Genomic DNA, 44,192 nt, shown 5'->3' with positions numbered 1-44,192 from the left:
ACGGAGTGGCTGGTGCTGCAGGGGCGAACGGGGCGACACCCGGTGCCGCAGGCGGCACGGGCGCGGCCGGCGGTACCCCGCCGGGTGGTCGCGGGGGGCGGAATTGCGGCGTCGGTGGGTGGCTTGGCGGCGGCGGATCGCTTTGTGGCGCGCGTGTTTCGTGATGCTCGGGGGCAGCTGGCGGTGACTGCGCCGGCGGGTCGACCGCCACCTCTTCGATCTCCGCGGACATGATCGGGCTTGGCGTCTGCCACGGCGGGGGCGCCGGACGACGGACCGGCGCGACCTTCGTTTCGTCCTCGGCTTCGGCAGCACCGTCCGGCACATCGGCAATGCCGTCCGGCACGTCGGCAATGCCGTCCGGAACCTCACGCGTCGGCGAATCTTCGACCGGGACGGCGGCGGCTTCCGCGGGTTCGTCGTCGCCTACCGCCTCGACTACCGCCGCAGGATCGACCGGCTCTTGCACTTCGCTGACGAAATCTGCGGACAACCAGTTCGGCGCCTCAGCGTCCGGTTCGTCGAAAGCATCCGACTGGTCAACCGATATCGATTGGACCTCCGTCGGTTCCGGTGGCGCCGAGACCTGTGCTCTCTTGGCGGCCATCTGCTCGAGGAGGGCCGCGGCACGGGCCTCGATCTCATCGAACTCACCGGGCCCGAGCTCTTGCTCCGACCCGGCTTCGGGCGGTTCTGCCTCAGCCACAACGGGTTCCGACTCACCAACCGGTTCGGGGTCGTCGGCCATAACGGGTTCCGCTTCCAAGGCCGGCTCAGCCTCGTCAACCGCCGGTGGTGCTATCGGCGGCGGGTCCGCCGGAAGCTCAAAGCTCCAATCCTGCGTCATCGAAACCTCGGCAGGCTCCGACTCCGCTGCCGGCTCAGCCTCGACGTGCGATGGCGTTGCAATCGGCGACGGCTCCGGCTCCGCCACGAGAGGTTCCGGCTCAGCCACCGGCTCGGGGTAGTCAGCCGCAACGGGCTCCGCTTCCGAGACCGGCTCAACCTCCTCAACTGCCGGTGGTTGCGGCGGGACCTCAAAGCTCCAATCGTGCACAGTCGAAACCTCCACGGGCTCCGACTCCGCAGTCGGCTCGACTTCGTCTACCGGCGATGGTTCAGTCCACTCGGGCGAATCGGGTTCCGCCGCTGACAAAGTCGGCGACGGCCCCGATGGAAGCTCAAAGCTCAAATCCCGCGCAGTCGAAACCTCGACGGGCTCCGACTCGGCGGTCGGCTCGACTTCGCCTACCAGCGACGGTTCAGTCCAGTCGGGCGAAACAGCTTCCGCCGCCGGCGACGTCGGCGACGGCTCCGATGGAAGCTCGAAGCTCCAGTCCCGCGCGGTCGAAACCTCCACGGACTCCGACTCGGCGCCCGAGCGAGGTAGCTCAATCGGCGGCGGAATCCACTCCGGCGAGACGGAATCGGACGCTACCGAAGTCGGTAGCACCTCATAGCTCCAGTCCAGCTCCGGTACGTCGGCCGGCGGTACCACCCAGTCGGGCGACAACGGATCCAGCGCCGCGCGAGCCGGTGATTCGGGCTCGGGCTCATCATCAATCGGTGACGCAATCGACTCATCCGAAGTCGACGGCGATTCCGGCTGAGTTTCGAGGTCTGACGGGGTTGATGCGGGTTCCGTTGCAGGTTCAAAGCTCCACTCGCGCGCTTGCGGCACCTCCGGCTCCGCTGCCACCGACGGCGGCTCCGCCGCCGGAGGCGGGGCAATGCGCGGCGGCGGGAAGGGCGGCGGGGCTGTTCGCGGTCCAGGCGCCGGGGGCGGCTCGGCATCGAGTTGCTGCAGCCGCCTGATCCGGTCGAACGGCACCGCGACGCGTTTTGGTCGAGCCTCGTCGGGAGCGTCGGTCGGGGGCGTTGGCGTTGCCTGCTGCGGCGCCGGGGCCACGACGGTGGCGTCTTCGTCTGTCACTGGCCCGGGGCCGTTGGCGACCCGGTCGGGAGCACCCTCGTCACCGATCTCCTGGTCGGTGTCCGCCCGCTTGCCGCGACCAAGATGGACGCGGCGCCGCTTTTTCTCACCCGGCAACCAGGGCGGACGCGCCATCGACCCGCGTTCGTCCTCGGCAGGCGTCTGCTTCGGCGGCTGTTTGGCCAATGTCGTCCCCCCTTTCACCACCGTGGGTTGCCTTGTCCAATCCTACGTAGCGGCACACCCTTAATCCGCAGATCGCGGCTCCTGCGCCGACGGCCGCGCACGCCGGCGGCTTCTGGCCGCAGCAACGGCCGCAGCCACCCCGGCCGCCATCACGCACAGCGATGTCACTCCCAGCACGATGACGCGGGCCCGCTGACTGCCCGGATCGAGAACGGGGCGTCCCGCGATCGGTTTTGCCGCGTCCGGGTTCGGCGCCTGGTTGGCCGGCGGCAGCCGGTAGGTCAACGCCGCGATCGGGTCCACCACGCCGTACCCGGTAGCTTCGTTGGGACCCGCGCCGGGCGTGTGGGCGGTCCGTTTGATCAGGTCGATCACCTGCGCGGCATTCAGCTCGGGGAAACGGGACCTGACCAGCGCCACCACACCGGACACGAACGGCGCAGCGAAGCTGGTCCCGTTGATCGGTGCCAGACCTTGCTGACTCAGCACGGCATTGACCAGGCCAGGCCCGGCAGAATCCAGCGAGACGATCCGTTCGCCCGGCGCGGCGACGCCCACCCACGGTCCGCGCAGGCTGAAGTCGGCCGGCTCACCCGAGGTCGTCAACGCGCCCACGGTCAGCACGTAGTCGTCGAACCAGGCGGGGCTGGCGATGGTCCGCACCGAGTCCCACCCGCTCTGCAACGGCATGTTCGGGTCGGGCATGGCGTTCTGCGTTTTGCACAAGCCCTGGCTGTTGAAGTTGCCCGCCGCGGCCACGACCACGACGTTGTTCTCGAAGGCGTAGCGAACGGCCCGGCCCAGCGCAACGTCGTCGAGGCCCGCCCCGACCGGGCTGCAGGCCACCTCGGACAGGTTGATCACGGTCGCGCCCAGGCTGACCGCGCGGGTGATCGCGTAGGCCAGGGTCAACGTGTTCCCGTAGCCCGGCGAGGTGGCATTCGGGTCGCTGGTTTGGCCTGACCCGCCCTCCTTGACGCCGTAGACGGTGCTGTTCTGCCGGATCGACAGGATGGTCGCCTCGGGGGCCACGCCCGAGAAACCGTCCGCGGGACTGGGCGCGCCGGCGATGAGTCCTGCCACCAGGGTTCCGTGCGCGTCGCAGTCCTGCAGGCCGTCGGTATTCGACACGTAATCGCCGCCGCCCTCGAGCGACGGCAACCGCGGATGCCGGTTCACCCCGGTGTCGATCACTGCGACCTTCTGTCCGGCCCCGCGGGAGAATCGCCACGCGTCGGAGAAATTGAGCATGGCTTCGGCGCTGGGCTGCAGGGTGAAATCGGTCCCCGGAAGCACGCCGGTGGGGACGCCGCAGATCGCCTTGAGATCGGTCGGTTCGACCGGACCCAGCGGGCCGTTCGGTGGCGGTCCCGGTTCCACAACCGGCGGGCGGATCGCCCAGGCCGGTGCGGGGTTCAGCGCCGCCAACAACACCGCCACGACCAGCGCTCCCGTGCGCCGCCACACCCGCATCAGAATCCCAACCGCTGGTAGACGCCCACCACCCACAGCGCCAGCGGGATCAGCGAGCCGACCGCCACGTAGTCCAGGTAGGACAACAACGTCCCCCACCGACGCGGTCGGGCACCGGCGGACCCGCTCAGCCCGGCCAGCGCCGCGCCCACTGCGACCGCCAACAGCACGCCGAGCGCCACCACCGGCATCGGCCCCCGACCCTGCTGCGCCGCCATGCAGACAACCACCAGGACGGCGATGGCTGGAACCGCCACCGCGCCACGCTCGAACCAGGTGTCGTAGTTTCGGCTGCGCAGCGCCAGCACCCCCGCACACGCCAGGGCAAACACGAAAACCGGCCAATCCAGTACGGCGCGGTCGTGCGAAAGCAGCGTCACGTAGACCGTTGCGGCGCCAGCCAATCCGAACAACAGCGCCGCGCGGGTGATTGCCGCCCGCTTTGCTTTGGTCCAAACCTCTTCGGCGGTGGGCATTGCAGTGCCCGAGTCCCCGTCCCGCTTCTTACTCGATCCGCCCGGCTCGAACGGATTCTCGAAATCCCAGTCCTCACGGTTGTTTTCGACGACGACGGTCGGTGTCTCGAACCGGCCCAGCCGGACCGTCAGACGCGGCACCAGCAGGCAGGCAAGCAGCACCCCCACCGTCGCGACGACGAACACGATGTCGGCGCGCACGTGCAGCGCCCTGGCCAGCATCGCGGCGCCGACCAGGCCGAACAGCACGACACCGGCCAGGTAGGCCCAGCGTCCCGCACCGACCACCCGGCCGTAGACCGCGCACGAGACCAGCACGGTCAGGCACGCGGCGGCCAGGCCATACTGGCCGTACCGGCCCAGGACCGCCAAAGCGACTCCGGCCGTGAGTGGAACCGCTGCCCAGCCAAGTGCGGCGGCGACGTCGTCGAGCCCGTACGAGCGGTGTGCCATGGTGGCCCCACCGACGAGCGCAAACACCACCGCACCGGCCAACCCGACAATCACATAGTGGTTGGCCGCGGCCACCCGACCGACCACGCAGTAGACCAGGGCCAGCGCTATCAGGTGAACTCCCGCGAACGCCATCCAGCGCGCCGAAACCGCGTCCCAGGCGGCGTAGGCGGCCTTGTTCAACCGCCCGACGGCGTCCACCACATCGTCGTACAACGTGGGCGGTGACAACGCCCGCTGCGACGTCAACCGCAACAGTTCACCGTTGGCCACCCCCGCCTCACGCAGTGTCCGGTCGGGCGGCAACACCGTGTCGTCGGCGAAGCGGCTGAGCACCCAGAATGTCCGCCGCTCATCCTTGCCGCTCGCCTCGCCTCGCTCGTTATCCCGGGACCGCACCAGCCGCGCCAGGTCCGGGACGAAACTCGATACCGGAATGTCCAGCGGCAGAGCGATATCCAGCTGGGTGCGGCCACCGAAGACCGACACCTGGATGTGCTCGGGCGCCGCCGGGATCACCCGAACCCGACGCAGTTCGTTGACCCCGGTCATAGGTCTGCCATCCGCGACAGCTGGATCACGCCGCTCTTGGCGGTCCGGGACACCAGCATGCCGCGACCCGGCGGCATCTCCGTGGCCTTGTAACCGAACAGTGCCCCTTCGTCTTTCGTCCCGCTCATCACCAGTCCGTTGCACGAGAGATCCTTGAGCCGTCCGATGAACTGATCCATCATGGCCCGGCCCGCGCCGCCGATGCGACGCGTGACGATCACCCGCAGGCCCACGTCGCGTGCCTGGGGCAGGAATTCGACCAGCGGACTCAACGGGCTGCTCATCGAACCCCCCGCGATCAGGTCGTAGTCGTCGATCATCACGTAGATGTCCGGTCCGGACCACCACGACCGGTCTTTGAGCTGCTGCTGGGTGACGTCGCTGGGTGGTAGCCGATCCCGCAGGGTTGCGGCGAGCGCCGTCATCAACTCCGCACAAGACTGCGAGGCGGTGGCGTATCCGCCCAGATAGTCGTTGGCCACCACGCCCAGCATGGAGCGGCGATAGTCGACCAGGACGATCTTGCATTCCTCGGCTGTGGTGTTCTCCATCAATCCGGCCGCGATGTTGCGCAGCAAGCCGGTCTTGCCGCATTCCCCGTCACCGAACGCCACCAGATGCGGTTGAGCCTCGAAATCCAATACCACGGGCACCAATTCGGCCTCGTTGATGCCGATGGCCACCCGTGATCTGTTCAGCATCCCGGCGTTACGCGCCACCCGGACCACCGCATTGCGATCGACATTGTGCGGCAGCATCCGGACCCGCGGCGCCTGCCGGTTGCCGTACTGCGCGCGTACCGAGTTGACCGCGGCCGCAACACCTTCCGGCAGGTCCTCGACCGTCGAACTGGAATCCAAGCGCGGCAGCGCGATCAGGATGTGCAGCCGCTCATGGCTGATCCCGCGACCGGGGCGACCGACCGGTACCAGTTCGTTGAACTTGCGGCCCACGTCGCTGTCCAGCGCGTCACCGAGCTTCAGCTCGATGCGGGTGCCCAGCATGTCCTTGACGGCGGCGCGGATCTCCATCCAGCGTGAAGCCGAGATCACCAGGTGCACTCCGTACGAAAGGCCCTGAATCGCCAGCGAATTCAGCGCCGGTTCGAGCATCTCGAAGTCACTGCGGATCGAGGCCCAGCCGTCGATCACCAGGAACAGGTCACCGAACTTGTCCTGGCTCAACGGATCCTTGGCCGCCACCTCGGGGGGCAGGGTGGCCAGGTGCGCTTTGCGGGCCCGGAAGTCGCGCATCGATTCGATGCCCAGATCGCGGAAGCGCACCTCCCGGGACCGCAGCACCCCCGACACTTCCGCCACGGTCCGGCGGATCGCATCGGCATCCATGCGGCCGGCCACCCCGCCGACGTGCGGCAGGTTGGCCAGGCTGGCCAGCGTGCCGCCACCGAAGTCCAGGCAGAAGAACTGCACCTGCTCGGGAGTGTGGGTGGCGGCCGCGGACATGATCAGTGTGCGCAGTGCGGTGGACTTGCCCGACTGGGGGCCGCCGACCACCGCGACGTTGCCCTGCGCCGCCGACAGGTCCACGATCAGGACGTCGCGACGCTGGTCGTAGGGGCGGTCCACCACACCCATCGGCATCCACAACCGGCCGTCGAGATTGGACGGCGCCGACCAGTTCACGTCCGGCAGTAGCTGGTTGACGGCGGGACTCTCGTCCAGCGGCGGCAACCACACCTCGTGGGCCGGCCGACCGTGACCCCGGAGTCGCGACACCACCACGTCGAGCAACGTCGTCTTGGTCGGAGTGGACGGCACCCCGTGGGCGGATTCGGCGAGTTGGTCCACCGCGGGAGCGACGGGAACGGCGTCCTTCTTGACCGGGGTCGCGGTGAACAGCTTCGGTGCCAGTGCGCCCGGCTGTCTGCGGCCACTTTGCGCGGCGCGGCGCGGCCGGACATACTCCCCGGAGACATAGCAGGTGTTGAACCGGATCGGCTCGCCCGCATCGCACTTCAAGAATGCCGACCCGGGGACGCTGGGCAGGTGGTATGCATCGGGCACCCCCAGCACACTGCGCGATTCGCCGGCCGAGAAGGTCTTGAGCCCGATCCGGTAGGACAGGTGCGAATCCAGACCCCGCAGCTTGCCTTCCTCGAGCCGCTGTGACGCCAGCAGCAGATGCACGTGCAGCGACCTGCCCAGCCGACCGATCATCACGAACAACTCCGCGAAATCGGGCTTTTGCGAGAGCAATTCGGAGAACTCGTCGACGATGATGAACAACGCGGGCAGTGGGGCCAGGTCCGCGCCGTTGGCCCGGGCGCGTTCGTACTCGTTGACGTTGGGGAAGTTGCCCGCCGATCGCAGCAGCTCCTGGCGCCGGTTCAGCTCCCCGGCCAGCGCGTCGCGCATGCGGTCGACCAGAATCAACTCGTCTTCCAGGTTGGTGATGATCGCCGCGATATGCGGCACCCCTTCGAGACCGAGAAATGTTGCGCCGCCTTTGAAGTCGACCAGCACCATGTTCAGCACGTCGGGCGAGTGCGAGGTGACCATCGACAACACCAGGGTGCGCAGGAATTCCGATTTTCCCGACCCGGTGGCGCCGATACACAATCCGTGCGGGCCCATGCCCGCCTCGGCGGATTCCTTGATGTCCAGCTCGAGCGGTTGCCCGTTGGGCGTGTACCCGATCGGCACCCGCAGCCGTTCCCGCGGTGAGCGTTTCCGCCACACCTGTTCGGGGACGATCTCGGCGGCGTCGGGAATCTTCAACAGGGTCATCAGCCCCGGGTCGGTGGCACGGGAATCGGCCTCCAGGCTGACGATGTGCGCGGCGCTCGCCAAGCGGTAACGACCGATGCGGCGGGCGGTCGCCTCGGCCTCGGCGACGGTGATGGTGTCCGGCGTCGCGAACCGCTCGACGCCGACCGCGGTGCGCGCGCCGACGTGCTCTCCATCGGCGTCACTTTCGACGACCAGCTGCAGCCCGCGCCGGGTGGCCGCCGACTCGGACCCGTTGAGGTCCAGCAGCGTCACGCTGTCCAAACCCGCATCGGTCACCAGACGTTCCGTCCCGGTGACGTAGCCGTCGTCGAGCACCACCACGAGCTGTTTGAGGCCCTTGGCCGGTTCGGCGTTGCGGCTGAACCGCCCCCGCTCCGCCAGGTCCGCGGCCAGCGACTGCTCCAGCAACTCCAGGCCCGGGAACAGCAGGCGCAGCGAACCCATGCCGTCGCGGACCGTGGCGTGCTGTGCGTGCGGCAACCACTTCACCCAACTCCAGTTCTCCCCGTCCGGGTTGGCGGTGACCACGGCGACCTGCACGTGATCCGGCCCGTGGAACGCACACAGCTCGAGGACCATGGACCGGACCAGCTGGCGCGCCAGCTTTCGGTCGCCCTCGAAGGTGATCGCGGGGAACGCCCGCAGCGACACCGCGGTCGGCAGCGCGTGCACCACCGAATGCGTCTTGACGAACCGCCGTAGCGCCACCGTCGACACCGGTTCGAGGTCCTCGGGCGGGCCGGTCTCCGGCGCCAGCAGCCGGGTGGCCAGCCGGTGGGTGCCGATGCCCACCCGCACATGACAGAAGTCGTTGTCGCTGGGGCGGCGTTCCCACATGCGGCGGGTGCCGACCACGTCGGCCAACGCCCGCGGGTCCGGGTGGCTCCATTCCAGGGCCGCGCGCTGCCCCTCGCCGGTCAGGTCGGCGTCGTCGCGCAGGTTGGCCAGATAGCTGAAGTAGTCCTTACGTTCCTCGTTGAGTTCGGCGGCCGCCTTGCCGGAGCGGGCGCCACCGCCCATGAACATGCCCGCCATCGACATGACCATCATCATCGGGAAGATCAGGAACATCGGGTTCTTCATCAGATCCCGGCCGCCGACGGTGACCATCAGCGCGATCATCCCGATTACCGCAACGATCATCACGAACGGCAGCAGCCTCATCAGCAGGTTGCCCGGGATCACCCGGGGCACCTCGGGCGGCGGCTGCAGGTTGACCTCACCGCCCGGCATGCGCGGCGGCGACACCCGCAGTCGGCGCACAAAACCCTGCGTACTCAACCGGTCATCCCCCGAACTCCAAACAGGCGACTAATTGGCCCTGAATGCCTGGGTAATGTCACCAGCGAATGACACAAACCTGCAGGAGGCCGATAGCGATGACTCTACCGCCGTCGCTGTCTGAATTAGACGCCGAATCCGAGGCCGAGCCGACGCTCAGCCGGGTCACGCTGGCGGTGGGTGACCTGCGGCTCGACGTCGGGCTTCCGGCCAACACCAGCATTGCCACGTTCATCGACGACGTCATCGACATCGCCAACGAGCAAATCGCGACACACCCGGGACACGAGGAAGTCGCCTTCGACACCACCGAGGGGAAATGGACCCTGGCGCGGCTGGGTGATGAGCCGATCGACCCCAGCCGTTCGCTGAGCGAAGCCAATGTGTTTGACGGGGACCTGCTGGCCATCCGCGCGATCGACCAGCCGCTACGCCCGATGTTGTTCGACGACATCGAGGAGGCGGACGAGAACCCTTCTCCCACTTGGCTTTCCCGCGACGCGCGGCTGTTCACCTGCTTCGGGGTGGCGCTGGCCGCGACCCTGGCGATCGCTTTGCTGCTGCCGCGCAGAACAACCCAGACTTACGTGCCCGCAACAGCGCTGGGCATCGGGATCCTCGCCGTCATCGCAGCGTGCGTGATCGCTCATCGTTCGTCGGGGGCTCGTCGTTCCGAGTGGCTGGCGGCAGCGGCCATTCCGCTGCTGTTCAGCGGCGCCCTCTACGTGGTGCCGGACGCCTTCGGCGCCAAGTCACTGCCCATGGCGTTCGCGCTGACCGGCCTGTCATCGCTGTTGATCCTGCTGGTCACCGGCCGCGGCCGGGCGCTGCACACCGCGGTGATCGCGCTGGGCGTGATCGGCGGCGCGGCCGCCGTCGTCGACCTGCTGTGGAGTCCGCCGCCACGCGCCATCGGCGCGGTCCTGGCGACGGTCTCGGTGATCGTGGTCTACCTGTCGCCCCGGGTGACGATCCTGTTGGCCAAGCTGCCGGTTCCCCGGGTACCGACGGCGGGGGAACCACTCGACGACATCGAAACCCAGGGCGGAACCACCGTCGAGGGTGTCAACGCGGTAGGCAAGCAGGTGATCCCCACCGAAGAAGGCATGACGGTCCGGGTTCGCCGGGCCAGCCAGTACCTCACCGGCATCCTGACCGCTGCCGCCGTCACCGCAACGGCCGGCTGCTATCTCGCGGTCGACGTGAGTGGCCGCTTCTATTGGCAGGGCACGGTTTTCGCGGCCGCGGTGGCCACGGTGCTGTGCCTGCGCGGCCGCAGCCATCACGACCTGGTGCAGTCGGCCACCCTGGTCGCCGGCGGGCTCTCGATCGCGCTGCTGTCGATCCTGAAAATGGCGGTCGGCTTGGACGACTGGGAATTCCCCGCGGCGCTGGCCCTCGTCGTGCTGATGGTGCTGGTGATCGCCTGCGGGATCATCGCCCCGCGGTTGGAGTTCTCCCCGGTGATGCGCCGGCAGGTCGAGATCCTGGAATATCTCGCCATCGTGCTGATCTTCCCGCTGTGCTGCTGGATTATCCGGCTGTACGCGCTGTTTCGCGAGCTCCGGATCTGACGCGTCAGGACCTGGGCTGTTCGACCTTCGACCCGCGCGGGTCGGCGGCCATGCCGTCATGGGCGACCAGCGCCGCCTCCTGGGACAGCTCCGGTCCCGCGGGCAACAGCGAGACGACCGGCCAGGGCGCCAGTTGCGGAACCTCCGCGTCACCGCGGGGCTCGGGGACACCGGTCACACCCAGCGCAGCCGCGGTGGGCAGATCCTTGATGTGGTAACGGATTCCGGCGTCCGAGACATAGAACAGCTGGCCCATGGCCCGGCTGTCCGACTCGGCGCCGGTGCTCTGGACGTACTCGCCGGTGCCCGGCTTGAGGTAAACCGAATCGACGCCGGGGCCGTTGCCGTCGCCGGTCGCCAGCGCGACCGGTTGCGCTCCGGCCGGAATGGGCAGGCGGTGACCGACCAGCAAGCGAACCGTTGCCTGGGCGGCGGTGTTCGCGCGTTCCCAAGCCATACACACCACACGGTCCGGTTCGGGATTGACGACCTGCGGCGACACCCTCGGGTAGTGGTCGATCGGCAGCGTGTGCACGATCGGAACCCGGCTTACCAGTGACGGCGAAACCTCGCGCGCGCCCGAGGCGACGTCGTTCGGGTTGCTGTAGCGGATGATGTCCGCGGCGGCCGACGAGACCGGCTGCAGCCCGGTGGGCAGCACCACGTACTGCTGCTCGCCGCGTGAGTCGACGGTCTTCACGATCGATCCCACCGGATACGCCGAGAAGATCGGGTTGGTGGCCCCGGCGGCGTCGATGGTCACCGAGCGGACCGGCGGCACCAGTGGAAACGCGTTGAGCAGTGCGGTCGAGATCGGGCGGGTCTGCGCATCCTGCAGGTGCAATGCGTTGATGACCGCCGAGTCCCGGGGGTCGATCAACGCACGCACACCGTCGAAGATCAGATAGACGGCGTCGCCGGACCGGACCAGCAGCATCTGAGCGTCGGCGGCTGCGCGGATGTCGTCGCCGAGGGTGAGCCCATCCGCGACGATGGTCGTCTGCACGCTGGCGGTCCCGACGCTGCGGGCCACATCCGGTGTCTGCACGTCGTCACACACCGTCCACCGCGACGCACGCATGTCGGCGCCGCCGCGAATGCTGTTGGGAGCGCCGATGATCCCGACCATCGCCCCGCGGGGCAGCTGATTGAGCCACTTGTCGCTGACCGACTTCGGCGCATCGGGTTTCCCGGTGATCAACCGCGCTGAGGCCAGATTCAGCACCGGATGCAGCCGGTCACCGATGCGCACGTAGAGGCCACCGTTGGAGGTACTGAGCAGAATCTGCGCGTTGCCGATGTTCGGCGAGGGCTTGAAGAACGCGAGCACACCGGCCGCACCGGTGATCAGGACGGCGATCACCAGGCCGACGAGCAGCGACCGCATCTGACCACGCATCGGGTCATGGATCATCCGCGAGTCGGCGCGGATCAGCGCGTGCTCGAGCCGGCGGATCAGGAACCGGTAGCCGTTGACTTGCGCGCGAGTTGTGACTTGCGCGGGCATGAATCACCCCCATCAGCGCCGGTGAAGCACCGCGCCTGGGTAGCGTATAACAGCGCCACCAGACAAAGGCGCGGTAATTCCTGCGCCCCCGTGAATAGGATTTCAGTGTGCCGCGTCGTACCGCGACGCCCCCGGCCAGGGGCGCGTCATCGGAGCCCAACCAGCTGCGGTCGACGATCGAGATCGGCGCCCAGCGACTGTTGCCGCTCGCCGACCTGCTGGTGTCACAACTGCTGGTCGCCGCGGGTGTGGTGGCCGCGCCCATCCTGGGATTCCCCGGCTGGCAGGGTGGCATTGTTGGGCTCGCGATCGCGTGCGTGTTGGTGGTGCGCTTCCGTGGCACGACGCTGCCGCGGTTGATCGGGCTGCGGACCGGTTTCTGGTGGCAGCGCCGGAGACGGGCCCGCAAGATCGTTCCGGCCGAGCCGTTCGACGTGCCGATGTCTGACGGCAACCTGATCGGATTCCGTTGGGACGGCGGCACTTTGATGTCGCTGCTGAAGATCGAAGAGAACCCGCAGGCCATGACGATCATGGAGCCGGGCATGACGGTCTCCGGCGAAACCGTGCCGGTTCAGGCGTTGGTTGATTGCCTGCAGCAATTCGACATCACCCTGGACTCGATCGACATCCTGTCCCAGGGTGCGCGCTCACAAGGGCACAGCCAGGTGGCGGCGGTCTACGACGCGGTCCTGGGCCCGCTGCCCGCGATCGCCCAGCGCAACGTGTGGATCGCCATCCGATTCGACCCGTCCAGGTGCGCGGACGCGGTGCGCCGACGTGGCGGCGGGCGCAATGGGATTCTGCGGGCGGCCACCACGGCGACGCGGCGGGTGGCCAACCGGTTGACCGAGGGCGGCCTGCGCACCCGCGTGCTGACGGCCAGCGAAATCGGCCAGGCCACAAATCAATTGACCGACGGGGTGGATCTGAGCACCGTTGAGGAGACGTGGCGCACCTGCCGTGAGGGCCGGTTCCGGCTGCGCAGTTTCGCCGTCAAACCGCGCATGCTCACCACGGCCGGGCTCGGTCTGCTGTGGACCATTCCCAGCTACTCCACCACCATGTCTCTGTCGTTGCGCCGCGACCGTCCCCGCGGGCCGGTCCAGGTGCGTGGGTTGGCGCGGTTCGACACCCATGGCCGGGCCCGCATCCAGCTGCGCGGCCTCACCCATCTGCGGGGCCTGCAATACTCCGCGCTCGCCGCAAGCCTGCCGGTGCCGACGCCGCCGCGGCGGGTCGACAAGTGGGCTTATTCGACCGCAACCACCAACGCCGACAAGGACTTTGAACAGCTGAAGGTGCCGGCTTCGGGCTGCGGCCAGGTGGTCGGCGCCGACGACCACGGCCGTGCGGTCGCACTGAGCCTGTTCGGCCCCCAGATCCGACGAGTGGAGATCGCCGGGACACTGCACCTTGCGCAGCAGGTGGTGTTGCGTTCGCTGGCGCTGGGTGCGCACGTCCTGGTGCACAGCCGACGCCCGGCGAAATGGCGCACCATGGTGGACGAGGTGGACGACCACGACCTGCTGTGGGTCTCGGACTTCAACCGGGGGTCCATGCAGGCCGGAGCGGACCGCAACTACTCGGTCGAGATGTTCGACGGAGTGCCCGAGCAGGCGGTCCGCGTCGGGGTGACCACCATTGTGGTGCTGCCCCCGCAATCGGCCGTCACGGCAAACGCCGACGTCGCGCTGCAATCGCTCGACGTGGACACCGACACCGTAAAGGTCAGCACTCGAACCGGGTCGTCGGTGATCACGATGGTCGCCACCGACGAAGAGATGCGCTACCTGAAAGCATCCTTCGCCGCCTCCGACTAGAGCCCGAGACTAGAGCCCGAGACTAGAGCCCGGGACTGAGAAAGCAACAAAGGAGTGATGATGGCCTACCCGTCCGGTTACGAGGGCTACTACCCGACTGATCAGGCGTGGTCTCCCGGTGACGCCAAACCGGCGCACCGCCACCTGACCCTGGCGGTCGTGCTGTTGGGCCTGGGTGCCTACCTGGTCAGCTTCGGTCCGATGCTCAATGCCGCCGGAATCGACTGGGACGTTCGCTTCGCGGTCCTCGCGGGGCTGCTGGCCGCCTTCGGGCTGCTCCCCCGGCAGACGGCCGCCCCCAAAATCGTTGCGGTGCTTGCCACGATCGGATTCCTGGACGCCTTGTCGCAAGGGATCGTGGTGCCCGACGGCATCGAGCCCGGGTGGGCGCTGTGGGTGCTGATCGTGCTCAACGCATTGCAGACCGCCGCGGCAATCGGCGCGGTGCTGACCCAGCCGAGCGCGAGCGACGAACAACAAGCCTGGTACGCCGCGTACGCCGAGCAATACGCGCAGGCGGCGGCCCAGTACTACGGGCAGTACGCGGCATCGGAGCAGGCCGACACCGGGTACGACGGCGCTACCGCGCACGCCCCGCAGCCGGCACAGACGAGACCGGCAGCGGCGCCTCAGGAGGCCAGTTACGCCGAGTTCGTCGGAGGGCAGGCCCCGGCCCCCGCCGACCAGGGACCGGCGCAGTCGTCCCAGCTTCCGACCGGCCTACCGCAGGTGGGGCAGCACGTGGCACCCGCCGCGCCGCCCGGCGAAAGCGGCAGGCCTCAGCACCACACGTCCGCGCCGCAGTGACGTCGCTGCTGCTCAACCGATGGAGAGCTGCGCGATCAGCGTGTTGATCGCGGCGGCGACATCGTCGGGAATCGGACGCTCGGCCTCGGCGTCGGCCAGAAACGACGCCGGCAACCCCGCCGCGGCGGCAGCTTCCTCCAGGCTCAGCTCGGCGCGATGCCGAGCACCGTACAGCCGCTGCCCCAACGTGGCGTGCGGTGACCGCGCGGCGCGTGCCATCACGTCGTTGTAGGCGCGGCGCACACTGCTCAGGGCCAGCACGATCGACGGCGTGCCCTTGGCGTTGCGCGCCGCGCTGGCCGCCACGTTTTCCAGTTTGCGCAGGTCGGCCAGGATGCTGGTGACGCGCGGCGTGAAGTTGGGATCCGACGGCTCACCCAGCAGACTCATCGCCGCGCTGATGCTGTGCATGGCGAGCTCGACCGCCTCGGCCATCAATGGGGCGCGGACGGTGTCGGTGAGCGACTCGGTGGTCTCGTCGCCGGCCGGCGGCGCAGTGACACCGGGGGCGGCCGGGGTTCCGCTGCGGATTCGGGCGATGGTGCCGGGAGGCCATTGCAGCGCCTCCTCGAGCTTGGCGAGTGTCGCCCGGCGCGGCCAGCTGCGCCCCTTCTCGAACGCGATCAGCGTGCCCGCATTGATGATCTTGTCCTTGGCCAGGCCGCGCTGGGTGATCTGAAGCTCGTTGCGCCGGTTGGCGACCGCCCGCCCGGCGCGTGCCACGCCGGGGTCCACCTCGGCGTCCCACCATTGGTCCTCGTCGGGTTCGGGTAGGTCGATGACGCGGGTGACGTCGCCGGAGGTATCCCGCGGCTCGGCGAGCTTGGCTGCCGGCGTCAGCGAGACCTCGATGCCTTCCGGATCGCCCAGATGAAGAGTGGTGGGCCCGGTGATCACCACCGAGCTGCGGCGCACACCGTCGAGGTACATGCCGTTCGTGCTGGTGTCGATGGCCTGCCAGGCGTCGTGCCCGGGCTCGAGGCGCACATGCGCCCGGGAGATGCGCTCGTCCGCGAGGCGGACGGCGGCCGAGCTGTCCCGGCCGATGACGGCGACGCCGCCATGCGGGTCCAGGGTGTGCACCTCGTCGCCGAGTCGCACCGCCATCGCGGGAACCGAGGGCTGGTCAGGTGTCACTGCGTCACTCCCCCGCGCTCAGACCCCGGATGTTGAGCATCTCCGCTACAGCCTTCCTCGAACCGCGGTTATTGATGCTACATCTTTGTTGGTTCATAACAGCGCACCGCGGGTCACGGATTCGCAGCGCTGTGCGCCTGCCGATTCCTCGTCATCCACGCCCGGCCTGCTGACCTGCGCTTTTATGGCTTGCCCCAGAAAAACGTTCACCCATTTCCGTAGCTGCTACGTTTTAGTTGTTGCATCTGCTACAGATCTTTGGTTAAAGTCGTCGCATCGGGGCGCCCTGGCGCCGGAAGTGGAGGGGAAGGCGATGACCGCAGCTGCTGCGCCGCTGTTCACGCGGCTGGATGAATACGTTCCGGTGTGTGCCGCCGACCCCGAGCGGTGGACGACCAGCGAGCCCGACGACGAGGCCAAGGCGCTGTGCCAGGCATGCCCGCGACGCTGGCTGTGCGCCCGGGAAGCATGCCAGGACCCGAACGTCGAGGGACTGTGGGCCGGCGTGGTGATTCCCGAGTCCGGGCGTCCTCGGGAATTCGCCATACGCCGACTGCGCGCGCTGGCGGAACGCGGCGGGTATCACGTACCGCCGCGGCGTCGGGGCCGACCGCCCAAGGTGATGCCCTAGCGGCTCACGGGACGGGAGCCGAGCCGATCTGGCACACCAGCAGGTCGCCGTGGCGCACCTGCAGGGTGAACATCGACGCCCCGCCGTCCGCGCGAAAGACGTCCACTGTCCACACCGGTCCGCTGCGGGTGAATCTCGCGACAGCATCCACCGGTAACGGACGCAGGAACCCGCCGCTTTTGATCTGGTCGATCTCGGTGGCCAGGACTCCCGCACGGGGCTCTGGGCACGACAGGGCTTCCACGTTCGCCAGCTGTCGCGCATTTCGCTCGCGCATCCACACCCGCACCGTGTTGGCGGCCACGGCATAGGCCTGCTCATCCGACATCGACTCACTGGCCGCCATCGGCCGCAGGGTGGCACCGCCATGGTCGTCACCGCGGTCACGGCCTGCGATCGCGACCAGCAGCACCGCGACGGCTGCCAGGGCCGCAAAACCCAACGCGCCCAATCGAATCCATCCCCGGGCAGGCCCGACCGAATCGGTAGTCACGATCACACCAGCGGCGGCGTGTCGGCGTCACACACCTTCAACTCGCCGCCCTCCTGCACCAGCGTGTACTCATCGGAGAAGTAGCCGCCGTGTTGTTGCGCCTCCTGCACCAAACGCGTCTGGCGCTCGCTGATCGGGTGCACCCGCAACATGAACCGGCCCCACACCCGCTCCCCTTCGTCGCGGAACCCGACGACCGCCTCCAGGTGAATGATTCCCTGTAGCGCGCTGTTCTGCTCAACGCCTGCGATCTCGTCTTCGACGTTCTTGCCGGGGTTCGCGCAGGCCAGCGCCCGTAACGCCGCGCCGTCGCCGCGGTTCTCTGCGTCATACCAGCGCTTGAGCACCTCGAAGGCCTGCTGCTGGCGAGGCGACGGGGCCGGCACCGCCATCATCGCCGCTCGCGGCGGCGGTGGCGGGGATCGCCACCCGACGGCGAACACCACCGCCGCGGCCACCGAGCACACCACGGTGACCGCCGCCAGTACCCGCACCGGCCATCGCCGCGGCCCACCGGCTAGGCGCGCCGCATCGGTACGCTCCGAGATCCGCCCGTCGCAGTGGCAGTCGATCACCAGTGTGCGCCAGCGTGTTCCGCCCGCGGCGGCCTGCGCACGGTAATCGTTGAGCATGTCGAGGACCCCGGCGGGCACGTCCAACCGCGTCCGCGCCGACGCGGGTGACGTCACCGTCGCGACGACCGGCGCCTCGGCCGACGGGTCGAACTCGACCCGAAGATGTGCCCACCCCACCGGCGCCCGGCTCAAGAGCGTCGTCACGGCATCCTCGACCAGGCGCCGATCACCCGAACCCACTCGGCAAGACTAGCCAGGTGGGCGCAGCCAGATCATCGTGTTGCGGTCGCGGTCGCGTTGCAACAGGCCGGTGCCGACCTTCCAGATAGCGACGTGCACGTCATCGGGGGTCTGCCACATCGTCTGGCAGGTCGTCATGTTGACCGCCGCATAACGCTCGCCGAGCATGCCGATGCCGCTGACGATCGTGGTGCCGTCGGAGGCGACATACGTTCCGTCCGGGAAGGTTCCGTGCAGGTCCAGACCGCTGCAGGTGGCGCCGGCCTGCCCGGTCAGCAGGTCCCACTGTTGCCAGCGCCGTTCGCTGGGCTCGCCCAGCCCGACGTAAATTTTGGCGCCGATGGTGCGGACGTCGGTGACGGGTTGCGGCGCCGCGAACTGCGTCACCGGGGTGCCCGCCGCCGTATAGACCGCGATGTTGCCGTCGACCGACACCGCCGGCATGGGCGGATTGTCCAGCAAGGTAACCATGGACCGTCCCATGGGCCGCTGGGCCACCAACCGCCCCTTGGTGTCGTAGAACAGAACGCCGGTCTCGCCGCTCTGGGAATTCCGGTAGGCGTAGGCGAAGCCCTCGTTGTAGACGACCGCACGATGCAGCGTCAGGCCGGCCGGAGCCGTCGGCGTCAGGTCCGCTCCGTCGGTCACCGAGAAAACCCGGTTGGGATCGCCACCGGTGGACACCGCCAACGTCGGCGCGGGGATGTCGTTGGCCACCCGGTAGTCCATCGGCGTGAAGAACCCATCGCCCGGGACCGACCAGGTGCGCTCGCCGTGCGAACCGACCCCGAAGACGCCCTGGCCCTCGACCGCGGCCACCAGCCACGTCTGCCCGAGGTGAGTGCCCGCCGGATGCGCCTCGGGGCGTCCCGGAAAGGCCGCGAAACCCACGTCGGTGGGACCGGTGAAACGCAGCGATCCGTGGGCCAGGTCGATCACCCACGTGGTCAGCCGCGCACCGGTTTTCAGGCACACCGCCACCGCCGGCCCGTTGCCGAAACACTCCGCGTCGTAGCTGTAATCGGGCAAGGGCACCGGGTCGAACAGGCGCGCACCGGTCCTGGTATCGATCCCGTAGACCCACGCCTGCTGCGGCCGGCACGCAGTTGTACAGAAGTTGTCGACGAATTGGGACAGGAAGTAGGCCTTGTCGCCACTGGCGGCGAACAGCTCACCCAGCGGCGCATAGTCGGGCAGACCCACATTGGTCGGGCCGACCTGCCAGCCCGCGACCGGTTGCCGATCCAACGGGAACGACACCAACAAATCCGTCGGGGTACCGATCGGCGGCTGCCACGGTTGCGCGGCGTCGCGCCCCGCGTGCCTGCCGCCCAGCAAACCCGCCCGCCACGCGGCCGCACCGCCGGCCAGGACCACCACCGTCAGCAGTACCGCCGCAACCCACCACCAGCGACGTCGAGGCGCTGTCGATTGCTGGGGCTCGACCCATTGATACCCCCCTTGGGGAGCCCCACCACCCGATACCACTCACACCCCCACATCCGGTCGATGCACCACGGCCAGGCTAGTCAGCCGACCACCTCCGCCGGTCCAACCGCACGCAATTATCCGTGCGCAATACGCAAAACCGTGTCTTAGGCTGAACGGAACGGGTCGTCGCGACCGGATGGTTCGGGTCGCGCATGTGCGCTCGGGGGAGGAACGACATGAGCACAGACGATCGCACCCTTGCGGATCTGACGGCGCAGATGAACGGGTGGAAGTCAGGCACTGGTGCCGAATTGTTGCTGGAGGACGCGCACGCGGCGGCGTTCCTGGACCGCGTCGAAGCGGCCAAAGCCGATTTGCAGCAACAACTCACCGGAGCCAATGGTCTGCAAGCCTGGCTGTCGGGCGCGGACGTCGGCACCTACGTCTCGGCGACGACCACCCGGCAGCACCTCGAGGAAGACATCGCTGAATTCATCGAGGCGGTCAGCAGCTACATCCACTACCTCGACGCTCTCACCCAAACCGCCGCTGCCGCCTGTCAAAGCATCCGCAATGCCGACCAGCCCCATTCCTGAGCTGCCGACACCCCCGGACACCGACATTGGCCACCTATGAGGATCTCGAAGCCGCGGTAGCGGCGATCCACCAGGCGCATCCGAACTGGCAACCACCCCAACTCGTCCAGACGGCCCTGAACATGGCGGGGCTGTCGCCGATCGTCCCCAACAGCGTCTTCGACAGCCTGCGCACGTCGGCTCCGCCCGGCGTGTTCGATGCGAACGGTCAGATCGCCAACCCGCAGCCGGGTACCCCGACCCCCGTCCTGCCGCGGCCCGACACGACCACCCTGCCCCCACCGATGAACATCCCTGGCCCGGCAACGGGCCAACCGGTCGACAAGAACTTGCAGGCGCCGAAGAACGACCTGGATTCGCTTCGGGCGACTGGACATCCGTGCAAGAACAAAAGCGTTCCGCACGACCAGATCCGTACTTTCATCGACGGGTACAACGGGATTATCGGTGCCAGCGGCAGCGGACCCGCCAATTCGCATTGGAACGCAAGTATCGACCGCGCAAAAACCGGGCTGCAGAAAGCGCTGGCGGGTCTCAGCAGTGGAATCCGCGGCCAATTCGCCGATGCGCTGAACCTGAACCTGCAGCGATCTTTTCAAGTGCTGGACGATATGAGCAGCCACGCGGCGACGATGGAGCAACTGTTCGACGCATTCTTCGACGACCTGTCCACGACGAGAAGCAATTACGAGCAATACCTGCCGCTGTACAACCAAGCCATCGCCCACCCAGACGAACCGTCGAGCAAGGAGACGCTGAACCAGCTGAACGATCTCGTGCTGGGCATCATGGACGTCTATCGAGGGCCGATCGACGGGATCGCGGCAAGCCATCCCAGCGTCGACAGCGCGGTACCCGAAGTGGGCCCGCCGATGTCCGGTCCGGCAGGGCTGGCCGGCGGCCCCCCGGCCGGATCGGGCGGCGGCGCGCCCGAAGTGCTGCCGCAGGGCGGGCTCAATACCGGACGGTCACCGGATCCGCCGGCGCCGGCCGCCGGTCAGCCGGACGGACGGCAGTCCACGCCAACTGTCCCGGCCGATGGTGGCGCGGGCCAGGTGCCCGGCGACGGTGCCGGTCAGGGCGGCGGCGCCGGCGGGCAGGGTGGCGATCCCGCGGCGAAACCGTCGGCGGACGCGGCGAAGGCGGGCGGCAAAGACGGAACGGGCTTGTACTCCGGGCCGCTCGGTCTCGGCTCCAAGGGACGTTCGGCACCGCCCAAATCCGGCGGCGGAGGCGTCGGTCGTGGTGGGGGCGGACGAGGGCCGGTCGGCGCCAAGCCACCGGCCCCGGCCGCCATGCCACCCAAAGTCGGCGGCAGTCCAGCGCCCGTTTCCCGCGCCGGGATCAGCGGGCCCGGCGGGCAAGGGGCGCCCGGCGCGCCGGTGGCCGGCCACTCCGGCAGCACCGCGGACAAGGCGCATAAAGCCAGCAAGGCGCTGCGGCTGCCCAAACACGGGGAAGAACTAGCGGGTGAAGCCGAGGGGGTGGTGCCGGTGATCGGTGATGTACCGCGCCGGCCCGCCCCCGCCGATCAGAAGAAGACGTAGCCGTCGCGACAATGGTGCTGTGCGCGTCAACACCGTGAGCCTGCAGCGTCTGGGCCGCATCGAGGTGCGGGACCTGCGGGTGATCAGCGAATACCTGGGGCGCGACTTTCTACCGTTTCCGCTCATTCCGACTGTGCCGCATCGATTTGCGGATCTGGGCGCGTACCGCGACTACGCGAGGACGGTCCCCGATCGCCTCAAGCACGGCGACCTGGCGGTCTTCGGGAAGTGGTTCGCCACCTACGCCGAGGCGGACATTCGAGTGGAATGCCGGGTGCAGTACTTCCCTGCCGATACCGCGAGCACCCGGCTGCTCGCCCACCGCACCGGCGAGCTCGGCTTCCTGGCCGAGCAGCAAGCTGATGACGTCGTCGACATGTTCACGCTGTCGGCCTACGACCTGGGGCCGGCGATCGCCGGGACGGTCGAACTGACCAACCCCGGCACCCGGCCCGCAATCGTGATCCCGGAGTACGTCCCGCAAGCACTGCGCGGTCGTGTAACGACCGACTCCGACCCGACCTGGGGCGTGGGCGCCCCGGCGTCGGTATCGAAGGATGCGGTGATCGCTTACGGAACGGTCCAGAGCCACTGCCGCCCGGCGCGCACCTGGGGATTGGACCAGGACAAGGATGCGGTGGTGTGGGTGCGCCTGCGTGACGACGGCGACTACATATACGCACCAAACTATCGGTCGGCGACCCCGATGAGCCGCCGCGATCTCAGCGGGCGGATCGACGAATTGATCGCGGCGGATGTCGCGTCGTTGCGGCTGTCTCGTGGGAACTAGCGGCCAGCGCCTGGTGAATGCGCCACAGCGAGGCGGACGCCTCGCCGACCGCGGCGATCGCCCCGGCGATAGCCGCAAGGATTGTGGCCGCCGAGGCGACGCCCACCGCTACGCCGGTGACCGCGAGTCCCGCCGCGGCCGCAGCGGCGGCACCGGCGCTGCGCGCGCTTGCGATCGCGACGGCATCGCCCCCGCTGCGCGGGACCAACGCCAGTTCCCGCATTGCGCTGGCGAAGGCAGTGACCTGCACGACGAGGTGCTCCCCCAGAACGGCGATCGCATCACTGAGTCCGAGGCGGCGGGCCGCGACGCTGTCCGAGGCATCCGCGATCGCGATTCTCAGATCGGCGATGTTGTGGTCGAGCCGCGTCCGCACCATTTCGACCTCGTCACGCATTCGCGACGTACCCCTCGTGCGTCATTTCCGGGCCCCCTCGGGTACGTCACCGCGTCTGCATCTGTATCCTGCTGCGGCGCACAGATTTCCAGAGGGAACGGTTCATCCCCCGTCCTTAGCCTAACCACCGGACCGGGTGAAAATGCGCATCAATATCGCTGCTCGACAACCGATCCCGATATTGTTGTGGGGCTCGCCTAAGATGACCTTCTATCGATGGAATCAAGCGGGGGGCGTGCTGGTGTGCACCGACAAGCGTGGCGGTAAATCCTCGAAGTGGCGCGGCGTGCTGGCTGCCCTCGCGGTATTGATCGCCGCCACAACCGCCTGCGGCGGGCCGCGCACCAACACCACAACCACCACGTCCAGTTCAAAACCACAGTCGCACAGCACAACTGCCAACCCGGCCGCGAGTCCGCAGGAAGTGCTGCCCTTCCGGTCATTGGAGCAGCCCGGCGGGGTGGCGGTCGACAACTCCGGCGCGGTGTACGTCACCAACGGAGGTGACACCCCGCAGGTTCTCAAACTGCCGGCCGGTGCGAACGGTCCAAGCAAATTACCCTTCGGTGACGTCAGGACGCCGAACTACGTCGCGGTGGACGGCGCCGGCGCCGTCTACGTCAGCGATTACAACGGCAACCGGGTGCTCAAATTGGCAGCCGGCGCCAGTTCACCAACAACGTTGCCGTTCAACAAGCTTTCTCTACCGTCGGGTGTGGCGGTGGATGCCGAAGGCAGCCTGTACGTCGCCGCCTACGACCGCGTGCTCAAGCTCCCGGCCGGTGCCGGCAGTGCAACCGAGTTGCCGTTCCCGGATATCCACGGGCCGCTGGGAATCGCGGTGGACGGCGCCGGTGCAGTGTACGTGACGTCGGTCGCCAACCGGGTGCTCAAGCTGCCCGCCGGAGCGGCCGAACCGGTGGATCTGCCATTCAGCGGCCTGCTCAATCCCTACGGTGTTGCGGTGGACGGGGCCGGCACGGTGTATGTGGCGGACTCCAGCCACAACCGGGTGCTCAAATTGGCGCCCGGAGGCAATGCACAAACGGAGTTGCCCCTCTCCGGACTCAACCGACCACGCAGTATCGCGTTGGACACGACGGGTCACCTCTACGTCGTCGACGAACTCAACGACCGGGTGCTCAAATTCTCGACTGGTTGATCATCGAGCCGAGAATCCTTCTTCCGCACCATGTTTCGAACAGAAAACTATGCGGGGATCCAGTCGCCGGCATTACTGAAGCTGGCCAGGTTCGGCGTCTTCCAATCGCCCTGCGCGGCCAGCGCCCGTTCCAGCGCGGCGGCCTGATCACTCTGAGCATCGTTCACGGTGACCAGTCCGGCGATGATGGCGCTGACGCTGGCCAGGAATCCGGCCGCAGTGGTGAGGATGAAAGCCAGGGCCGCAGGTAAGCCGACCACGGTGGCGGCCGAGACGATGGCGCCGACGATGGACAGGACCAGCACCGATACTCCCGGGATGATCGTGTAACCCGCCACATCTAGCGCGCTGGCGACGGCATCCAGCGAACCCTCGATCGATTGTGCGGCGGTGCTGAGCCCTTCGACCGACTTCTGTTGGTTGCCCACGGCCACCTCGTAGGCGTTGGCCGCCGCACCCGCCCAATGCACTTGGGCGCGAATGCCGTTGGCCTCGTCCTCGAGCGAGTCGGACATCTTGAGCGCACCGGAGCCGATCGTCGACCAACCCTGCTTGTGATCGCGCAGGACGTCCGACATCGAAACCGTATCGGCGACCTTCTTGACCTGGGGAATGATCTGGTTGCGCAACATTCCGATCACCAAGGCGCCGGCGGTGGCAATTTCCTCGTCGAGGTCCAGGATTCGGGCGAGCCGGCTGTTGGCCGCCTCGTCGATCACCCGCTCCAACTCGTCGGTGCGCTCGACAAGCTTGCGGTAGTACTCCTGAACTTCGTCACCGATGCCCATGCCGCCCCCTTAAGACCGTGGATCGCCGCGTCAACGTGGAATATCTGTGGCGGCAAAGCTGTTTGCGACGGCCACCAGCGTTGCCCCCATCCCGTTCATCGACGTCTCGCCCACCTTCGCGCGGTCGTGAACCGCGTCGCAGAACTTGTTGTACGCGTCCAGGAAATCCTGAATCAGGGTGTATGGGTCGTAGCTCATCTCACCGACCGCGGGACTGCCGAACGGACTGTTGATCTTGGATGCTGCCGCGGTATTGGCGAAACCCGCCAGCGCCGTAGCACTGTCCGTCCAGAGTTTCGCGTCTTTACGGAGCCACTCAATGTCGACTTTCAGATCGGGCGGCATTACCTGTCTCTCTCTCGCATGTCGGACATGACCGAGCACGACGTGGTCCTCACCGTGCGGCCTCTCCCATGAATTGCAGGGCGGCGATTCCTTCGCGCGTCAACTTGCTCAACTCGGTCAGCAGCGCCTGCTTGGCACTTTCCAGAGCCGATCCCGCGGCGGACTGCTCGTCTTTGGCGCGCTGCAGCGCGGCGGCGAACTCGTTCATGATCCGCGCGGCGGCTGCCTGCTCGGCCCATTCCGCGTTGATTTGGCAATCGACCAACCAGGGTCCGTCCAGCTGCACCGCTATCGTCCGCGGCGCGGCGCGAAACTCCGCGGCCTTACGTGCCGCCGCCTCTGATGCCAGTTCCGCGGACAACCGGTCGGCCCGGTCGCATGCCGAATAGACATCCGCGCGGAAGCGCTCCAGCGGCCGCGGCGGGTCCCGATAGTCGTCCAGCGAACCGATCAAGTCCTGCAATGTCGCCGCGGGTTGCGCCGGTTGGGTTGCCGCGGCTGACCGGGCGTCTTGGTACTGGATGTCCATCGCCGCGCGATACGCGGCGAAGACAGCGGCCGGCAACATCTCGGCTGATAGCCGCTCGGCCCAGTCGGTGCGAAGGTCCAGCCGGACCGGCGTGTGCTGTTCGTCGATGTACAACCCGACCATTCCGGTGCTGTCCCGGCCCACCGCCGGCCCCTGGGCCGGGCCGGTACGCAGCCGCAGATCGTGCAATGTTCCGTTCAGCGCCGTCGCCGCGCCCGCATCCAGCCCCATGCTTGCCGCGGCCTCGGGCGATATCGCATCGAAGCTCGGGAACTGTTGGTGGACAGCGTATGTGGACGACGCAGGGGCGGCCGGTTCCACCGCCGGTCCTTGGGCGTCGGCTTCCGCATCGGCGTCGGCCCACGCCCTCGCCGTCGCAGGGTCGACACCCTGGGCCAGATATTCCTCGTAGGTAGCCATGGCGCGTCAGGCCCGTGAGCCCGGGCTTTCAGCGAACCCACGAATCAGCGGCTGCGCACGACACCTCCGCGCCGCCCTCGCGTGTTTCGGCTCCGGTGGAGTCGACGCCATACCTAAACCCCCAAGGTGGTGCACTGTGCAATCAGCCTATCCGCGGCTCCTGCGATAAATAGCACTTATTCGACGCGGCGGCTCGACCGCTCCGTCGCGCGACCGAAGCGAACAGGCTGACCATCGGCCCGGGCCGCACGGTAACCTCGTTCTCAGAGTTCACAGGGATCTCGAAGCTCTTGTGCACCGCACCGAAGAGGAGACCGTGTATGGCCGGCCCCAGCGAGCAGGCTGACGTCACCCGCGCCGACCGTTTCATCAAGACCGCAGTGGAGATCCTCGGCGAAACCGGCCGGACCGACTTCACCGTGCAGGAAGTGGTGGCCCGCTCCAAGACCTCACTGCGTGCCTTCTACCAACACTTCAGCAGCAAGGATGAACTGCTGCTGGCGTTGTTCGAGCGAACGATGGTGCAGGCGGCGCAGACCTGGCGCGCCGAGACGGCCGGACTCGACAGCACGGCGGCGCTGAAACTGGTCCTCGACCGGATCAGCGCTCAGCCCGAGTCGACCACGCAGGACAGCCTCAACCGGGCGCTGAGCCTCTACAACCAGCACCTGGCCGAGACCCGGCCGCGCGAGTACGCGCGAGTCCTCTCTCCCCTGCACCAGTTGTTGCGGGACATCGTCGGCCAGGGCATCACCGAAGGGGTCTTCAATCCCGGCCTGGACGTCGGCGCCGCCGCCGCGATCGTCATGCAGACCATGGTCGGTGCGCTGCGGTTGCATTGGCTGGGCACCGAATTGAACGGGACACCGATCGACGCCGGACAGCTCTACGACTTCTGCACCCGCGCCCTCGGCATCCGCGACACCGACGATGAAACACCCGAGCCGTCGCTCGCCGAACTGTTTGCCCAGATCGGCATGCGCCCGGCCAGCTTCCACGGCGCAGAGTTCGCCATGACCATGCCGGTCAGCCCCCAGGTGGTCAACACTTCCGGTGCACTGCAGGGCGGGTTGATCGCGACGCTCGCCGACGTCGCCGGCGGCCAGCTCGGGCTGGAGTACCTGCAGCCCGGCACCGCCATGACGACCGCGGACCTGTCCATCCGCTACCTACGGCCGATCCGGCAGGGTTCGGCGTTGGCGGTGCCCAAGGTGCTGCGCGCCGGCCGCCGGTCGCTGGTGATGCAGATCGACATCTTCGGCGACAGCGACAGCGAACTGGCGGCCACCGCGACGGTGAACTTTGCGATCGTCGGTCGCCCCGCCGATGAACCCGAAAGCCCGCCCGCCGACTAGGCACCGAATGCGTCCGGCGAACAGGCCTTGCCCCGCTCTTTACGAATGGTGGTAACGTCATTACCACCTTCAGAGATCCAGCCTCACAGGAGAATCGCCATGCCCTCTCGCGAGCTTTCCTTCCCGGTGTTCGACGCCGACAATCACATGTACGAGCCTCAGGAAGCGCTGACCAAGTTCCTCCCCGACCACCGCAAGCACGTCATCGACTACGTACAGGTGCGCGGCCGCACCAAGATCGTGGTGCGCGGCCACATCAGCGACTACATCCCCAATCCCACCTTCGAGGTGGTGGCCCGCCCGGGCGCCCAGGAGGACTACTTCCGCAACGGTTCGCAAGGCAAGAGCTACCGCGAGATCCTCGGTGAGCCGATGAAGGCCATCCCCGCGTTTCGCGAACCGGGAGCACGCCTCGAGGTGATGGACGAGCTCGGCATCGACTACGCGCTGATGTTCCCGACGCTGGCCAGCCTGGTGGAAGAGCGCATGAAGGACGACCCGGAGATGACGCACGACGTCATCCACGCGCTGAACCAGTGGATGTATGAGCAGTGGTCGTTCAACTACCAAGAGCGGATCTTCGCGACGCCGGTGATCACCCTGCCGATCGTCGACCGGGCGCTCGAGGAATTGGAGTGGTGCCTTCAGCGCGGTGCCCGCACCGTGCTGGTGCGCCCCGCACCGGTGCCCGGTTACCGCGGCAGCCGCTCCTTCGGCTTCGAGGAGTTCGATCCGTTCTGGCAGGCCTGCGTGCGCGCCGAGATTCCGGTTTCAATGCACGCCTCGGACAGCGGTTACTCCGAGCTGCTCAACATCTGGGAACCCGGCGACGAGTTTCTGCCGTTCAAGCCGACCGCCTTCCGCAGCCTGGCCCTGGGTCACCGGCCGGTCGAGGACGCCTTCGGCGCGTTGATCTGTCACGGCGCGCTGACGCGCAACCCCGATCTTCGGATCCTGTCGATCGAGAACGGTGCCGATTGGGTGCCGCATCTGTTCAAGGGCCTCAAGGGCGTCTACAAGAAGATGCCGCAGGCGTTCGCCGAGGACCCGATCGAGACGTTCAAGCGTTGCGTCTACATCAGCCCGTTCTGGGAGGACCGCTTCACCGAGATCGTCAAGATGGTCGGCACCGACCGGGTGGTCTTCGGTTCCGACTGGCCGCACCCGGAGGGCCTGAAGGACCCGATCACATTCGTCGACGAACTCAAGGACTTCGATCAGGAAGACGTCGAAAAGATCATGGGCGGCAACCTGATGAAATTGATGAAGGTCACCAAGCCCGCGAAAAAGCCGGTTTCCGCATAGGCGCAAGCACCGGAGCGCTCGGCCCGAACCCGGATCGATCGGGTTCGGGCCGATCTTTTCGATTCGCCCCAAATCGGTGCTTGGCGTCTGCTATACAAAGCGCATCACATTGTCTTAAGGCGCATACGGGGCATCCGGTGGGGGGTTATCCGGCGCCATCAAGGTGGGGGTGCACGATGAACTTGGGGTCAGCCAACTTTTCCAGGACCGTTTCGCTGAGCAGTGACTTGTCCTCTCAGTTGGACGGACCGAGCAGCACGTTGCGCGCGACCACGGTTCGCAGCGCCTCGGCGGTGGTCGTCCGCGCCGGCGGCGAGGTCGATGCGTCCAACGAGCACACTTGGCAGGGTCTGGTCACCGAGGCGGCGACCGCGGCCAGCCAGGCCGGCCTGCTCGTCGTCGACGTGAACGATCTGGATTTCATGGGCTGCTGTGCGTTCACCGTGCTGGCCGACGAAGCGGAGCGCTGCCGCGAACGCGGCATAACGCTGCGCATGGTGAGTCAGAACCCCGGCGTCGCGCGCATTGTCGATGCGTGCGCGTTCGGCAATGTGTTGTCCGTCCACCCCACCACGGAATCCGCACTGACCACCGCCTGAGACGGCCTGAGACGGCCTGACGAATTTCGTGCGTGGCACACGTCCCGCGCATTGATAACCTGTTTAGCGTCGCTTGACGTTGTCGTCAGCGCGCCAAAAACCTGGGTATTGATGCGGTCCGTGGGAGGTACGGCCAACATGGCGGCCGAAGAGGACTGGGACAAAACGGTGGGCGCGGCTGAGGACGTGCGGCGCATCTTCGAGAACATCCCGGCGATGGTGGTCGGCCTGGAAGGGCCAGAGCACCGATTCATTGCGGTCAATGCCGCGTTTCGCGAGTTGAGTCCGCTGCTGGTCAGCGTGGGTAAGACCGTCAAAGAGATGTATCCCGAGCTGGAGAGTCAACAGATCCTCGAGATGTTTGATCGGGTGTATCAAACCGGGGAGTCACAGTCGGGATCCGAGTGGCGGCTGCAGGTCGACTTGCAGGGTTCCGGCCTCGAGGAGCGGTTCTTCGACTTCCTGGTGACGGCGCGCCATGGAGACGACGGGTCCATCGAGGGCGTACAGCTGGTCTTCGACGACGTCACCACTCGGGTTCAGGCGCGCCTGGCCGCCGAGGCGCGGGTCGAGGAACTCTCGGAGCGCTACCGGAACATGCGCGATTCGGCGACCGTCATGCAGCAGGCGCTGTTGGCCGCGTCGGTTCCGGTGGTCCCGGACGCCGACATCGCCGCCGAATACGTCGTCGCTGCCGAAGACACCGCCGCCGGCGGCGACTGGTTCGACGCTCTGGCGCTCGGTGACCGCCTGGTACTGATCGTCGGGGATGTCGTCGGTCACGGTGTCGAGGCCGCCGCGGTGATGTCGCAGCTGCGCACCGCGTTGCGGATGCAGATCACCGCCGGGCACTCGATCGTCGAGGCACTCGAGGCCCTGGACCGGTTCCACGATCAGGTCCCGGGCTCGAAGTCGGCGACCCTTTGCGTCGGATCCCTGGATTTTGCGACGGGTGAGTTGCAGTACTGCACCGCCGGGCACCCGCCCCCGCTGGTGGTGTCGGCCAGTGCGGAGTCGCGGTATCTGACACCGTCCGGCGCCGGCCCGCTAGGCAGTGGCGTGGGCTTTCCGCTGCGCGCCGAGCCGCTGGGCATCGGCGACACGGTGCTGTTCTACAGCGATGGTTTGATCGAGCGCCCGGGCCGGCCGCTGGGAGCCAGCACCGCGGAATTCGCCGACTTGGCCGCCAGCATCGCGGCGGGCACCGGGGGCTTCGTCATCGACACACCGACCCGGCCTGTCGACCGGCTCTGTTCGGAAACGCTCGAATTGCTGCTGCGCTCCACCGGATACAACGACGACGTGACACTGCTGGCGGCGCAGCGCCGGGCGCCGATGCCGCCGCTGCACATCACCGCGGACGCGACCATTCACGCCGCTCGTCACATCCGGTCTCGGTTGCGAAAGTGGTTGTCCGACATCGGAGCTGAAGACACCGACATCTCCGACATCGTGCATGCCATGTCGGAATTCGTGGAGAACGCCGTGGAACACGGCTACAGCGGAGAGGTCACCGGCGGGGTGGTGGTCGAGGCGACCTTGAGCGGTGACGGCAAGCTGCGGGCGTCGGTCGTCGATCGAGGGCAGTGGAAAGACCACCGCGAGGGTGCACGGGGCCGCGGGCGCGGCCTGGCAATGGCCGAGGCCCTGGTGACGGAATCGCACGTCAGCCACGGCCCGGACGGCACCACCGCCTCGCTGACGCACCGGCTCACGCGCCCGGCCAATTTCATCAGCGATCCGGTCATCAGTCGCGTCACCATTCGGCGTGAACTCGACGACGAATTCGTCTCGCTGGTCGAAAGTGGCCGCATCATCGTGCGCGGCGAGGTCGATTCACACACCGCATCCACCCTTGATCGCCAGATTGCGGTGGAAAGTCGTTCGGGCATAGCGTCTTTGACCATCGACCTGAGCGCGGTGACGCATCTGGGCTCGGCGGGCGTGAGCGCCCTGGCCGCCGCGCGCGACCGCGCCCGCAAGCAGGGCGGCGACTGCGTGCTGGTGGCGCCACCGGGCAGCCCAGCCCACCACGTTTTGTCGCTGGTCCAGATACCGGTCATCGGCGGCGATTCCGGGGACGTCCTCGTCGCCGATTGAGCGCGCTCAGCGCGTTCGGCCGTGCCGCACCTGATTGAACGGCACCCCGCGGTCGGCGGCGTACTCGCGCGGGAAGTTCAGCACCCGTTCGCCGATGACATTGCGCGCCATCTCCGTGGTGCCGCCACCGATCGCGACCGACTGCCGGGACAGAAAACGGAAGCCGGTCTGTAGCCCCTCGCCGACTTCCCCCACCACACCGGCCGCACCGGCGATCGCGAGTGCCGTATCGACCTCCACCATCGTGGTCTCGGCGTGGAACAGCCTGATCAGCGTCCCAGCGGCCGGAGGCAGCGAACCATCCCGCACGCTGCGCGACACGTGGTTGATCAGTTGCTCGGCAACCGCGCGGTGCACCAGCGCCCGGCCGCCCATCTCCTGCGCGCGCTCGCTGTCAGCCTGGCCGGTCCTGGCCAGCAGATCCGCATAGTCCACCGGTGTGGTGTGACCACCCTCGCTGCCCGACCCACTGGCGAACTCCGAGCCTTGACCGACGGCGCGGCGTTCGTGGTACAGCTGTCGAGACGCCACCGCCCAGCCGTTGTTCACCTCGCCCACCACCGCGTCGTCACCGACATCCACGCCGTCGAGGAACTCCTCGCAGAACTCCGCGCCACCGTTCACCTGAGTGATGCGCCGCAACGTGATTCCCGGGTGGCGGATGGGAACCAGAAACATCGTCAGGCCGTCGTGCTTGGGCACATCCCAGTCGGTGCGGGCCAGGCACAACCCGTAGTCCGCGGCGAAAGCGCTTGTGCTCCATGTCTTGGCCCCGTTGATCACCCACCGATCACCCTTGCGTTCGGCGCGTGTGATGACACCGGCCAGGTCCGAACCACCACTGGGTTCGGACAACAGTTGGACCAGAATCTCGTCGCCCCGCAGCGCCGCGGCGATGTGTTGCTTCTTCTGCTCCTCACTCCCGGTGTCCAGCAGTGTGGCGCAACAGATGGTGAAAGTGGGGACATTGAGGATCAGCGGCATCTCGTAGCCGACCGACTCCACGTTGAACGCCCGTTGGTATTCGTAATCCAGTCCCAGGCCGCCGTATTCGCGCGGGAAGCAGATGCCGGCGAACCCGCCCGAGTAGAGCCGCTTCTGTAATTCCCGTGCCCGCTGCCAGGACTGCTCGGCATCCCGCGGCATGGCCGGCGGCGACTCGGGGTCGATACTCGGCATGTTGTCGGCCAGCCAGGCCCGCGCGCGGGCGGCGAATTCGGCGACGGACTCGGCTGTCATTTTGCTGCCGCCTGGTACACCCGGATGTTGTGCTCCTCGGGTGTGCCGAACATGGAGCGGTACAAGGTAATTCGGCGCAAGTACAAATGCAGGTCGTGCTCCCAGGTGACGCCGATGCCACCGTGCATCTGCACACAACGTTGCACGATTTGGCCGGCCAGCTCGCCAACGTAGGACTTGGCGATGCTGGCCGACAGACCCGCTTCGGGCGCGCGGGCGGACACGTCGGCCACCGCTGCGGCGGTCGTCGCCCGGCAGGCTTCCAGCCACATCTTCATATCGGCGAACCCGTGCTTGAGTGCCTGATATGACGCCAGCGGCCGGCCGAAACTGTGCCGGTCCAGGGCCCACTGCACGGTGAAGTCGAAGACGGTCTGCAGGATGCCGACCGCCTCGGCGCACTGCAGCACCTGAGCAACCTGACTTTGCCGATCGATGAGCGCGGGTGTCTCCTCGACACCACCCACGGCCGCGGAGCCGTCGACCACCACCCCGTCGAATTCGACCCACGCGTACTGCTTGACCAGATCGATCGACGACTGGGGTGTGATGCTCACTCCTGGGCTGTCCGCGGGCACCAGGAACTGGCGGACCCCCGCGGCCGACCGTGCGACCACCAGCAGCATCGAGCTCTGAGCTCCGGCTTCGACCCGGTCTTTGACCCCGTCGATGCGGTAGCCCGACCCGGACTCGACGGCGGTGACGGCCGGCTCGAGGGGCGCCCAGCCCCGGCTCGGTTCTGACACCGCCCACGAGGCGACGTCGTCCCCGGACATCAGCGCCTCGATCAGTTCCCCGTGACCGTCCCGCCCGGCACAATCCACCAGACCCGCCAGGACGGTGCTGACGGGGTACAGGGGGCCGGGGGCGACGGTTTTGCCGAGCAGCTCGGCCACCGCGGCCAAGTCCGCAAACCCGTCGCCCGAGGCGCTTCCGCCGCCCAGTTCCTCGGGCACCAACAGGGCGGTCCAGCCGAGTTCGGTCGCGCGCCGCCACCACGCGGGTTCGAAGGAGACGCCCGCGGCGTGCAGGTCGCGGACGTGCCGCAGCGACGCTTCTTTTGCCAGAAACGCTTGGGTAGTGGAGGTAAAGAGTATCTTTTCGGGAGAGTCGACAGCGGTCATGATGCCGGCCGGACTTCGCTCGACCATCTTTCGCTGTCGCGAAGGAAGTCGGGTAGAAGAATTGGGTGGCTGATCATCGCCAGATCGGTCCTCATCGGAGTTCGCGGAAGACTCTGATGTTAGCAATGGGTAATACCGTAAGAGATACCGGAGTTCACTCGATAATGACGAGCGGCAATGGCTGAGACAGACGACGACGCGGTCACGTCCAAAGCTGAAGCGCTGGCGCTGGCTCTGGAGGCAGAGGCGCAGGCCGCCGAGGCCGAGGCGCTGGCTGCTGCCGCGCGCGCCAAAGCTCGCGCCGCCCGGCTTCGCCGTGAAGCGCTCGCCGTGAGCAGCGGCGACACGGAGTACGACGAATACGCCGACGACTATGACGACGAGGAAGACGAGGACTACGACGACTCGGAGTACTACGAGGACGCCGAGGACGCCGAGTATTACGAGGACGCCGAGGACTACGACGACGCGGCGAACTACGACGAGTCGGCAAACTACAACGAGTCCGCAGCGGTAGTCGAGGGTCCTGTGTCCCGGCGGCGGCGAATGCGCGATTCGTTCGGCGTGCCGAAGTTGTCGACGATCGCAAAACTGGCCGCCGTCCTTGTCATCTGCGGCTTCATCGGGACCAGTGGTTACTTTGTGTGGCAGCACCACCAGGCCAACGAGCGTGAGGAAAAATCCGCGGCCTTCATCGCAGGTGCCAAAAAGGGCGTGGTGAACATGACCTCGCTCGACTACAAGAAGGCCAAGGACGACGTCCAGCGCGTCATCGACAGTTCCACCGGCGAGTTCCGGGACGACTTCCAGCAGCGCGCCGCCGATTTCACCAAGGTGGTCGAACAGTCCAAGGTGGTCACCGAGGGCACCGTGAACGCCGCGGCCGTCGAGTCCATGGACGGGCGTTCCGCACTGGTCCTGGTCTCGGCGACCTCGCGGGTCACCAATTCCACCGGCGCCAAGGAGGAACCGCGGACCTGGCGGCTGCGGGTGACCGTGACTGAAGAGGACGGGCAATACAAGATGTCGAAAGTGGAGTTCGTACCGTGAGCGACAACGTGCGCGGTGAACTCGAAAAGGACGACCTGGACCACGAACTGGACGAGCAGGACAAGACCGCGGTTATCGACACGGCGGGCGGGCACCCCGAGGACGAGGTCCAGGACGACCCCTTCGTCGACGGTGAGCCCGCCGACGAAGAGCCGGCTGCCGAACTCATGGACGACCCGGACGACCCGGACGACGCGACCGCGGTGGTTGCCGCTCCCCCGGCCGACGCCGAAGTTCCACGGCGCAACTGGCGGCGCGACTTCTGGCACCGCCAGATCACGATCAAGCCCATCCCGACGATCCTCACCCTGCTCATATTGATCACCGGCGGCGTGACGATCTGGCTGTATTTCAAGTACCACGAGCCGGATCAGGCAACCAGCCCCGGAGTTGCCCGCGCGGCGGTCAATGCGGCATCGGACGGCACCGTTGCGGTGCTGTCCTATTCGGCAGACAGTCTGGACAAGGATTTCGCCAACGCCCGCTCGCACCTCTCCGGCGATTTCTTGTCCTATTACGACCAGTTCACCCAGCAGATCGTTGCCCCGGCCGCCAAACAGAAGTCGCTGAAGACCACCGCGCACGTGATGCGGGCCGCGGTGCAGGAACTACACCCCGATTCCGCGGTCGTGCTGGTCTTCGTCGATCAGAGCACCACCACCAAGGACAACCCGGACCCCTCCATGTCTGCCAGCAGCGTGCTGGTGAATCTGGCGCTGGTCGACGGCAAGTGGCTGATCACCAAGTTCACTCCCATCTAGCCGTCCGACATGTCCGCTAGGCGGTGAACACCCGCCGCAGCGACTGCGCGTGCAGCGCCCGGTTCTCTTGCGAGACAATCCATTCCGGCACCGCGGAGTCGAAGCCGTGGAATGTCGCTGCCACCACGTGCAATTCGGTGTGCACGAAGGCGTGCAACAGCCGATTCGCGTAGTCGATGGCTTCGTCGCGGCACGGATCGATCTCCGAACAGCTGATGTAGGTGGGCGGCAGGCCTTCCAGATTGGCGCGGTGCGCCGGGACGTGGTGGCCGCTGGCCGTGGTGTGCCCGAGGTAGTGACCCCAGGCCCGGCTCACGGCCGGGCCGTTGAGGCCGGGCGTGCGCTGGAATTCGCGGCGCGACGGGGTGGCGTCGGCGTCCAGCATCGGCTGATGCAGAATCTGCATCAGGATCTGGGGACCTTCGGTGTCGAACATCCGCTGCGCCAGGCACGCCACCAGGGCGGCGCCGGCATCGCGGCCCATCACCGCGACGCGGTCGGTATCCGCCTGTAGTTCGGCGCTGTTGGCGATGACATCGCGCAGCGCCGCCTCGACGTCGTCCAGCGCGGCAGGACATGAATGCTCGGGCGCGAGTCGATAGTCCACCGACACCACCAGGCAGTTCGCGTCGCGGGCCAGGTCGACGCAGTGCGCGTGGTCGGTGTCCAGGTTCCCGGTGACGAAGCCGCCGCCGTGCGCATACAGCACCACCGGCGCCGCGGATTCGGTGCGGCCGCGATACAGCCGCAGGTCGAGCCGGTCGCCGTCGGGGCCGGTGATGGACCGCGATTCGACGACGACCCCGTCGGTGTCGGCTCCGGCGGCGCGCGCGGCGGCCACGCGGTCGGCGTGCTCACGCTCGGCGGTCAGGGTTTCGGCACGGAACTCGACGACGCCCAACTCCTCGGCAGCGGCACGCAGCGACGGGTCGAGACGTCCCAGGCCCTGCGGTCGCGTGAGATTCGTTTGTGTCATGCCCATTAAATTAGACGGTCGGTCTACTCCCCGGGCAGCGCCCGCACGGTCGACGGCAAACCATAGAGTTCGATCGCGTTGCCGCGCATGATTCGCTCCCGCTGGTCGCGGGGGAACCGGTTGATCGCATACTCCGGGGCGTCGTAACTCCAGTGCGGGTAGTCGGTCGAGAACATCAGGTTGTCGCCGAGGTCCATCATCTCCAGATACTCGCGGAACCGGACCGTGTCGGCGTCCTCGAGTGGCTGCGTGGTGAACCGAACGTGCTCGCGCACATATTCCGACGGCGGCCGCCGCACGTGCGGCAGGTCGCCGCCACGCGCCGCCCAAATCCGGTCCATCCGGGACATCACCGGCATCGCCCAGGTGAAGCCGCCCTCGATGAACACCACCCGCAGTTCCGGATGGCGGTCGAAGGCCCCGTCGAACACCAGGCTCATCAGATGGGATACGTACAACAGCGGCCAGGACGCGAAGAAGTCGTGCCAGTGCGCGGGATTGCCCACCGGGTAGAGCGGGATCAGCTCAAAGGGCGTCTGCCCCATCAGATGTGTGGCCACCGGCAGTCCGTTGCGCGCCGCCGCCTCGTAGAGCGGATCGAAATGCGGGCTCCCGAACGGGATTCCGCGCGTCTGCGGAGTGATGAGTACCTGGGACATGTAGGGGTGACCCGCCCATCGCTCGATCTCATGGGCGGCCTGCTCGGGCGTCTGCGCGCTGACGCTGATCGAACCGCGCCAGCGGCCGTGCGCGTTGTGCTTGTCCAGCCAGACGTCGGCGAGCCAGTCGTTGTACGTCGACTTCAACACATGCTCGGCCTGCGGCAGCTGCGCGTCACACATCGGCTCCAGCGAGGCGATGCTGACCCCGGCCTCGATGAGCAATTGCTGGGCAGCGAAATCCGGATCACTGCCCGCCACAACGCCGTTGGGTGGATGGGCGTCCATTCGCAACGACATCGTCTTGTACGAGTCGGGGGTGTCGTAGAAGTGTGGCACCGGGCTGACCGCATTGCCGGTCGGCCAGATCTTGTCCACCCATTCCGCCGGCGCGTAGGACTTGAGCACCTCGGCGGAGACGGGCAGCGGATGCACATCGGTGTCGACGACCGTGACCGCGATTTCCCTTGGGTCATCCGGCCTTCCCTGCCGCGGGTCGAGCCGTTCCATGACCGTCATGGCACACTTCCTTCGCTCACCGTCAACCCATAGAGCTCGCTGGCATTGCGCCACAACACCTTTGCCCGCTGCTCGCTGTCCATGCCATCCACTGTGTCCGCCGCGGACGTAGTCGACCAGTGTGGGTAGCTCGAGCCGTACATCACCAGATCGGCTTTGCCGGAGAAGTCGAACCATCCGGGAACGTCTCCGGTATCGACGGGCCCGTCGAAAGCCGAAGAACAGAACCGGACGTGGCCGGGCAGATACTCGCTGGGATAGCGATCCACCCACGGGGTCTGATCGCGCATCGACAGCCAGAACGTGTCCAGCCGCCACATCAGCGGGGTCAGGATGTCGTATCCGCCATCGGCGAACACGAATTTCAGTCCCGGATGCCGGCCGAAGACACCTTCGACGATCAGGGTGGCCAGGTGCACGAAGTAGTTCAGCGGCATGAACGCCGCGTAGCCCGGGTAGGTGTGCGCATGTCCGGCGAACGTGGGCGGATGATCCACGCCGTTGCCGCCGTTGATATGCACCGCAACCGGCAGCCCGTGCGCGGCCGCGGCCTCCCAAATGGGCTCGAACACCGGCTTGCCGAACGGCTCACGAGACTGCATCGGCACCCCGACCTGGACGAGCTTGGGATGACCAGCGAGACGCTCGATCTCGGCGACCGCGCCCTTGGGATCCTCCGGATTCACCCGGATGGTGCCCAGGAACCGGTCGCTGGTGTCCGGTTCCAGCCACCGGTCCAGCAGCCAGTCGTTGACCGCGGCGCAGATCCGGCTGTTGAGCAGGTAGTCGGCGATGTTGCCGCGGGTCAGCGGGTTCAGGATCGCGTATCTCGCGCCGTTCTCTTCGAACAGGTGCCGGCTGACGGTCTCGGGGTCCGATCCTGGGTAAACCTCGCCGTACAGGTCGGCGCGATAGTCCCCGCCGGGCGCCTGATACCACTGTTGTTCGACGTCGGGGATGGACCGCAGCTGGTGGGCGGCGGGGAGGTAGCGCCGGATTTCTGCGTTGTACCGAAAGTGCGGTTGCACATTCGTATCTATGAAGGTGTCCATCAACGATTGCTTCATGCGGTCACATACACCTCGCCGTCGGCGACGTCGACCCGGTAGGTGCGCACGCGCCGACTCGGATCGGCCACGTTCTGCCCCGTGGTGATGTCGAATTCCCAGTTGTGCCAGGGGCATCGGACGATCTGACCGTCCCGCACGCGGCGCAGCCCGTCCGGTTCAGCCGGTGCGAATTCGTTGGTGCCGCCCACTGGACCCAGACACAGCGGGGCGCCCTCGTGTGAGCAGTAGTTCACGATGGCGTAGAGCGAACCACGCACGTTGTAGACGCCCACTCCGAATTTTCCGGCGTCGACCAGTTTCATCGTGCCCGGCGGCAATTCATCGAGCGAACACACGAACCGGCGGAGCATCCCCGATCACCGCCTCTCGCCCGCGCGTTGGCTCCCTAGTGGCTAGGTTGCTATTTATATTATGATAGCGACATTCACTTTCCGACCCGCCCGTGCGGGCGAAATCGGTTGCTCAGGGAGGAGCGCGTATGACGCTCAGCACCGACCATCAGGATCTCGAGGGCGAACCCATCGAGCTTGACTACACCGGCGAGACCAGTCCGTATCCGTTCTTCAAGCAGATGCGGCGCATCGACCCCGTGTGGCATGGCTCGTTCATGGATGCCGAGCTGATGCCGGAGGAATTGCGACCGAGCGACGAATGGGTGCTGTTCAACTACGACGCGGTGTTCCAAGGCTTCCGGGACGACCGCATCTTCACCTCCGCCAACTACGACAACACCATCGGACTGGTGATGGGCCACACCATCCTGGCGATGGGCGGCAAGGAGCACCACGATCACCGCAGCCTGGTGGCCAAGGCATTCCGGGCCACCGCGCTGGAACGCTGGGAGCCCTCGGTGATCGGACCGGTCTGCGACCAGTTGATCGACGAGATCAAGAACGAGGGTCACGCCGACTTGGTGAAGGCGCTGACGTTCGAGTTCCCCACCCGCATCATCTCCGAGCTGCTCGGACTGCCCCGGGAAGACCTCGACCTGTTCCGTCGGCTGTCGTTGGACCTGATCTCGATACCGACCGACATCATGGCCGGCCTGACCGCCGCCACAGAGCTCCACGGGTATTTCCTTGACCAGGTGGAACAACGCCGCCGCAAGCCCACCGACGACATCATCGGCGACTTGTGTACCGCCGAGATCGACGGCGAGAGACTCACCGACGAGGCCATCATCGCCTTTTTGCGTCTGCTGTTGCCCGCCGGGCTGGAAACCACCTACCGGTCTTCGGGCAATTTGTTGTATCTGCTGTTGACGCATCCCGAGCAGCTGGAGATGGTGCGCCGCGACCGGTCGTTGATACCGGCTGCGATCGAGGAGGGCCTGCGCGTAGAGACTCCGCTGACCATGGTCATGCGGACCACGACGACAGAACTCGAGATGGGCGGCAAAACGATTCCGGCTGGAGCGCAGGTCGATATGTGCATGGGGTCGGCCAACCGCGACGAAACCCGTTGGGCCGACGCGGACCGATTCGACATTCTGCGGCCGCGGCAGGCGCATATCGCCTTCGCCGGCGGCATCCACATGTGCCTGGGCATGCATCTGGCGAGGATGGAGACGCGGGTCATGCTGAACAGCCTGCTGGATCGGCTCGACGATCTGGCGTTCGCTCCCGACGACGGTACCGGCACGGAGTCCAAGATCGTCGGGCTGATCTTCCGCTCCCCCAACAAGCTTCCCGTCACGTTCCGCCCGGCAGCATGAAAAGCCGGGCGGCGATCCTGCACGGTATCGGCGGACCGTGGTCGGTCGAAGATTTCGAACTGGATCCGCCGCGCGCCGGCGAAGTTCTCGTCGAGATGGCCGCCGCCGGGCTGTGCCACTCCGACGATCACATTCTCAAGGGCGACATGTCGGCACCCAACGAGGTGATGCAGGCGCTCGGTCTGCCCAGCATGTTCCCGATGATCGGTGGACACGAGGGCTCCGGGCTGGTCCGCGAAATAGGGCCCGGCGTCACCGATTTCGTGCCCGGTGATCACGTGGTGATGTCGTTCGTCGCGGTATGCGGACAGTGCCGCTGGTGCGCATCGGGCATGGAATATCTGTGCGACACCGGCATGGGCACCATGGTCCCGGGTATGCCCACCGACGGGACCTTCCGGCATCACACCTCCGCCGGCAAGCCGCTCGGCCATCTGGCGAAGGTCGGCGCTTTCGCCAGACACACTGTGGCGTCGGTCAATTCGCTGATCAAGATCGAACGGGACATACCCCTGGTGCCCGCCGCGTTGCTGTCCTGCGCGATCCCGACCGGTTACGGTTCGGCGGCCAACCGGGCGAACGTGCGCGGCGGCGACACCGTCGTCGTCATCGGCGCCGGGGGAATCGGCACCGGCGCCATTCAGGGCGCCCGGATCAACGGGGCCGCACAGATCATTGCCGTGGATCCGGTTGAGTTCAAACAAAAGTCGGCGCTGGGCTTCGGCGCGACCCACAGTGTCGCGTCGACGGCGGAAGCCCTGGATCTGGTCCGTGGCCTCACCTACGGCGTGATGGCGGACTCGGTGGTGGTTTCGCCGTCGCTGATCACCGCGGATGACGTGCGCGACGCCGTGCAGCTGACCCGAAAGGGCGGGACGTGCGTGCTGACCGGCATGACGTCACAGCTGACGCATTCGGTCAACGTCAACCTGCAGGACTTCATCCTGTCGAACAAGACTTTGGCGGGCACCATCTTCGGCTCGTGCAACGGCAAGGCCGACATTGCGCGGCTGGCGCGGCTCTACCAGACCGGCCAGCTCCAACTGGACGAGATGATCACCCGGCGTTACCGCCTGGACGAGATCAACGATGCCTACGCCGACCTGCTCAACGGCGAAATCATCAGGGGCATCATCGATTACAGTATCGACTAGCCCTGTTGGGCCTGCTGCTTCTGTTTGTGGATCTCTTGCAGCTTCTTCAGCCTCATCAACTTTTCGACCTGGCCGTAGGCGTCGATCGGGCTGTGCAGTGAGAGTCCCCCGTCGGCGTGCAGCACCTGGCCCGTCACCCAGGACATGTCGAGGACACCGACGATGGCCTCCGCCACGTCGCCAGGCTCACCGAGGCGCCGCAGTGCGGTGCGCTTGGACATGCCCTCGACCCAGGCGGGCCAGCGTTCGGCGTCGGGCAGCATCGGTGTGCGGGTGACGCCGGGTCCGACCGCGTTGACCCGGATGCCGTGCACCCCCCATTCCACGGCGGCCACCTTGACCAGCATGTCCAGGCCGGCCTTCGACACGCAGTAGGCGCCCATGTCCCGGTCCGCCAGGGTGCCGCTGATGCTCGAGACCACCACGATGGAGCCTTCCAGCTCGGCGTCGATCATGGCCTGGGCGGCCGCGCGGATCGTGAACCAGGTTCCGGTCAAATTGACCGCCAAGACCTTTTCCCAGTCCGCGGGTTCGATCTTCAAGAGCAGACCGGAGGATCCGATGCCGGCGCTGGTGACGACCCGGGTGGGCACCCCGTGCTCCCGGACGGTCTGTTCCATCGCCGCCGACACGGCGTCGAAATTGCTGACATCGCAATTAATATCGCCGCCGGAGAGGTCCCACACCACCACGTCGTGGCCGGCGTCGCGCAGCAGTTTGGCGGTTTCGCGCCCGATGCCGGATCCCCCTCCGGTCACCAGCGCGGTCTCCGGACTCATGCCGCGGATCCGATCGGCTCGTCCGGGACCCCGTCGGCGAGGCCCATTAGCGACCGTTCCCGATCTGCGGTACAGATCGCGGTATAGCTCGCAGCGTGATGAACACCTAGCACGAATTCCCCTTCCGGTACTGGGTCCAGTATTACCGCCTCGGCGGGGACAGCCGGGTAGCGACCCCAATGCGGTTCCACGCGTTGATGGCGATTGCCATCGCAATCACCTGGCCGAGTTCGCGGTCAGAGAACACGTTGGCCGCACGGCTGTACACCTCGTCGGACACGTGGCCGCGACCGGTCAGCTCGGTGATCGCTTCGGTCAGCGCCAGCGCCGCCTGTTCCCGGTCGGTGTAGAGGTCGCCGACTTCCTCCCAAGCGGGCAGCAGTGTCAACTTCTGTTCATTCATGCCGAGCTTGCGTGCGTCGTGGGTGTGCATGTCGATGCAGTAAGCGCAATGGTTCATCTGGGAGGCGCGGATCTTGATCAGCTCAGCCAGTTCCGGGTCGATGTCCTTGGCGACCGCATTCTGCAGGGCCAGCATCGCTTCGTAGAGCTCGGGCGATACCCGGTACAGCTTGATGCGGTTGTGTTCCAGTGTGTTCGTCATATTTCGATGCTAGGGCGGAAATACCCACGTTTATGGTGCAATTAGTGGGTGACTTCATGGGCCAATTCCGGCAGTCGCGATTTGCACCTGGACCTCAGTTCGGTGGTCCGACCTGGCGCGCGCGGCGTCCGCGAGCTGCTGACCACCGCGTTGCGCGACGCCGTTCGATCCGGGGCTGGCCGTGGGTACGACATTGCCTCCCGCGCGCAGCCTGGCCGCCGACGTGGGTCTGGCGCGCAACACCGTGGCCGAGGCGTATGCGGCTTTGGTCGCGGAGGGCTGGCTGGCATCGCGGCAGGGCTCGGGTACCTGGGTGGTCAACGGCGGCAACCGATCTCCGACGGTGCAACCGCGCGGCACGGCGGGCACGCCCAGACACAACCTCCTTCCGGGTTCACCGGACGTATCCGCCTTCCCTCGCAGTCAGTGGCTGGCCTCGGTGCGGCGCGCACTGACCTCCGCCCCGAATGCCGCACTGCGCCTGGGTGATCCGCGCGGGCGGCCCGAGCTGCGCGAGGCACTCGCCGAATACCTGGGACGCACACGCGGGGTGCGCGCCTCGCCGGAGTCGATCATGGTCTGTGCCGGCACCCGGCACAGCGTCGAATTGCTGGCCAAGACATTCGGCGCGGCGCGACCGATCGCCGTCGAAGTCGACGCATTGTTCGTGTTCCGCGAGGCGATCGCGTCCGTAGGTGCCGCTACCGTGCCGATCGGACTCGACGAGTTGGGCGCCCGTGTCGATGACCTCGCGAGACTCGACACACCCGCAGCGCTGGTCACCGCCGCACACCAGTATCCCCATGGCGTGCCGCTGGACCCGGCACGGCGCACCGCGATCATCGGGTGGGCCAGGCGGACGGGTGGTTACGTCATCGAAGACGACTACGACGGCGAGTTCCGCTACGACCGGCAGCCCATTGGCGCACTGCAGGGTCTTGACCCCGACCATGTGGTGTACCTCGGTTCGGTCAGCAAGACACTCTCGCCGGCTTTGCGACTGGGCTGGATGGTGTTGCCCGCTGATCTGCTCGACGCCGTCATTGCCACGGCGGGCGGTGAGCAGTTCTACGTCAACTCAATCGACCAGTTGGCGATGGCCGATTTCATCGTCACCGGCCAGTACGACCGCCACATTCGTCGTATGCGTGCCAGCTACCGGCGCCGGCGCGAGATTCTGGTCGCCGCGCTGTCCGGATTCGACGTCGGCATCAGCGGCACGGCGCAGCACCGTCTGTTCGGCCCCGGCGGGCAGGGTCAGCAGTAGGTGCAATCCGGCGGGCACGCC

The 44,192-nt window shown here is 66.9% G+C and carries 36 protein-coding genes and 2 pseudogenes; 17 read left to right on the top strand and 21 right to left on the bottom strand.

Annotated features, from left to right (window positions below; genetic code table 11):
• The 4 genes and pseudogenes from A9X01_RS25190 to eccCa all read right to left on the bottom strand — a co-directional run.
• A pseudogene (locus tag A9X01_RS25190) lies at positions 1-2,119 on the bottom strand (hypothetical protein); the annotation flags it as partial.
• Between the two features lie 60 nt (positions 2,120-2,179).
• On the bottom strand, positions 2,180-3,592 hold the full coding sequence (gene mycP, locus A9X01_RS25185) for a type VII secretion-associated serine protease mycosin (RefSeq protein ID WP_065123322.1): 1,413 nt from the start codon (positions 3,590-3,592) through the stop codon (positions 2,180-2,182).
• Positions 3,592-5,073, bottom strand: a complete 1,482-nt coding sequence (eccD, locus tag A9X01_RS25180) for a type VII secretion integral membrane protein EccD (RefSeq protein WP_065123321.1) — start codon at positions 5,071-5,073, stop codon at positions 3,592-3,594. Before eccD (A9X01_RS25180) ends, mycP begins: the two co-directional genes overlap by 1 nt.
• Positions 5,070-9,104, bottom strand: coding sequence for a type VII secretion protein EccCa (eccCa, locus tag A9X01_RS25175; protein ID WP_065123320.1), 4,035 nt, complete (start codon positions 9,102-9,104; stop codon positions 5,070-5,072). The genes eccD (A9X01_RS25180) and eccCa overlap by 4 nt, the downstream gene beginning before the upstream one ends.
• 98 nt (positions 9,105-9,202) lie before the next feature.
• On the opposite strand from eccCa, the gene eccD (A9X01_RS25170) reads away from it, so the two are divergent.
• Complete coding sequence (eccD, locus tag A9X01_RS25170) at positions 9,203-10,678, top strand: type VII secretion integral membrane protein EccD (RefSeq protein ID WP_065123319.1); 1,476 nt, start codon at positions 9,203-9,205, stop codon at positions 10,676-10,678.
• 4 nt (positions 10,679-10,682) lie between these two features.
• Here eccD (A9X01_RS25170) and eccB read toward each other — a convergent pair whose 3' ends face one another.
• On the bottom strand, positions 10,683-12,185 hold the full coding sequence (gene eccB / locus A9X01_RS25165; protein WP_065123318.1) for a type VII secretion protein EccB: 1,503 nt from the start codon (positions 12,183-12,185) through the stop codon (positions 10,683-10,685).
• Positions 12,186-12,292: 107 nt separating this feature from the next.
• Between eccB and eccE the strand changes: the two genes are divergently transcribed.
• Positions 12,293-14,008, top strand: a complete 1,716-nt coding sequence (gene eccE / locus A9X01_RS25160) for a type VII secretion protein EccE (protein ID WP_065123317.1) — start codon at positions 12,293-12,295, stop codon at positions 14,006-14,008.
• Positions 14,009-14,068: 60 nt separating this feature from the next.
• Complete coding sequence (locus tag A9X01_RS25155; protein WP_065123316.1) at positions 14,069-14,815, top strand: DUF5336 domain-containing protein; 747 nt, start codon at positions 14,069-14,071, stop codon at positions 14,813-14,815.
• 12 nt (positions 14,816-14,827) lie between these two features.
• On the opposite strand, the gene A9X01_RS25150 is transcribed toward A9X01_RS25155, so the two are convergent.
• Positions 14,828-15,952 (bottom strand): FHA domain-containing protein, encoded by a 1,125-nt coding sequence (locus A9X01_RS25150; protein ID WP_155772278.1) that lies wholly within the window; start codon positions 15,950-15,952, stop codon positions 14,828-14,830.
• Between the two features lie 313 nt (positions 15,953-16,265).
• Between A9X01_RS25150 and A9X01_RS25145 the strand changes: the two genes are divergently transcribed.
• Positions 16,266-16,583, top strand: coding sequence for a WhiB family transcriptional regulator (locus A9X01_RS25145; RefSeq protein ID WP_065123325.1), 318 nt, complete (start codon positions 16,266-16,268; stop codon positions 16,581-16,583).
• A gap of 4 nt (positions 16,584-16,587) precedes the next feature.
• On the opposite strand, the gene A9X01_RS25140 is transcribed toward A9X01_RS25145, so the two are convergent.
• The 3 genes from A9X01_RS25140 to A9X01_RS25130 are packed head-to-tail and all read right to left on the bottom strand — an operon-like array spanning position 16,588 to position 19,271.
• Complete coding sequence (locus tag A9X01_RS25140; RefSeq protein ID WP_155772277.1) at positions 16,588-17,076, bottom strand: hypothetical protein; 489 nt, start codon at positions 17,074-17,076, stop codon at positions 16,588-16,590.
• 2 nt (positions 17,077-17,078) lie between these two features.
• Complete coding sequence (locus A9X01_RS25135; RefSeq protein WP_065123314.1) at positions 17,079-17,891, bottom strand: hypothetical protein; 813 nt, start codon at positions 17,889-17,891, stop codon at positions 17,079-17,081.
• A gap of 9 nt (positions 17,892-17,900) precedes the next feature.
• Positions 17,901-19,271, bottom strand: coding sequence for a 9-bladed beta-propeller domain-containing protein (locus tag A9X01_RS25130; RefSeq protein WP_065123313.1), 1,371 nt, complete (start codon positions 19,269-19,271; stop codon positions 17,901-17,903).
• 287 nt (positions 19,272-19,558) lie between these two features.
• On the opposite strand from A9X01_RS25130, the gene A9X01_RS25125 reads away from it, so the two are divergent.
• Genes A9X01_RS25125 through A9X01_RS25115 form a run of 3 tightly spaced genes read left to right on the top strand, consistent with a single transcriptional unit; the run spans position 19,559 to position 22,255 of the window.
• On the top strand, positions 19,559-19,918 hold the full coding sequence (locus A9X01_RS25125; RefSeq protein WP_065123312.1) for a hypothetical protein: 360 nt from the start codon (positions 19,559-19,561) through the stop codon (positions 19,916-19,918).
• A 26-nt stretch (positions 19,919-19,944) separates the two neighbouring features.
• Positions 19,945-21,465, top strand: a complete 1,521-nt coding sequence (locus A9X01_RS25120) for a hypothetical protein (protein ID WP_065123311.1) — start codon at positions 19,945-19,947, stop codon at positions 21,463-21,465.
• Positions 21,466-21,484: 19 nt separating this feature from the next.
• Positions 21,485-22,255 carry an ESX secretion-associated protein EspG gene (locus A9X01_RS25115; RefSeq protein ID WP_065123310.1) on the top strand — a complete coding sequence of 257 codons (771 nt, stop codon included), beginning with the start codon at positions 21,485-21,487 and terminating at the stop codon, positions 22,253-22,255.
• Here the strand turns inward: A9X01_RS25115 and A9X01_RS30190 are convergent.
• The gene (locus A9X01_RS30190) at positions 22,188-22,652 is read right to left on the bottom strand and encodes a hypothetical protein (protein ID WP_155772276.1); all 465 of its coding nucleotides are present in this window, start codon (positions 22,650-22,652) and stop codon (positions 22,188-22,190) included. The genes A9X01_RS25115 and A9X01_RS30190 overlap by 68 nt on opposite strands.
• A gap of 202 nt (positions 22,653-22,854) precedes the next feature.
• On the opposite strand from A9X01_RS30190, the gene A9X01_RS25110 reads away from it, so the two are divergent.
• A complete protein-coding gene (locus A9X01_RS25110; protein ID WP_065123309.1) occupies positions 22,855-23,814 on the top strand; it encodes an NHL repeat-containing protein in 960 nt (319 codons plus the stop codon).
• 47 nt (positions 23,815-23,861) lie between these two features.
• Here the strand turns inward: A9X01_RS25110 and A9X01_RS25105 are convergent, their stop codons facing one another.
• From A9X01_RS25105 to A9X01_RS25095, 3 genes are read right to left on the bottom strand one after another with little or no spacing between them, the layout of a single operon-like run.
• On the bottom strand, positions 23,862-24,602 hold the full coding sequence (locus tag A9X01_RS25105) for a hypothetical protein (RefSeq protein WP_065123308.1): 741 nt from the start codon (positions 24,600-24,602) through the stop codon (positions 23,862-23,864).
• Positions 24,603-24,632: 30 nt separating this feature from the next.
• Positions 24,633-24,947, bottom strand: coding sequence for a hypothetical protein (locus A9X01_RS25100; RefSeq protein ID WP_065123307.1), 315 nt, complete (start codon positions 24,945-24,947; stop codon positions 24,633-24,635).
• Between the two features lie 49 nt (positions 24,948-24,996).
• Complete coding sequence (locus A9X01_RS25095; protein WP_065123306.1) at positions 24,997-25,896, bottom strand: hypothetical protein; 900 nt, start codon at positions 25,894-25,896, stop codon at positions 24,997-24,999.
• Between the two features lie 320 nt (positions 25,897-26,216).
• On the opposite strand from A9X01_RS25095, the gene A9X01_RS25090 reads away from it, so the two are divergent.
• The 4 genes from A9X01_RS25090 to A9X01_RS25075 all read left to right on the top strand — a co-directional run bounded on the left by A9X01_RS25090 (position 26,217) and on the right by A9X01_RS25075 (position 31,255).
• Positions 26,217-27,251, top strand: coding sequence for a hotdog fold thioesterase (locus A9X01_RS25090; RefSeq protein WP_065123305.1), 1,035 nt, complete (start codon positions 26,217-26,219; stop codon positions 27,249-27,251).
• Positions 27,252-27,350: 99 nt separating this feature from the next.
• Entirely contained in the window at positions 27,351-28,556 is a 1,206-nt protein-coding gene (locus tag A9X01_RS25085) for an amidohydrolase family protein (RefSeq protein WP_065123304.1), read from the top strand.
• Between the two features lie 176 nt (positions 28,557-28,732).
• Complete coding sequence (locus A9X01_RS25080; protein ID WP_065123303.1) at positions 28,733-29,155, top strand: anti-sigma factor antagonist; 423 nt, start codon at positions 28,733-28,735, stop codon at positions 29,153-29,155.
• Between the two features lie 138 nt (positions 29,156-29,293).
• On the top strand, positions 29,294-31,255 hold the full coding sequence (locus A9X01_RS25075) for a SpoIIE family protein phosphatase (protein WP_065123302.1): 1,962 nt from the start codon (positions 29,294-29,296) through the stop codon (positions 31,253-31,255).
• A 6-nt stretch (positions 31,256-31,261) separates the two neighbouring features.
• On the opposite strand, the gene A9X01_RS25070 is transcribed toward A9X01_RS25075, so the two are convergent.
• Complete coding sequence (locus A9X01_RS25070; RefSeq protein ID WP_065123301.1) at positions 31,262-32,494, bottom strand: acyl-CoA dehydrogenase family protein; 1,233 nt, start codon at positions 32,492-32,494, stop codon at positions 31,262-31,264.
• Complete coding sequence (locus A9X01_RS25065; protein WP_081282625.1) at positions 32,491-33,618, bottom strand: acyl-CoA dehydrogenase family protein; 1,128 nt, start codon at positions 33,616-33,618, stop codon at positions 32,491-32,493. The genes A9X01_RS25070 and A9X01_RS25065 overlap by 4 nt, the downstream gene beginning before the upstream one ends.
• Before the next feature lie 177 nt (positions 33,619-33,795).
• Between A9X01_RS25065 and A9X01_RS25060 the strand changes: the two genes are divergently transcribed.
• Together A9X01_RS25060 and A9X01_RS25055 are read left to right on the top strand one after the other, a co-directional pair.
• Positions 33,796-34,668, top strand: coding sequence for an Rv1363c family protein (locus A9X01_RS25060; protein WP_065123299.1), 873 nt, complete (start codon positions 33,796-33,798; stop codon positions 34,666-34,668).
• A 167-nt stretch (positions 34,669-34,835) separates the two neighbouring features.
• Positions 34,836-35,429 carry a hypothetical protein gene (locus tag A9X01_RS25055; protein WP_253849388.1) on the top strand — a complete coding sequence of 198 codons (594 nt, stop codon included), beginning with the start codon at positions 34,836-34,838 and terminating at the stop codon, positions 35,427-35,429.
• A 16-nt stretch (positions 35,430-35,445) separates the two neighbouring features.
• Here the strand turns inward: A9X01_RS25055 and A9X01_RS25050 are convergent, their stop codons facing one another.
• The 4 genes from A9X01_RS25050 to A9X01_RS25035 are packed head-to-tail and all read right to left on the bottom strand — an operon-like array spanning position 35,446 to position 39,003.
• Positions 35,446-36,405 carry an alpha/beta hydrolase gene (locus A9X01_RS25050; RefSeq protein ID WP_065123298.1) on the bottom strand — a complete coding sequence of 320 codons (960 nt, stop codon included), beginning with the start codon at positions 36,403-36,405 and terminating at the stop codon, positions 35,446-35,448.
• 23 nt (positions 36,406-36,428) lie between these two features.
• Positions 36,429-37,583, bottom strand: a complete 1,155-nt coding sequence (locus A9X01_RS25045; RefSeq protein ID WP_065123297.1) for an amidohydrolase family protein — start codon at positions 37,581-37,583, stop codon at positions 36,429-36,431.
• Positions 37,580-38,650 carry an amidohydrolase family protein gene (locus tag A9X01_RS25040; RefSeq protein WP_253849386.1) on the bottom strand — a complete coding sequence of 357 codons (1,071 nt, stop codon included), beginning with the start codon at positions 38,648-38,650 and terminating at the stop codon, positions 37,580-37,582. The genes A9X01_RS25045 and A9X01_RS25040 overlap by 4 nt, the downstream gene beginning before the upstream one ends.
• Complete coding sequence (locus A9X01_RS25035) at positions 38,647-39,003, bottom strand: Rieske (2Fe-2S) protein (RefSeq protein WP_065123296.1); 357 nt, start codon at positions 39,001-39,003, stop codon at positions 38,647-38,649. The genes A9X01_RS25040 and A9X01_RS25035 overlap by 4 nt, the downstream gene beginning before the upstream one ends.
• 128 nt (positions 39,004-39,131) lie before the next feature.
• Here A9X01_RS25035 and A9X01_RS25030 point away from each other — a divergent pair, with 128 nt between their 5' ends.
• Both A9X01_RS25030 and A9X01_RS25025 read left to right on the top strand, forming a co-directional pair.
• Positions 39,132-40,367, top strand: coding sequence for a cytochrome P450 (locus A9X01_RS25030; RefSeq protein WP_065123295.1), 1,236 nt, complete (start codon positions 39,132-39,134; stop codon positions 40,365-40,367).
• Positions 40,364-41,521 (top strand): Zn-dependent alcohol dehydrogenase, encoded by a 1,158-nt coding sequence (locus A9X01_RS25025; RefSeq protein WP_065123294.1) that lies wholly within the window; start codon positions 40,364-40,366, stop codon positions 41,519-41,521. Before A9X01_RS25030 ends, A9X01_RS25025 begins: the two co-directional genes overlap by 4 nt.
• On the opposite strand, the gene A9X01_RS25020 is transcribed toward A9X01_RS25025, so the two are convergent.
• Entirely contained in the window at positions 41,518-42,300 is a 783-nt protein-coding gene (locus tag A9X01_RS25020; protein WP_065123293.1) for an SDR family NAD(P)-dependent oxidoreductase, read from the bottom strand. The two genes, A9X01_RS25025 and A9X01_RS25020, sit on opposite strands and share 4 nt — an antisense overlap.
• A 142-nt stretch (positions 42,301-42,442) precedes the next feature.
• The gene (locus A9X01_RS25015) at positions 42,443-42,904 is read right to left on the bottom strand and encodes a carboxymuconolactone decarboxylase family protein (protein WP_065038073.1); all 462 of its coding nucleotides are present in this window, start codon (positions 42,902-42,904) and stop codon (positions 42,443-42,445) included.
• Positions 42,905-42,952: 48 nt separating this feature from the next.
• Between A9X01_RS25015 and pdxR the strand changes: the two are divergent.
• Positions 42,953-44,123 (top strand): annotated as a pseudogene (gene pdxR, locus A9X01_RS25010) (MocR-like pyridoxine biosynthesis transcription factor PdxR); the annotation flags it as partial.
• Between the last annotated feature and the right edge of the window lie 69 nt (positions 44,124-44,192).

The sequence above is a fragment of the Mycobacterium asiaticum genome (genome assembly GCF_001668675.1).
Taxonomy (GTDB): domain Bacteria; phylum Actinomycetota; class Actinomycetes; order Mycobacteriales; family Mycobacteriaceae; genus Mycobacterium; species Mycobacterium asiaticum_D.
This window is presented reverse-complemented; position numbering and strand designations above follow the sequence as displayed.

Excerpts from the sequence above, each read along its gene's own strand:
- mycP (WP_065123322.1), bottom strand. The coding sequence starts at position 3,592 with ATGCGGGTGTGGCGGCGCACGGGAGCGCTGGTCGTGGCGGTGTTGTTG.
- eccD (WP_065123321.1), bottom strand. The coding sequence starts at position 5,073 with ATGACCGGGGTCAACGAACTGCGTCGGGTTCGGGTGATCCCGGCGGCG.
- eccD (WP_065123319.1), top strand. The coding sequence starts at position 9,203 with ATGACTCTACCGCCGTCGCTGTCTGAATTAGACGCCGAATCCGAGGCC.
- eccB (WP_065123318.1), bottom strand. The coding sequence starts at position 12,185 with ATGCCCGCGCAAGTCACAACTCGCGCGCAAGTCAACGGCTACCGGTTC.
- A9X01_RS25155 (WP_065123316.1), top strand. The coding sequence starts at position 14,069 with ATGGCCTACCCGTCCGGTTACGAGGGCTACTACCCGACTGATCAGGCG.
- A9X01_RS25145 (WP_065123325.1), top strand. The coding sequence starts at position 16,266 with ATGACCGCAGCTGCTGCGCCGCTGTTCACGCGGCTGGATGAATACGTT.
- A9X01_RS25125 (WP_065123312.1), top strand. The coding sequence starts at position 19,559 with ATGAGCACAGACGATCGCACCCTTGCGGATCTGACGGCGCAGATGAAC.
- A9X01_RS30190 (WP_155772276.1), bottom strand. The coding sequence starts at position 22,652 with ATGCGTGACGAGGTCGAAATGGTGCGGACGCGGCTCGACCACAACATC.
- A9X01_RS25110 (WP_065123309.1), top strand. The coding sequence starts at position 22,855 with ATGACCTTCTATCGATGGAATCAAGCGGGGGGCGTGCTGGTGTGCACC.
- A9X01_RS25105 (WP_065123308.1), bottom strand. The coding sequence starts at position 24,602 with ATGGGCATCGGTGACGAAGTTCAGGAGTACTACCGCAAGCTTGTCGAG.
- A9X01_RS25100 (WP_065123307.1), bottom strand. The coding sequence starts at position 24,947 with ATGCCGCCCGATCTGAAAGTCGACATTGAGTGGCTCCGTAAAGACGCG.
- A9X01_RS25095 (WP_065123306.1), bottom strand. The coding sequence starts at position 25,896 with ATGGCTACCTACGAGGAATATCTGGCCCAGGGTGTCGACCCTGCGACG.
- A9X01_RS25090 (WP_065123305.1), top strand. The coding sequence starts at position 26,217 with ATGGCCGGCCCCAGCGAGCAGGCTGACGTCACCCGCGCCGACCGTTTC.
- A9X01_RS25085 (WP_065123304.1), top strand. The coding sequence starts at position 27,351 with ATGCCCTCTCGCGAGCTTTCCTTCCCGGTGTTCGACGCCGACAATCAC.
- A9X01_RS25080 (WP_065123303.1), top strand. The coding sequence starts at position 28,733 with ATGAACTTGGGGTCAGCCAACTTTTCCAGGACCGTTTCGCTGAGCAGT.
- A9X01_RS25075 (WP_065123302.1), top strand. The coding sequence starts at position 29,294 with ATGGCGGCCGAAGAGGACTGGGACAAAACGGTGGGCGCGGCTGAGGAC.
- A9X01_RS25070 (WP_065123301.1), bottom strand. The coding sequence starts at position 32,494 with ATGACAGCCGAGTCCGTCGCCGAATTCGCCGCCCGCGCGCGGGCCTGG.
- A9X01_RS25065 (WP_081282625.1), bottom strand. The coding sequence starts at position 33,618 with ATGACCGCTGTCGACTCTCCCGAAAAGATACTCTTTACCTCCACTACC.
- A9X01_RS25060 (WP_065123299.1), top strand. The coding sequence starts at position 33,796 with ATGGCTGAGACAGACGACGACGCGGTCACGTCCAAAGCTGAAGCGCTG.
- A9X01_RS25055 (WP_253849388.1), top strand. The coding sequence starts at position 34,836 with ATGGACGACCCGGACGACCCGGACGACGCGACCGCGGTGGTTGCCGCT.
- A9X01_RS25050 (WP_065123298.1), bottom strand. The coding sequence starts at position 36,405 with ATGACACAAACGAATCTCACGCGACCGCAGGGCCTGGGACGTCTCGAC.
- A9X01_RS25045 (WP_065123297.1), bottom strand. The coding sequence starts at position 37,583 with ATGACGGTCATGGAACGGCTCGACCCGCGGCAGGGAAGGCCGGATGAC.
- A9X01_RS25040 (WP_253849386.1), bottom strand. The coding sequence starts at position 38,650 with ATGAAGCAATCGTTGATGGACACCTTCATAGATACGAATGTGCAACCG.
- A9X01_RS25035 (WP_065123296.1), bottom strand. The coding sequence starts at position 39,003 with ATGCTCCGCCGGTTCGTGTGTTCGCTCGATGAATTGCCGCCGGGCACG.
- A9X01_RS25030 (WP_065123295.1), top strand. The coding sequence starts at position 39,132 with ATGACGCTCAGCACCGACCATCAGGATCTCGAGGGCGAACCCATCGAG.
- A9X01_RS25025 (WP_065123294.1), top strand. The coding sequence starts at position 40,364 with ATGAAAAGCCGGGCGGCGATCCTGCACGGTATCGGCGGACCGTGGTCG.
- A9X01_RS25020 (WP_065123293.1), bottom strand. The coding sequence starts at position 42,300 with ATGAGTCCGGAGACCGCGCTGGTGACCGGAGGGGGATCCGGCATCGGG.
- A9X01_RS25015 (WP_065038073.1), bottom strand. The coding sequence starts at position 42,904 with ATGACGAACACACTGGAACACAACCGCATCAAGCTGTACCGGGTATCG.